Source organism: Arenibacter algicola (assembly GCF_018860365.1).
Taxonomy (GTDB): Bacteria; Bacteroidota; Bacteroidia; order Flavobacteriales; family Flavobacteriaceae; genus Arenibacter; species Arenibacter algicola_B.
The window spans coordinates 461,373-504,378 of the sequence record NZ_JAHKPO010000024.1; the positions used below are offsets into that span (position 1 = coordinate 461,373).

General features: G+C 39.3%; 43 protein-coding genes and 1 tRNA gene (1 of these 44 running past the window's edge). 19 read left to right on the forward strand and 25 right to left on the reverse strand.

The features are described from left to right. On the forward strand, window positions 1–809 hold the end of the coding sequence (locus KO529_RS20545) for an amidophosphoribosyltransferase (RefSeq protein WP_215949718.1). Its footprint begins 1,090 nt before the window's first position; only the last 809 of its 1,899 coding nucleotides appear in the window; its start codon lies off the left edge, out of view; its stop codon occupies window positions 807–809. A 490-nt stretch (window positions 810–1,299) separates the two neighbouring features. Here the strand turns inward: KO529_RS20545 and KO529_RS20550 are convergent, their stop codons facing one another. Then, the gene (locus tag KO529_RS20550; protein ID WP_215949719.1) at window positions 1,300–1,890 is read right to left on the reverse strand and encodes a carboxymuconolactone decarboxylase family protein; all 591 of its coding nucleotides are present in this window, start codon (window positions 1,888–1,890) and stop codon (window positions 1,300–1,302) included. A gap of 55 nt (window positions 1,891–1,945) precedes the next feature. Between KO529_RS20550 and KO529_RS20555 the strand changes: the two genes are divergently transcribed. From KO529_RS20555 to recJ, 3 genes are read left to right on the forward strand one after another with little or no spacing between them, the layout of a single operon-like run. Next, window positions 1,946–2,365: an OsmC family protein gene (locus tag KO529_RS20555; protein WP_215949720.1), complete on the forward strand. Its 420-nt coding sequence runs from the start codon at window positions 1,946–1,948 to the stop codon at window positions 2,363–2,365. Between the two features lie 23 nt (window positions 2,366–2,388). Beyond that, on the forward strand, window positions 2,389–4,299 hold the full coding sequence (locus KO529_RS20560; protein ID WP_215949721.1) for a peptide-N-glycosidase F-related protein: 1,911 nt from the start codon (window positions 2,389–2,391) through the stop codon (window positions 4,297–4,299). 5 nt (window positions 4,300–4,304) lie between these two features. Beyond that, window positions 4,305–6,023 carry a single-stranded-DNA-specific exonuclease RecJ gene (recJ, locus tag KO529_RS20565; RefSeq protein ID WP_215949722.1) on the forward strand — a complete coding sequence of 573 codons (1,719 nt, stop codon included), beginning with the start codon at window positions 4,305–4,307 and terminating at the stop codon, window positions 6,021–6,023. A gap of 154 nt (window positions 6,024–6,177) precedes the next feature. Here the strand turns inward: recJ and KO529_RS20570 are convergent, their stop codons facing one another. From KO529_RS20570 to KO529_RS20580, 3 genes are read right to left on the reverse strand one after another with little or no spacing between them, the layout of a single operon-like run. Beyond that, a complete protein-coding gene (locus tag KO529_RS20570; RefSeq protein WP_215949778.1) occupies window positions 6,178–6,945 on the reverse strand; it encodes a UDP-2,3-diacylglucosamine diphosphatase in 768 nt (255 codons plus the stop codon). A gap of 20 nt (window positions 6,946–6,965) precedes the next feature. Further along, window positions 6,966–7,415, reverse strand: a complete 450-nt coding sequence (locus tag KO529_RS20575; RefSeq protein WP_215949723.1) for a 6-pyruvoyl trahydropterin synthase family protein — start codon at window positions 7,413–7,415, stop codon at window positions 6,966–6,968. Between the two features lie 40 nt (window positions 7,416–7,455). Beyond that, entirely contained in the window at window positions 7,456–8,664 is a 1,209-nt protein-coding gene (locus KO529_RS20580) for a histidinol-phosphatase (RefSeq protein WP_215949724.1), read from the reverse strand. Between the two features lie 194 nt (window positions 8,665–8,858). On the opposite strand from KO529_RS20580, the gene KO529_RS20585 reads away from it, so the two are divergent. After that, on the forward strand, window positions 8,859–9,503 hold the full coding sequence (locus KO529_RS20585) for a 2OG-Fe(II) oxygenase (RefSeq protein WP_215949725.1): 645 nt from the start codon (window positions 8,859–8,861) through the stop codon (window positions 9,501–9,503). Between the two features lie 158 nt (window positions 9,504–9,661). Here the strand turns inward: KO529_RS20585 and KO529_RS20590 are convergent, their stop codons facing one another. From KO529_RS20590 to KO529_RS20605, 4 genes are read right to left on the reverse strand one after another with little or no spacing between them, the layout of a single operon-like run. Further along, complete coding sequence (locus KO529_RS20590) at window positions 9,662–10,138, reverse strand: DUF4199 domain-containing protein (protein WP_215949726.1); 477 nt, start codon at window positions 10,136–10,138, stop codon at window positions 9,662–9,664. 3 nt (window positions 10,139–10,141) lie between these two features. Next, a complete protein-coding gene (locus KO529_RS20595) occupies window positions 10,142–10,912 on the reverse strand; it encodes an enoyl-CoA hydratase/isomerase family protein (protein ID WP_215949727.1) in 771 nt (256 codons plus the stop codon). A 27-nt stretch (window positions 10,913–10,939) separates the two neighbouring features. Next, window positions 10,940–12,274: an MATE family efflux transporter gene (locus tag KO529_RS20600; protein WP_215949728.1), complete on the reverse strand. Its 1,335-nt coding sequence runs from the start codon at window positions 12,272–12,274 to the stop codon at window positions 10,940–10,942. An 11-nt stretch (window positions 12,275–12,285) separates the two neighbouring features. After that, a complete protein-coding gene (locus KO529_RS20605) occupies window positions 12,286–12,786 on the reverse strand; it encodes a GNAT family N-acetyltransferase (protein WP_215949729.1) in 501 nt (166 codons plus the stop codon). Window positions 12,787–12,943: 157 nt separating this feature from the next. Here KO529_RS20605 and KO529_RS20610 point away from each other — a divergent pair, with 157 nt between their 5' ends. Both KO529_RS20610 and KO529_RS20615 read left to right on the forward strand, forming a co-directional pair. Continuing rightward, complete coding sequence (locus KO529_RS20610) at window positions 12,944–13,741, forward strand: universal stress protein (protein WP_215949730.1); 798 nt, start codon at window positions 12,944–12,946, stop codon at window positions 13,739–13,741. Between the two features lie 72 nt (window positions 13,742–13,813). Then, a tRNA-Ala gene (locus KO529_RS20615) sits at window positions 13,814–13,887 on the forward strand. A gap of 112 nt (window positions 13,888–13,999) precedes the next feature. Here the strand turns inward: KO529_RS20615 and KO529_RS20620 are convergent. The 7 genes from KO529_RS20620 to KO529_RS20645 form a co-directional block, all read right to left on the reverse strand. Continuing rightward, entirely contained in the window at window positions 14,000–16,441 is a 2,442-nt protein-coding gene (locus KO529_RS20620; protein ID WP_215949731.1) for an outer membrane beta-barrel family protein, read from the reverse strand. Window positions 16,442–16,717: 276 nt separating this feature from the next. Continuing rightward, window positions 16,718–17,221 carry a YybH family protein gene (locus KO529_RS20625; RefSeq protein WP_215949732.1) on the reverse strand — a complete coding sequence of 168 codons (504 nt, stop codon included), beginning with the start codon at window positions 17,219–17,221 and terminating at the stop codon, window positions 16,718–16,720. A 123-nt stretch (window positions 17,222–17,344) separates the two neighbouring features. After that, the gene (locus KO529_RS20630; protein WP_215949733.1) at window positions 17,345–18,400 is read right to left on the reverse strand and encodes a class I SAM-dependent methyltransferase; all 1,056 of its coding nucleotides are present in this window, start codon (window positions 18,398–18,400) and stop codon (window positions 17,345–17,347) included. Window positions 18,401–18,674: 274 nt separating this feature from the next. Next, complete coding sequence (locus KO529_RS20635; RefSeq protein WP_215949734.1) at window positions 18,675–20,699, reverse strand: helix-turn-helix domain-containing protein; 2,025 nt, start codon at window positions 20,697–20,699, stop codon at window positions 18,675–18,677. 278 nt (window positions 20,700–20,977) lie between these two features. Further along, on the reverse strand, window positions 20,978–21,553 hold the full coding sequence (locus KO529_RS20640) for a peroxiredoxin-like family protein (protein ID WP_215949735.1): 576 nt from the start codon (window positions 21,551–21,553) through the stop codon (window positions 20,978–20,980). A gap of 83 nt (window positions 21,554–21,636) precedes the next feature. Next, a complete protein-coding gene (locus KO529_RS23630) occupies window positions 21,637–21,759 on the reverse strand; it encodes a hypothetical protein (protein WP_289847777.1) in 123 nt (40 codons plus the stop codon). 17 nt (window positions 21,760–21,776) lie between these two features. Next, complete coding sequence (locus KO529_RS20645; RefSeq protein WP_215949736.1) at window positions 21,777–22,559, reverse strand: RNA polymerase sigma factor; 783 nt, start codon at window positions 22,557–22,559, stop codon at window positions 21,777–21,779. Between the two features lie 404 nt (window positions 22,560–22,963). Between KO529_RS20645 and KO529_RS20650 the strand changes: the two genes are divergently transcribed. From KO529_RS20650 to KO529_RS20670, 5 genes are all read left to right on the forward strand, one after another. Continuing rightward, window positions 22,964–23,443 (forward strand): Hsp20/alpha crystallin family protein, encoded by a 480-nt coding sequence (locus KO529_RS20650; RefSeq protein ID WP_215949737.1) that lies wholly within the window; start codon window positions 22,964–22,966, stop codon window positions 23,441–23,443. Between the two features lie 79 nt (window positions 23,444–23,522). After that, window positions 23,523–23,957 (forward strand): Hsp20/alpha crystallin family protein, encoded by a 435-nt coding sequence (locus KO529_RS20655; protein ID WP_215949738.1) that lies wholly within the window; start codon window positions 23,523–23,525, stop codon window positions 23,955–23,957. 573 nt (window positions 23,958–24,530) lie between these two features. Beyond that, entirely contained in the window at window positions 24,531–24,764 is a 234-nt protein-coding gene (locus tag KO529_RS20660) for a hypothetical protein (protein WP_215949739.1), read from the forward strand. 50 nt (window positions 24,765–24,814) lie between these two features. Then, window positions 24,815–25,597 (forward strand): patatin-like phospholipase family protein, encoded by a 783-nt coding sequence (locus KO529_RS20665; RefSeq protein ID WP_215949740.1) that lies wholly within the window; start codon window positions 24,815–24,817, stop codon window positions 25,595–25,597. 332 nt (window positions 25,598–25,929) lie between these two features. Then, window positions 25,930–26,436, forward strand: coding sequence for a hypothetical protein (locus KO529_RS20670; RefSeq protein WP_215949741.1), 507 nt, complete (start codon window positions 25,930–25,932; stop codon window positions 26,434–26,436). 92 nt (window positions 26,437–26,528) lie between these two features. On the opposite strand, the gene KO529_RS20675 is transcribed toward KO529_RS20670, so the two are convergent. Beyond that, window positions 26,529–27,482 (reverse strand): L,D-transpeptidase, encoded by a 954-nt coding sequence (locus tag KO529_RS20675; RefSeq protein ID WP_215949742.1) that lies wholly within the window; start codon window positions 27,480–27,482, stop codon window positions 26,529–26,531. 156 nt (window positions 27,483–27,638) lie between these two features. Here KO529_RS20675 and KO529_RS20680 point away from each other — a divergent pair, with 156 nt between their 5' ends. The 3 genes from KO529_RS20680 to KO529_RS20690 are packed head-to-tail and all read left to right on the forward strand — an operon-like array spanning window position 27,639 to window position 30,199. Beyond that, the gene (locus KO529_RS20680; protein ID WP_215949743.1) at window positions 27,639–28,421 is read left to right on the forward strand and encodes an MlaE family ABC transporter permease; all 783 of its coding nucleotides are present in this window, start codon (window positions 27,639–27,641) and stop codon (window positions 28,419–28,421) included. 1 nt (window position 28,422) lies between these two features. Beyond that, a complete protein-coding gene (locus KO529_RS20685) occupies window positions 28,423–29,205 on the forward strand; it encodes an ABC transporter ATP-binding protein (RefSeq protein WP_215949744.1) in 783 nt (260 codons plus the stop codon). 4 nt (window positions 29,206–29,209) lie between these two features. Next, window positions 29,210–30,199: an MlaD family protein gene (locus KO529_RS20690; protein WP_215949745.1), complete on the forward strand. Its 990-nt coding sequence runs from the start codon at window positions 29,210–29,212 to the stop codon at window positions 30,197–30,199. Window positions 30,200–30,253: 54 nt separating this feature from the next. Here the strand turns inward: KO529_RS20690 and KO529_RS20695 are convergent, their stop codons facing one another. Genes KO529_RS20695 through KO529_RS20705 form a run of 3 tightly spaced genes read right to left on the reverse strand, consistent with a single transcriptional unit; the run spans window position 30,254 to window position 32,643 of the window. Next, window positions 30,254–31,471, reverse strand: a complete 1,218-nt coding sequence (locus tag KO529_RS20695; protein ID WP_215949746.1) for a metallophosphoesterase — start codon at window positions 31,469–31,471, stop codon at window positions 30,254–30,256. A gap of 14 nt (window positions 31,472–31,485) precedes the next feature. Beyond that, window positions 31,486–32,082 (reverse strand): CDP-alcohol phosphatidyltransferase family protein, encoded by a 597-nt coding sequence (locus KO529_RS20700; protein ID WP_215949747.1) that lies wholly within the window; start codon window positions 32,080–32,082, stop codon window positions 31,486–31,488. A gap of 51 nt (window positions 32,083–32,133) precedes the next feature. Beyond that, on the reverse strand, window positions 32,134–32,643 hold the full coding sequence (locus KO529_RS20705) for a hypothetical protein (protein ID WP_215949748.1): 510 nt from the start codon (window positions 32,641–32,643) through the stop codon (window positions 32,134–32,136). 343 nt (window positions 32,644–32,986) lie between these two features. Between KO529_RS20705 and KO529_RS20710 the strand changes: the two genes are divergently transcribed. Both KO529_RS20710 and KO529_RS20715 read left to right on the forward strand, forming a co-directional pair. Further along, window positions 32,987–33,853, forward strand: coding sequence for an OmpA/MotB family protein (locus KO529_RS20710; RefSeq protein ID WP_215949749.1), 867 nt, complete (start codon window positions 32,987–32,989; stop codon window positions 33,851–33,853). Window positions 33,854–34,357: 504 nt separating this feature from the next. Next, window positions 34,358–34,750 carry a DUF302 domain-containing protein gene (locus KO529_RS20715; protein ID WP_215949750.1) on the forward strand — a complete coding sequence of 131 codons (393 nt, stop codon included), beginning with the start codon at window positions 34,358–34,360 and terminating at the stop codon, window positions 34,748–34,750. A 3-nt stretch (window positions 34,751–34,753) separates the two neighbouring features. Here the strand turns inward: KO529_RS20715 and KO529_RS20720 are convergent, their stop codons facing one another. The 5 genes from KO529_RS20720 to KO529_RS20740 form a co-directional block, all read right to left on the reverse strand. Continuing rightward, on the reverse strand, window positions 34,754–35,209 hold the full coding sequence (locus KO529_RS20720) for a DinB family protein (protein ID WP_215949751.1): 456 nt from the start codon (window positions 35,207–35,209) through the stop codon (window positions 34,754–34,756). A gap of 174 nt (window positions 35,210–35,383) precedes the next feature. Continuing rightward, the gene (locus KO529_RS20725) at window positions 35,384–35,836 is read right to left on the reverse strand and encodes a DUF2267 domain-containing protein (protein WP_215949752.1); all 453 of its coding nucleotides are present in this window, start codon (window positions 35,834–35,836) and stop codon (window positions 35,384–35,386) included. Between the two features lie 177 nt (window positions 35,837–36,013). Beyond that, on the reverse strand, window positions 36,014–36,712 hold the full coding sequence (gene deoD / locus KO529_RS20730) for a purine-nucleoside phosphorylase (protein ID WP_215949753.1): 699 nt from the start codon (window positions 36,710–36,712) through the stop codon (window positions 36,014–36,016). 51 nt (window positions 36,713–36,763) lie between these two features. Beyond that, the gene (deoC, locus tag KO529_RS20735; protein WP_215949754.1) at window positions 36,764–37,411 is read right to left on the reverse strand and encodes a deoxyribose-phosphate aldolase; all 648 of its coding nucleotides are present in this window, start codon (window positions 37,409–37,411) and stop codon (window positions 36,764–36,766) included. Between the two features lie 284 nt (window positions 37,412–37,695). Continuing rightward, a complete protein-coding gene (locus tag KO529_RS20740; protein WP_215949755.1) occupies window positions 37,696–37,965 on the reverse strand; it encodes a hypothetical protein in 270 nt (89 codons plus the stop codon). Between the two features lie 246 nt (window positions 37,966–38,211). On the opposite strand from KO529_RS20740, the gene KO529_RS20745 reads away from it, so the two are divergent. Together KO529_RS20745 and KO529_RS20750 are read left to right on the forward strand one after the other, a co-directional pair. Then, window positions 38,212–39,054 carry a universal stress protein gene (locus tag KO529_RS20745; protein ID WP_215949756.1) on the forward strand — a complete coding sequence of 281 codons (843 nt, stop codon included), beginning with the start codon at window positions 38,212–38,214 and terminating at the stop codon, window positions 39,052–39,054. Between the two features lie 219 nt (window positions 39,055–39,273). Further along, window positions 39,274–39,987: an SDR family oxidoreductase gene (locus tag KO529_RS20750; RefSeq protein WP_215949757.1), complete on the forward strand. Its 714-nt coding sequence runs from the start codon at window positions 39,274–39,276 to the stop codon at window positions 39,985–39,987. Window positions 39,988–39,989: 2 nt separating this feature from the next. On the opposite strand, the gene KO529_RS20755 is transcribed toward KO529_RS20750, so the two are convergent. Continuing rightward, a complete protein-coding gene (locus KO529_RS20755; protein WP_215949758.1) occupies window positions 39,990–42,740 on the reverse strand; it encodes a PD-(D/E)XK nuclease family protein in 2,751 nt (916 codons plus the stop codon). Between the last annotated feature and the right edge of the window lie 266 nt (window positions 42,741–43,006).

Genomic DNA, 43,006 nt, shown 5'->3' on the forward strand with positions numbered 1-43,006 from the left:
CCTATATTCCCAATACTGCTGAAACCTCCTTTTTTGGAATGGTGATCGCGGCACAGAATTACATGAACAAGAAGAAAGAAGAACAGATACTTTCTATTGGTAGAAAAATAACTCGGGAAGAACTACATGAGATTCTGGAAGTAAGGCCTAGGATAGAGAAAGTGGCCATAAAAGATGCCAAACTCAGAACCTTTATAACGCAGGACAGCAGTAGGGATGATTTGGTGGCACACGTCTATGATATCTCCTATGGATCTGTGAAGGAAAATGACAATTTGGTAATCATAGATGATAGTATAGTTAGAGGGACCACCCTTCAAAAGAGTATTCTAAGAATTTTGGACCGACTATTGCCGAAAAAAATTATAGTTGTCTCTTCCGCACCTCAAATCCGATATCCTGACTGCTATGGAATAGATATGGCAAAACTGGAAGATTTCATTGCATTTAAGGCCGCTTTGGCCCTTCATGAAGAAAGGAACTCAATGCACCTTGTAGAGGAAATCTACAAAAAGTGCCTGCAACAAACCTCTACACATGATTCCGAGGTGGTAAATTACGTTAAGGAATTCTATGCCCCTTTTACGGCAGATGAGATTTCCGATAAAATTGGGCAATTATTAAGTCCGCCGGATATTAAAGCGAAAGTTCAGGTGATTTATCAAAATATTGAAAACTTACATGAAGCCTGTCCTAAAAACTTGGGAGATTGGTACTTTACCGGCAATTATCCCACGCCAGGAGGTAATAGGGTAGTAAACAGGGCGTTTATAAACTTTTTCGAGGGAAAGAACGAACGGGCATATTAAACATTTCATCGATGAAGGGTAGGTTTTTATGCACTTCATCGATGAAATACACTCTTTAACGTCTTTTTGATCAAAAACCTGCTGTGCACATGTACTTTAGTAGTGCCATAGCATAAGTAGGTTAAGTTCATGGTAAGATTTGGGGCAAAAAAGGTGGAGACTTCTCCACCTTTTTTATTGGACCTAATCCAGCCTTTTGGATCTCGCTGCATTACATCCTATATAAGCAACTGTTTATCGGATAAGAAGTATTTCAACTTATTAAAAAGACGTTCATCTAAAACCTTTTTTCCACAGCCTACAATACTATACTTTTGGAGGACCATAGCATAAGTAGGTTAAGTTCATGGTAAGATTTGGGGAAAAAGGTAGAGCTATGCTCTGCCTTTTTATTTTTAACCAAATCTGTGATGGGATTAAGGAACAGAATTCCCTAAGACCAATTGAGTTTTACTGGAAGGTGCACATGTTGCAACAGATAGAATTTTCGCTAAACGTGTTTGCCCTTCTCCCATCCATATTTTTCCAGATACTGCTTGCCACTCTCTATAGCATCCTCCTCCAAACTAGTAGCCATGGTATCGTTCCAGCGATTTAAAAAGCCGAACAAAGAAATAACCCCCAACATTTCCACTATCTCTCCTTCATCCCAATACTTATATAAGGCTTTCTTTATTTTTGGATTCATGGTATTGGGTACCTGGGAAGCCGCCAAAGCAAAATCCAAGGCCGCTCGTTCGGCTTCTGAGAATGCAGAATGGGTCCTGTATTCCCAAATATTATCCAATTGTTCCTGCTCTGCCCCATAACGTTCTGCCGCCCTTATGGCATGTGCCTGGCAATAGCGACAACCAGTGGCATTACTACTTACCCAGGCCATCATTCTTTTCAAAGCCGAGCTCACCCTTCCTTCATTCGCCATCACTGCCATATTCAGATTAATAAACGCCTTGGAAATAGCTGGCCGGTGCTGCATTGTCAATACCGAATTGGGACAGAAACCCAAAGTTTCATTAAAAAATTCAGCCAACTTTTTGGTCGCTGAATCATGATCGGCATCTAAAGGGTTTACAAGGGACATGATTTGTGAATTATGCGTATTTTTGACCTATACAAGTAACGAAAAAAATACCTTCATGACAAATCAAATCACTACCAAATGGCTTGGTAATATGGCCTTTGAAAGCAACAATCCTTCCGGAAACAACCTAATTATAGATGTAGCCCCTGAAAACGGGGGAGAAGGCATGGGGTATAGACCAAAAGCCCTTATGCTTACCGCTTTGGCCGGTTGCTCTGGTCTGGATGTTGCCTCTCTTATTAAAAAAATGAAACTGGAGGTCGAAGAATTTAGAATAGAGACTATTGCCAACCTAACCGAGGAGGACCCCAAATATTATGACAAGGTATTGATAGAATATCATTTTTCAGGCGATAACCTCAACGAAAAAAAGTTACAGAGAGCGGTTGACCTTTCAGTGGAAAAATATTGTGGGGTAATGGAAATGTTCCGTCAATTCTCTACCTTGGAGATTAAGACTTATTTTAATAAATAATAGTTTCCCTTCCACTTTTTACTATGATCCAAAGATTTTTATTTCTATTAGCTAGTTTTATATTTTTACAACAAAACCTACATGCCCAGGCTACAGAAAATATAATATCCCACAACCAGGAAACCATTGTTACCGATCCGTCAAAAGGCGAGAATAGCTATAAGAACTGGGTCGTTTTTCCTCCCCAGAACAAGGAAATTCGTCAGATATTCTTAAATCTTACCTTTGAATGCCCAGACAATATGCGTTGTGCGGATTGGGATTATGTTGACCATATTAAAGTGAGACAAAAGAACGACTCCGTCAACTATGAAATTGCCAGAATGCTCACACCCTATGGTGGTAGATTTCAGGAAGACTGGCGATTTGATTGGAAAGTTGATATTTCTGATTTTAGTCCCATTCTAAGGGATAGCCTCGAAGTAGATTATATACATACAGGCTACGAAGACAATAAGACCCGCGGATGGAAGGTTACCGTAGATTTTGAAATAACTTATGGAAAACCCATTGCCGAGCCACTTGCCATACATAAAATTTACGATGGTAATTACAGTTATGGGGATAAAACAGATCCCATTGAAGATTACCTGGCACCTGTGACTTTTGCCGCCAATACCCAATCCAACTTTGGAAAGATAAAAATTCATCAGACAGGACATGGAATGGACGCTAATGGCTGTGGGGAATTCTGTGACAAATACCGGGAAATACTGCATAACGGAAAAGTTATCCATAAAAAACAGTTGTGGATGGAATGCGGAGATAACCCTTTATATCCACAAGCCGGGACCTGGATCTTTGACCGTGCCAATTGGTGCCCTGGTTATTTACTGCAACCGGATGAAGTGAGCTTTGACATTAATGCAGGACAAAAATTTACCATTGACCTTAATATGGAACCCTATGAAACGGAAAAGCCCAGTGCAAAGGAACTTCTAGTGGCCTATGTACTGGAATATGGTAAGATAAACTCCGAAAATGACGTCACTTTATTGGATATCATATCCCCTTCCAATGAAAAAATCCATAGTAGAAAAAATGAAACGGGAGCCTTGGCAGTTATCAGGATAAAGAATAATGGCAAGGACAACTTGAAATCTTTTGTAGTCAGTTATTACCTGGAGGGACAAAAACCGAAAAAATTTAGTTGGAACGGGAATCTCCCATTTGGAGAAACGGCACTGTTAACATTGCCCGAAGAAATATTTAGTGAAAAAGATTCCTCTCGTTTTTACGTGGAGTTAAAAAGACCCAATGGTAAGAAAGACGGATACAGCGGGGATAATTCCAAAACCTCGGTCTATACCAGTCCAAATATATTACCGGAATACACTATTGTTTACTTTAAGACCAATAATAAGCCCGGTCAAAATGAATACTCAGTTACCGATAGTTACGGAAAGCAGATATTTATTAGAGACAGTGTAGATCTTAAACCCAATACCGCCTATATGGATACCCTTAAACTTAAAGAGGGCAACTATACTTTTAGGGTACAAGATACAGGAGGGGATGGACTTGAGTTTTGGTTCAAGGCAAAAGACGGCAATGGTAGCGTTAAACTTTTGGACACCTTAGGACAGGCCATAAAACACTTTAATTCCGACTTTGGGAGCCATATTATTTATAACTTTAGGGTAAAACCTGGAGTTGCCTATCATTTAGACAACGAACCGTCTATAAACATGTTCCCAGCCAGAACCGAGGGCCCGGTAACATTGGATTATTTTGCCAACGACGAAAAAGATGTGGAGGTCATTATTACACAGCAGGAAGATGAGACTAAAATAGTGGAAACCCATACCTACTTAAATTTCAAAAGGGGTATTTTGACATATGACCTTTCCTATTTGCCCAAAATGCGCTACTATCTCAAAGTTGTTATTGACGGCAAAGAAGTATTTAAAAATAGAATAAGGCTAAAGGAGTAATTACCATGCGATGGACCATTAAACCAAAACCCGAACAACCGCAAATAGATGCTTTGGCAGCCGTGTTAAATGTGGAGGATTTGGTTGCACAATTATTATTGCAGCGTGGCATAGCCAACTACGAAGACGCCAAAAGATTTTTTAGGCCACAGCTTTCCCATCTTCATGATCCCTTTTTAATGAAAGATATGGACAAGGCCGTGGAACGAATTGAAATGGCCATTGCACAGCAAGAAAACATATTGATTTTTGGGGATTACGACGTGGATGGCACTACTGCCGTAGCCTTGGTATCCTCCTATTTGGAAAGTTCCTACCCCAACGTAGCCACCTATATCCCAGATCGCTACAAAGAAGGCTATGGGGTTTCCTTTCAAGGAATAGATTTTGCCGAGGACAACGGGTTTTCCTTAATCATTGCCTTGGATTGTGGAGTAAAGGCCATTGACAAGGTTGAATATGCCAAGGAGAAAGGTATCGACTTTATTATATGTGATCACCATAGACCCGGGAATACATTGCCCGATGCAGTAGCCGTTTTGGATCCGAAAAGAGCGGATTGTTCCTATCCATATGATGAACTCTGTGGCTGCGGGGTAGGGTTTAAATTGATTCAGGCACTAGGTAGCAAAAAGGGGGAAACCATTGAAGATTTAGTTCCTTATTTGGATCTGGTGGCTACGGCCATAGGCGCAGATATAGTGCCCATTACCGGGGAAAATAGGGTGCTGGCCTTTTGGGGGCTCCAAGTGATCAACCAAGATCCAAGAGCCGGATTCAAGGCCATCATCAATCAGATAAAAAAACAAGTCCTTACCATTACCGATGTGGTCTTTATAATTGCTCCGCGAATTAATGCTGCAGGGCGCATGGAACATGGGCAACACGCCGTTAACCTGTTAAAGGAAACCGATTTGGAACGGGCGGAATTTTTTGCTGCCGAAATAGAGAAATACAACACGGACCGCAGAAATCTGGACCAGATCATTGCCCAAGAGGCTTTATTGCAGATCCAAGAAAACAAGGAAGAGGAAGGCTTTACCTCGGTCGTATATAATGAAACTTGGCATAAGGGAGTGATAGGAATTGTGGCCTCCCGTCTCATAGAAACCTATTATAGACCCACTTTGGTTTTTACAAAGAGCGGCAATAAATTAGCAGCTTCCGCCAGATCCATCAAAGGTTTCGATGTATATGAGGCCTTGGAGGGGTGTTCGGATACCATTGAGCAATTTGGCGGGCATATGTATGCCGCCGGACTTACCTTACTTGAAGAAAACTACGAGGCCTTTAAATCCAAATTTGAGGAAGTAGTTGCCAATACTATGGATCCAAATCTGATGTCTCCTGAAATTATGGTAGATGCCATAATTGGCATAGATCAAATTACGCCAAAGTTAATGCGCATTATTAAACAATTTGCCCCTTTTGGCCCTGGAAATATGACTCCTATTTTTATGGTAGAAAATCTCAACGATACCGGCTACGCAAAAGTGGTCGGCCAAGAAGGAAAACATTTAAAATGTAAACTTTTCGACAAAAATAACGGCTCCAAGAGGTCGGCAATTGATGCCATTGGATTTAATTTGGGTAAGTATTTGCCTACAGTATTGAGTAAACCCGTTAGTGCCGTTTTTACACTGGATGAAAACGAATGGCAGGGTAAAATAGCCCTTCAAATGAAGTTAAAGGACCTAAAAGAGCATGATAGTTATCAATTTTAATTTATTGATAACCGTTAAGTATCACAATAAGCCAACTTTAACAGGTCTAAACTACAAATTAAAGTAAGCATTATCTTACTTATTTCTTAGGTAAATAGATGGATTATAATAATTCCGATTTTCACTTGAGATGCTCTATAAAATCTTCTACATTTCAGCCCCGGGAAGGCTCATATTTTTTGAGGGACAAGGAGGATCCGTCAAACTCGCCATAGGTAAAATAGGAAATCCAATCCCCTAAATTTACGTAGGTAGCATTTTCATTTAAAGATATTTCCAATGGTAGGTGCCGATGTCCAAAAACAAAATAATCATAGTGCTGCTGCTCCAGTTTTCGCCTGCAATATTGCACCAACCATTCGTTCTCTTCACCTAGAAATTTAATATCCTCATCCCCGGAGATCATTTTGTTCTTCACGGAAAGATATTGGGCCAGTTTAACCCCAAAATCCGGGTGTAGCCAATTGTAAAACCATTTGGATACCGGGTTGGTGAATACCTTTTTCATACGTTTGTATCCCTTATCCCCAGGGCCCAAACCATCACCGTGTCCAATTAAAAATGACTTTCCGTTTAAAAGAAAGGATTGAGGTTTGTGATATACAGGAATGTTCAACTCCTCTTCAAAATAGCCGTTCATCCATAAATCATGGTTGCCCACAAAATAGTACACCGGAATGCCCGAATCGGTAATTTCCGCCAACTTTCCCAAAGTACGGGTAAAGCCCTTGGGCACTACTGTTTTATATTCGAACCAAAAATCGAAAAGATCCCCAAGGAGAAAAATAGCGGCAGCATCTTCCTTAATAGTATCCAGCCACGCCACGAACTTTTTTTCACGTGGAAAACTAAGGTCCTTGGTAGGAGCTCCCAAATGATTATCACTGGAGAAATAGATTTTTTTGCCCGCGGGAACGTCAATAGTTTTCATCCAGGGCCTTTTTAATTATCAGAAGCATACCATTCCGCAAAGGAGGTATCGGTTTCCTGTAGCTTTAAAGAATGTAGGCTGATATTTTTTGGCAACCTGGCCTTAATTCTATCCGCAAAATCCAAAACCATATTTTCACTGGTAGGTTGATAGTTGGCCAATATTACATTATGCCCCCTATCCGTTAGTTCCTGCGCCAATTCCACATGCGGGGTATTTTTATTAAAAACCGTGGCGTGATCAAATTGGTCCACAATTTCTTCCTTCACAATTTTCTTCAAATCCCCGAAATCTATGACCATACCCAATTTTACGTGGGCAACATCGGTAATAGGCCTCCCAATTACGGTTACGGAAAGTTTATAACTGTGGCCATGTACATTTCTACATTTACCATCATAACCGAACAAGGCATGTCCAGTTTCAAAATTAAACTGCTTGGTAATACGAATATTGCCCATATTATTTATTTGGACTGCAAAGGTAATTTATTCTGCGAAACTAATCGTTTAGAACAGGCTGCGTCCAAGCCGATTCGTATTTGATGTCCTCTATTGGGTTTTCCTGAAGTTTTGAAGAAGTTATTTTACTCCTTACAAACAATATATCATCCGTTAGCTCAAAATTGGCAGAACTGCCTTCAACAGTCTTCAACTCCTGTACCTCCGTTTCCCCTTTTAGGCAACCAAGAAAGGTTATGGTATAATTAATACCAGCTTCCGGTTCCACTTCCACTTTTATAATCTTATTGTCCAAATCCACGGTTTTAAGAGTAACCCCGGTGGTGGAATAAAAATCGCCCTTTTCCATGGCCTCTATCAATGCAGGAGCCGATAAGGTATCAGACTGTACCATCACCCAACCCCTACCGGAATTGCTCCATTTACTGCCCATTTTATGGTAGTTATGGGAATCATCGGTTGCCAATCCATACATAATGGGCTTCTTGGCCGCTAAATAGGATATATTGATCTGATCCCACATTTCCTCTGTAGAAATATGTGTTGAATCCCCCATATTATGCACCATAGGATGACCGTTGTACACTTCAAAAAAGCGCTCTCCATTCAAGGATATCATATCTTCAAGGCTAATACTGTAATAAAAGTTGGGGTGGTTTATATGGGGCATAATCGGAACTCCCGTTTCTTTCCGTTGTTTAAGCACCGCATCCAGATTGTTTTGCATGACTTCGGAGATACTATTTCCTCCCTGGGGATCTATCTTTTCTTGAATATTTGTAGCGTTCATATGAACATGCTTACCCTCGTACCTGTCCGTTATTTCCTCAGAATGAATGACCAAAAATTCTCCCGGTTTTTCAAAAAGGTCCCTATACTCTGCATAAGTCTTTAATTTTACATGCACTTTTCCCGAGTCCGTTTTATGTTCTACCCAATCCTCCCCATAAGTAGACAAATACTTCTCAAAGCTTTTTTGATAAATGGAATCTTCCCTTAGCTGTACCCATTTTTCTTCCATAGAAATGGTATTATGATCCGATAGGGCTATAAATTGATAGTCGTGCGACTTGTACCAATCCAAAATAGTCTCAGGAAACTCGTCCCCATCGCTCCAGAAGGAATGGGTGTGCAGATTCCCTTTGTACCACCTTTTCTTTAAAGCTTCGTTAGTGCTTTTTGTACTATCGCCGCAGCTTCCGATCAAAAAGGTCAAAATTAATACAACAGAGGGTAAAATATGTTTCATTTCTAAGCTTGTTTGGAAATTAATGCTCAAAAGTTAATGAAAATGTATTAAAAATCAGGGAATAAGCTAAAAATCAACCATAATATTACCATTATATAATACATGGTTCTGGACAATTTAGACACACTTAATATACTGTGTAAAACCAATTACATTTTCGTCTATTTTTGTCCGATTTTTAAAACCATACCAACTTGGTAGAACTATTTGAACAACTGGAGTTTAAGGAGAATCCACTTTTTGAAAAAGTGATAGAGGATATCTTGATACAGAAATACAGTATTATAGACGATTTTTTCTCGCCTGAAGATGTGGCCGAATTACGGGATTCCCTATTGGCCAAATATGAAGAGGACCAGTTTAAAAAAGCAGCTATTGGGAATCGTGTCAACGAATTGATCATAAGGGCGATCCGAGGCGATTTTATTCTATGGATGGATGAAAGCAGTAAGGATGTACTGGAGCAACAATTTTTTTTGAAAATTAATGAATTGGCCAATTATCTGAACAAGACCTGCTTTATGGGAATCCTGTTCAAAGAATTTCACTATGCCATTTATCCTGAAGGTACTTTCTACAAAAGACATTTGGATACCTTTCAAAATGACGATAGACGTAAACTTTCCATGGTCTGTTATTTGAATGAACCAGACTGGATACCCGAAAAAGATGGTGGTGAATTGGTACTATACCTGCCCACAGAACAAGGGGAAGAGGCAAAACATATTACCCCCTTTCCGGGAAGGGTCGTTATTTTTGAAAGTCAGGAATTGGAGCACGAGGTTAAACCTGCCCATCGCGAAAGGCTGAGCATCACCGGGTGGTTAAAGACCAGATAACCGACTTATCTTTTATATTTTCTATTGTTTTTAATTCGATTAACGAAATAAACTACCAATAAAACTAAGGCTAGTAAAGGGAAAACAAAGTTCCCGTTTAAGAACGATAAAATATCCATTATAAAAGTTTAAAAAAATAAAACGGTAAACGGTACCGGTTATTGCTTCTTCACAAAAAATGCCACAATCGCCGAAGTAACGATTCCCATGGTCAATGCGCCAAAAAGACTTTGAAGTATATAGCTTTTCAAATTAAAATAGCTCTCTGCAGCTTCTTGATCCATTTTTCCCGAATCCACCACAAAATTAATAATATTTGTAAAATATTCGGGCGTAATTAAAGTACTGGTGATATATTGAGTTAACGGACTTATTACGGCAATGATTACACTTAAAATAATACCGCTGATAAATCCTTGTTTCCAATTCATTTTTCCATTGTAATCCACTTTTCTTTTGTCCAATAAGGCCAATACGTACACTGCGATAGCTATGATGGCAAAAAAGTTGGTATATATGGCGTGCTTTTCAATGAGTACATCGTGCCAGCCCATAGATTTCTCAAAAACCATCCAAAGCAGGGTAGCCAATGCAAATATAATGGCCCATTTAATTTCAATACGGTACTTGCTCATAATCTAGTTATTTTTGAATTTTTCCAATGCTTTCTTAGTTTCTTCGGAAATTGCCAAACGTCCGGTAATTTCTGCCCGGTTGGTCAGTAAAGTGTCCCAATGTCCAGTCCCTTCCCAAAGCACTTTTTTCCATTCCTCCAAGGCTTCTGGATTATAGCTGGCTAATTTTTGCGCGAAAATATCCAGTTCCTTGTCCATTTCCCCCTGTTTATCAAATACTTTTGAAAACAACCCCTTTTCCTGTGCCCAATAGGCATTTTTCCATTCATTGGGGGAAAGCGACAGTTCCGATAGGGCGGCAACACCCATTTTACGCTGCACCGCTGGTGCAATCACCAAGGGTGCAATGCCTATGGTTAGCTCGGATAAGCGTATGGAGGCTGCCTCAACGGCAAATACGTAATCGCATGCAGATATAATTCCGACTCCACCGCCTACTGCTTTACCTTGCACCCTGCCCACGATTAGCTTTTTACAGGTCCGCATTGCATTGATAAGATGGGCAAATCCGCTAAAGAATATTTTACCATCGGACAAATTGTCCACTTCCAATAATTCATCAAAGGAGGCTCCTGCACAAAAAGCCCTATCCCCTTCAGATTTTAATATAATTACGGATACCTCCCCGTTATTGGATAATTCCCCCAAAGTCTTTGTGAGCCTTTCCAATAGTTCCGATACAAATGAATTACTGGCAGGGTGTCCAAATTCTACTGTGGCAATGCCATTGATGATGCTGGTATATAAACTTCCGTTAGATCGGCTGGTACCCATATTATTATCCTTAGTGGTATTTCAAATTTACACGTTTTGAAGAAGCGGACGAAACTTTCGCCTAAATTTCCATACCAAAGCCCCGCCCCTGATAAACATCCAAATGGTAAATGCGATCCAGATTCCATACAGTCCCCATCCTAGAAATTTACCAAGGAATAGCATTGGAACAAAGCCTAGGAAAGTAGCTACCAATAAAACATTCCTAAGGTATTTCATTTCCCCTAAACCTTTAAAAAGTCCGTCGAAAACAAAGGCGACCATATTCATTGGGATTCCTAGAATAAGGATAAAAAATATAGAATAGAAGGCTTGCAATACCGTTATATCATTGGAAAAAATACGTCCTATAGGTCTATAGAACAGGAAGCCTACTGCAGCAAGTATTAAACTAATCACAAAACCGTACAACATTATTTTTTTTGCCAATTCCCAAAGTCCGTCGTAGTTCTTGGCACCCAATAGCTTACCGCCCATAATATTCCCCGCGGCACCATAGCCATCAATAAAAAAAGCAGAAAAAAGCCACAGGTTTATAGCAATGGTATGTGCCCCTATAAATTTGTCCCCTAAGGCAGTTGCCTCCCTAACCGCCAAAATTAAAGCAATGTTTAAGGCAAGTGCCCTAACAAAAAGGTTTAGGCTCATGACCACCAACCTACCCAATTCCGGGTGTAGGGGGAATTTAAGGGCCAAGCTGATATTTGTTTTAGTAATCAGCAGTACAAATGCCATTAAAGCCATAATACCCTGGGCAATTAAACTGGCCCAGGCCGCCCCTTCCAAATACATAGGGGTAATTATCCCTTCCACGCCATAAACCAAAATAAAATCCAATACTATATTTAAAACAGCCCCCGTGATGGCGATCAACATAGGATAATAGGTATTCTGCAATCCTCTAAAAATACCCATAACGGCAAATACAAATAGGGTTAGGGGAAAACCCCAAACCCTTATGGAATAATAAGAAATACAGAGCTCCAGAATTTTTCCCGAGGCGTTGAGCAAAACAAATATTTCCTCCACCACAAAAACAGTGGAAAGGAGAATGACAATACTCAGCAGAATGTTTAGGAAAATGGCTTGTGCCGGCAGCGTTTTAACCCTTTCCAACTTACCTGCACCCAAGTATTGGGAAATTATAGCGGAAATGGCGCTACGGGTCTGACCTAAAATCCAAATCAACATGGACAAAAATGAACCCACTATTCCTGCTGCTGCCAAGGATTCCATCCCATCTTGGGGAATGTTGCCCACTATGGCCGTATCGGTTATGGATAAAATTGGTTCAGCTATACCCGCAATAGTGGCGGGAATGGCAAGGTTATTAATCGTTTTAAAATTAATTGGGCTCTTCAAAAAAGAATATTTTATAAAATTAGCTCATAACAATGAAAGGGAAATTCACTTTGTTTGGGGAAATATATATCCCCAACTGTCTGGTAACCCCGTGCCTGATAAAATCTATTATTGCGGCCATTTTTACTGAAAGTATCCAGCCTTACGGAAATAAACCCGCCCCTACAGGCATAATCCTCTCCAAAATCCATTAATTCCTTGGCATAGCCCTTTTTTTGTGCTTTAGGATGCACTGCCAAGCGGTGAATGTAAATATTTTTTTTATTGGGCGTTAACCAGTTTATGGGACAATATTCTTCATCCATGAGCGTAGACAATACGATTATTCCAATTATTTCTTCATTTTCCTCCAAGACATAAAGTTCCTTGCGGGCAATATCCTTTTCAAAGGCTTCTTTAGACGGATAATACTCGTTCCACTGATAAATGCCCTCGTCTATCATGCTTTTTGCGCAGGCCTGCGTAATATTCAGAATATCGGGAATTTCCAATATCTTTGCCAATCGAATCATGCACGGTTGAATTTAATTTGTAAATTTATACTATTCATGAACAATTGAATTATATACAAGGGAAGAATTCTACTATATACGATAACCAAGATGTTTAACTACGCCATGTCTGACCAACAAACAAATAGAAGCGTTTAAAGCAATTAATACTGAACTTATGAAAAATATTCTCGTTCCTATCGGAACCTCTGAAAATGCCCATGAAACCTTACAATATGCGGTTGATTTCGCTACCGAATTTGACTCCAACATTTATGTAATGGAAGTATTTAGTGTAAGTTCCAGTGCCAGCAGTTTGGCCAATATCAGGGAAAAAGTGGACGAACGCACCAAGGAGCACATAAAAGGGGTCATTGACAAAGTAAATGCGAGGAATATTAACATAAAGATAGCCACTTATAACGGCGACATTGTTGATGGACTTAAAGATATTGATCGGGATCTAGGGATTGATCTAATTATTTTGGCGCCTAGAAGTAATGACATTCAAGAGGAATATTATCTAGGAAATACTTCCGGAAAAATAGTAAAACAAACAGATATCCCTACCCTTATTGTGCCAAAAGGGACCGTTTTTAAACCGTTTAAAACAATCTTGACAGCCTTTAAATCTGGGGTATTAAAGCAGAAGAGTATACTATACCCCTTGGTTGAAATCAAGAAAAAATTCGAATCCAAGGTGAGTCTATTGTTCGTAAAAACCCCTGGATACACTAAGGAAGATCTTAAAATAAACATGTCATTAATGGGCCTGAGTTCTGAACTTACCCAATCTGAAAACCCCTCGACCTATTTGGGGGTATTGCAGCATTTTGAGGCAAAACATCCGGACTTATTATGTGTTTTTAGGAGAAAAAGAGGGTTCTTTAAAAAATTATGGGAAAGGAACACCATTCTTAAATCGGAATTTTATGCCCCGGTACCTGTTTTGGTCCTAAGTGTAAAGAAAGACTAAGAAATTTGGAATTAGCTGAAATTGTGCTTTGATTATGTTGGAAAAAGTATTTTCTTTGCGGCAGCCAAATTTGGGGGATTAGCTCAGCTGGCTAGAGCGCTTGCCTGGCAGGCAAGAGGTCACCGGTTCGACTCCGGTATTCTCCACAATCAAACGCAATTGGTCTTGCGTATTAAAACTAAGGAAAGCCACTCAAGTTTATTTGAGTGGCTTTCGTGTTTTAAAAGGCCAATGCTTAACCTCAAAATTTGGATAATCTTACATCCGATTGCGCTCCTCTTGGGATCCCGTTTCCCGTTTTCTAGTTTCCTTTACTTTTTTATTCCCGAAGGGAAACGAATAGGTTAGCTGAAATACCCTTTCGGACCAATCGTTATTACCATAGGTCTTTATGCCCAATTCGGGCTGGTCGTATTCCCATTCTATGATACCGCTAGTGGCAGTGATATCCTGTATACTGAAGGTAAGGGAACTCTCGTTCCTAAATTTCTTGCTGATCCCAAAGTTAATGTAATGACGCAAGTACTGCTCTTGGTCTCCGGATATGTACGGACTCATATACCTACCATCTATGTTGGCGGTCCATGAATTACCTAGTTCAAAAACGTTGGCCAATTGGGCCGTAACGGTAAATAACCCTTTTTCAAAAGGTAGGGGCCGATTAGAAGCATCTTTTACCTTTTTGTAGGCACCGTCCAAATTCCAATTCATTTTCCACATCTTACTAATTTTTATAGGGAAGCTCATATTTAACAGGAACCCATCCATTTGATCAAAATTAATGGGGATACTTGTCTGCAGATTCTTTTCCTTATTCACTGTGTTATAGAAAGCGATGGCACCCTTGGCCCTGTTTATTTCCATCGAGATCAAAAAAGAACCCTGGTTATATGCCAGCCTGACCGCATTGGTAAACGATGGCCTAATCCGCGTATTTGAACTGGCGAATAACGACGGGTCTATTAAAACGTAGTAACCTGCCAGACTAAAAAAAGACGGACGCTCAATACGGCGGTTAAAGGATAAAGTCAGCGACTTGGTCGAATCAATAGCGTAGCTGGTCCTGACGACCGGAAAAATATTATTGTAAGTAACGCTAAAGTCGTTCTCTCCAACGGTATCGTCAAGTTCATAATTATAATGCTCCAGTCTAAGGCCCAGATTACTTTCCCATTTCCCGTTCCATTGTTTATGAAACGAGGCATAGGCTGCCAAAACCTTTTCCGCAATGTCATCGTTCATTGTGAATGCTTCGTCCACTTCCCAAACACCGGATGTACTGTTCCGAATCTGTGATTGGGTATTGGAGTTATTAAAAGTGCCTTTGAGACCTGTTTCCCATTTGTTGCCCGCTTCGGTCTCCCATTCAAAATCGGCCTTTGCCGTTTTGATTTCAAATTGTGATTCACGACCAACTTCTGTTCTTTCAATAGCTTCCGCAGGATCAAGATTGGAAAGTTCGGAAGAATTTTGCACATCCAGTGTTACCCTATCCACATCAATATTTAAAGAGGCATTAGCCCCTATTTTTCGAAAATAGTTTAGATTTATAAAGGTGTTACTGTTAGGATTGTCAACATCAAGGAGGAATTCTGAATCGGTATTGGGCACCGAATTTATTGAACCACTTGACCTACTAGTATAATCATGGCCCAGTTCGTTATTTTTGGAATACCCAAAAAGACCCCCTACAATGTTGTTTTTATCAATTTCAAAATCGGCCCCCAATGTAAAACCCAATGAATTGCTGGTAGGGTTTTCAAATTTCAACTTATTCTCGTAATAGTAATAATCGCCCTCATATTCATATTCCCTAAAATGATTTATCAATAACTGGGGCGATCTGCTATGAAAGCCAGTGGCATTGCCATAAATGTTCAAACTGTTATTGCGATAATTAAAGTCGGTGCTTCCGTTAAATTTTTCCCTTTGCCCAATACCAGCGGTAAAACTAGCGTTACCGTTAAACCCATAAAGATTGTTTTCCTTCATGACAATATGGATAATACCAGCGGCATTATCGGCATCATATTTGGCCGAGGGCTGATGTATGAGTTCTATACGATCAATGCTTTCTGCCCGCATTCCCTTTAATTGCTGTATCAAATTACCCTTGGGTACGCGCGATACCCTATCGTTTATCATAATCAGCACCTCGCCCTTATTGTTTAGACTAATACTGTTCGAATTCTCCTGTACCATTACCCCAGGTGCCTTTTGAAGGACTTGCAGGGCATTATTACCACTAAAAGTAGGCAGGGATCCCACATTCAAGATCAACCTATCGCTCATTTGTTGGAATAAGGCCTTACGCCCAACCACCTGAACGCCTTGTAACTGTTGGCTCATAGGTGATAATTGGATATTCCCCGTAGAATGCTCTTTTAAATCGGTAAGTGCTATAGATCTGTAGTAAGGTTCATATCCCAAGAGGGAAATATTAAGTATATAATTACCAATTGATATTCCTTCAATAACAAACCCTCCCTTGGTATCGGTAGTTACTCCCTTCACCAAAACAGAATCCGGTTGTTGTAAAAGAAGTACATGTGCGAAAGGCATAGCCTCTTTGTTTTCATCATAAACTTTTCCTGTCAGCCTAGCGTTCTGTCCACATAAGACCTGTCCTGCTCCCATAAGCAGTAGGACCACCACTAAACTATAATAATTGAGTTGACGCATTGTGTATATAATTTTCATTATTTCCCCACTAAGTGAGATTTGAAGGCTCTGGCCTTTTGTTGAAATGTTATCTGTAATTTCCTTCCGATGCCTCATGAGCCTTCCTTTGTCGGCAGAGAGGCCTGCCCTGAGGTAATTGACTTTGAGATGGTGCTATGGATCCTATAAGATCATAATGATAGGTGGGGAAATGAAAATATAGATTCCCCACCGTGTGAATAAATGTTTGTACAGATGGTTTATTAAAAGAAAATAGCCAAAGCACTTGCCTATATTTATTGTTATGGCGCGCTTTTAACTGTCCTCTTTTGCCAAGGGTGAATGATGCTCGTGAACCATTTTCCATCCATTATCCGTCTTGACGAACAACAATGTTATTTGGTCATTAACCACCACTAGTTCCTCTCCAAATTTTAAATGAAAATCCGAGTGAAAGGTTAAATTGGCCACATCGCCATAAACGGCAATTTGTAAATCTTTGGCATCGAACTTTACTACCTCGGACACAGCACCAAAAACAGTTCGTTCATGCGCCTCGTTTGCATCACCCCCATTTCTTGGTTCTCCATTTTTGAATTCCGTAAACTTTGGACTGTAGGCGTGAAAGGAAATTAGTTTATCCATATCACCATCCTTAATACTTTGTGCAATTGCGCCAAAGGTCTCCATCACTTCTAGTTTCGCTTCCGGAAACTCATCATTTATCAAATCGATCCTGTTTACTTCAGCTTGTTGTGCATATCCTGAAATTAAAATTCCAAAAATCATAATCATTGTAAGTGTCATCTTAGTTTTCATAATCTTAAATTTATATAGTTAATAGTTTACTTTTTATGTGTTCGATATTTGCCAATAAGGATTGTTTTAATCCTTATTGGCATAAAATCAACATGGTTGTATCTCCTAACAAGAATAAAAGATCTAGGCCCGTGCCTCCAAAATCAAATTAAAAGGTGTTTCCGTGGCTCTTCTAAATCTACTAAACCCTCCTGCAGTAGCAACTTCCCGTAAGCGTTTTTCCCCTGCTTGGGCACCTAGGGCAAGACCTACCTCCTGGTTCAAGGAACAGGGTGTACATAGTGTAGTGGAAAATGCATAAAATGCTCTCCCGACGGGGTTTAGGTTTTCCTCCAAAGTATCCTTTGCAAAAGGTTCCACGATCATACAGGTACCATCCGGTTTTAAGGCTTTTTTTACGTGGGCACAGGCACCAATGGGGTCGCCCATATCATGCAGGCAATCGAAGAAGGCAATAAAGTCGTAATCGCTTCCTGGAAAATCTTTGGCCAAGGCCACTTCAAAAGAAATATTGTCCAACCCAGCGGCGGCGGCACTTTCCCTAGCATGTTCTATAGATTTAAGATGATAGTCATACCCTATAAAAGTGGAATTGGGATAGGCCTTGGCCATAATGATAGTAGACGCGGCATGGCCACAGCCAATATCCGCTACCTTGGCCCCATTCTTTAATTTGGCCTCTACACCATCCAAAGATGGAATCCAGTGATTCACCAAATTATTCTCATAGGATGGACTGAAGAATTTTTCGGTACCGCAGAACAAACAAGTACTATGATCTCCCCAAGCGACCCCTTCACCCGATTTAAAAGCTTTTTCCATCTTGGGTGCATCGTTGTAGACCGATGTAATTGCATAAAATGCCCCGGTCATAAATACAGGACTTTCTTCATCGCCAAAAACAGCCGCCTGTTCCGGGGTCATTGAAAAGCTATTGGTAGTGGCGTCATAGCTTACATACCCCGATGCCGCCTGGGCCGATAGCCATTCGCGGACATATCTTTCCGCCGTATTTGTTTCATCGGCCAATTCGGTCGAATTCATTGGCCCCGATGCCGCCAATGATTTGAAAAGTCCCAATTTATCCCCCAATAAGATTAAGGGTCCATTGGCAGCAGCTCCCATTTCGGTAACTACTTTTCCCAGTAACTCGTTTAATTTTGCTTCATTTAATTCCATGGTTCTAATTTTAAGTGAACAATTAATTTAATTATGAAGGGGAACTAAAGTTTACTTTAAGGTTAAGAAGACTGTGCAGAGAGGGGTTTCACTATTACTGCATATGGAGGGAATATTTCCGTGCAACGGACTATTTATCCTATACCTCAAAATTGATGTTATCAAAGATGGGTATAAACGTAAAGTGCTGCTTAACAGCTATGATGCAAACTTGTTAAATTTTTGGTCAGGCCTTTAAATTATGGTGCGCAACCTTTAAAAAATGTTGAAAAGCTTAGTTGGAGCTATAAATTTCTGAAGAAGTTTTTACAGGTATCCCTATACTTGAAAATCCAACTTTATCATAAAGACTTATATAACGTGGATCGTTTCTTAGCGGGGCAAGAAGTGGCTCCTCCCTTAACCAGGTCATTTCTACCTCATGCCTCTCGTACGACCTTTGTAGCCATTCAAAGGTCTTCTCATAATTTTTTTGAGTACTATAAAATAGTGCCATAAACCATGCCGGACTACCGGAAGAGCGATTTTCATACTTGCTTTCCAACTCCACCAAATATTTAGAAGCATCTACAGTATCACCATCCATTTGGGCATATACGGCATTCAGCCACATCAAAATTGGTGGATAATCCGGAAATTGGGTCAGTAATTTATGAAGTTGTTTTTTTGATTTTTGATATTCCTCTAGATAGTAATTAAGTTTAGCGGACTCCCTTAGATAAAACCAATTATCACTGTGCAGAGAATAGGTATTGTTCAAGAGTTCCAATGCTTCTTCATTTTTTCCAAGAAAAAACAAGGCTTCGGCCTTGAAGAAGAAAAGAAAGCCACTTGATGAATCGGTCAAAATAACTTCATTCATTGCATTGAGGGCATTTTGATACCTTCCTGTTTTTATAGCATAATCTGCATTTATAGAGGGTGTATTGTCTATGAAGGAATCCTTCAAAATTCGTTGGTAATATTTCTCTACCTCTTCAAAACGCCAATCGTAAAAAAAATACCCGCTGTATAATTCTTCCTCCACTTCCTTATTGGTCGGATCTAGTTTAAACGCTTTCTCCAGTAATTCTTTCGCATTTCTCCAAGCTACTCGTTCATCATATATACCCCAGACCAATCCTCCGAAGCTCCATACCATAGCCTGGCCTCTATAGGCATCCACAAAATTCGGGTCTATAGCGATAGCCTTTTCATATAAGGCAATAGCATTGGAGTACGATAGTTCATTGGCCTTATTCTTTTGAAACTCGGCTTGAAGGTAAAAGGAGTAGGCCTGTTTACTTTTTGTGGGCACTTTTTGAATATTATTAAGCTCATTGTCGGCAATAACAGCATTCATATTGGCGGCAATACCTTCTACCACTTGGGTCTGCATTTTAAAAATTTCGTCACTTCTCCATTCCCTTACGTATTCTTCCGACCATAAGTGGTCGTTGGTACGACTGTCTATCATTTGCAGGTTTATTTTGATTTGGTCACCTGAAATCTGAAGATTGCCCTGCAAGAGGTTTGTCACCCCCAATTCTGTTGCAATTTCTTGGGTAGACCTATTTGTTTCCTTGTATTTTATAGTAGATGTAAAGGGAATAACTTTATCAATAGAATTAATTTTGGTGAGTCTAGAGATAACGGCATCTGTCATTCCATCACTAATATATTCCAGATTTGGATCTCCCGTCCAATTTTTAAGGGGCAGTACAGCAATGGATTTTTCTGCAATTAAGTTTTCCATGCCTTTGGTTTCTACATTTTTCTTTAAAGTAGTACTATAAAGAAATAAGGCCGCTGCTACTATTGCTATTAACAATACAGACAAGACTAATGGTTTTTTATAGCTTCCTTTTTGTTTTTTTGATAGGTCCACGGCGGAGAGCAACCCTTGGCCTGTTGCGGTATTGGATGGTTCTTTACTCTCAACGCCATCACTGGCCTCTCTAGATTTTACCTCCCCTGGGGTATACCCGTAAAACTTATGGAAAGAAGTGCTGAAGTAGGTGGCACTGCTGAAACCCACCCGATAAGCTACTTCTGAGGCTGTAACATTTTCCTCCCTTAGCAGCTCCAAAGCCCTCTTCAATCTATATTCCCTGATAAATTGGCTTGTAGAGACCCCTACTATTTTGTGCAGTTTTCGATGTAGACTGGAACGGCTCATTCCTACCGCTTGGGCAAGACAATCCACCCCAAATTGATCGTTGTTTAGGTGCGCCTCAATTTCTTTGGTAAGTTGCTCGACTAGAGAACCCCCCATTGATTTTGCGTGAAATCCTTTGTCCAAATTCTTGTCCGAACTCATCTACTAATCCAATTTCTTAAAGGGGAGTAGCACAAGTTACGCAATTTAAAAAATAGTTGACCCTTAACTATCAGACAATTAACTAGTTCTTTTAAACCAAAGATTAACATAATTAGCCTATAGTTGTTGACTTAAGGAAGTTTGGAACCACGAAATTAATTCACCATTAACAATATCCGATAAATCCTGATCACTGCAATTGTCTGTGATCTGCGCTTAAATTTATCCTTTCAATTATAGGAATTTAAATGGCAATGAAACTGTTTGCCCCTATAGCGTTAAGCTTTCTTCTCCATCCCTTCCAATACATTGATTATTTCCAAAGGACCCATCCTTTCGGTATAATTTGCCTCAACATGTGCTGCTTCAATGATCTGGTTGGTATTGATTATGAAAGTAGCTGGAACTGGTAAGGTTTTTAAACCCCCACCATTTAAAAGGGTTAAATCGCGACGTTGGTGATAATCCTCCCCTGGATCGAACTGAAGGTTATACGCTTTTATCACTTCCTGATTCGCATCACTGAGCACTTCAAATTCAAGTTCATTTTTTTGCGTGGCCGTTAAAGCATCATCGGGTTTTTGAGGACTTATAGCAATTAAAGTGGCACCTAAAGACTTTATTTCTGGCAAGTGATTCTGAATTTCCCGAAGATCCAAATTACAAATTGGGCACCATTCGCCACGATAGAATTTTATGATTACAATACCTGATTTTAAGGCATCGGATAGTGTTATTTTTTTTCCTAAAGCGTTAAGTAACGTAAAATCAGGAGCTATATCCCCTTTAGAAAGCCCTTTTGCCTGAGAGGCATTGGCTATAACCAACTTTTGGAAATCTTGTAATTCACCCATAATATATTGTTTGAAGTGCAAACTAATAAAAAGTATGAACAGCCTACAACTATAAATAGTAATTTACCAATAATTTGGGAAGGCTACTGATAACCATAGATATCCTCTAGCTCCTGTTTTTCACCATTATCATCCAAAATAGTTAGATCATATCGTATTTGAATTGGGGTATTTAGAGGGGCATGGTAATAAATAATCCAAAGCATCCAGCAACATTTCCTATTTAGGATTGCACGTTCTTTGATGGATATCTACCCTTTAAACTGGTACGGATATGTTTTCGTGTCCTGACCAAATATGATTCTACCTCTTCAACGGGAATACCCTTAATCTTCGAAATTTCCTGAACCGAAAACCGTTGGTTTACCGCCAGATCGTATATAGATTTCATTGGTGCCGGCAAACGGTGAAGTACCATATCAATATGTTCGTGCATTTTGCCTCCACCCAGTTCCTCATTGAGTTTTTCGATCCATTTATCTTCGGGGTCTTCGATAAAAACATCTGCCAATTGGTAGTCATATTTCGGATAAGACGGGTCATCAAACTCCTCCAACAAAGTCCGTTCGCCTTCGCTGTCCACACTGTAATCCTCTTGCATTATAATCCATTCTATTTTTGAAAATTTTTCAATATTATCAAGGAAGCGCGTATTGTATTCCTCCTCGACTATGGTTTCTTGCAACAGTTCGTCCGCTTTTTGAAAAAGCCAGAACGGTAGATCTTTTTCATCCTCTATTTCGGAGATTCGCTCAAATGCCAGAAGGTAGAGTGCATTGACAAATTCCTCTACTTTGTACCTTCCTGTTGGAATATGGCCATTCCTTACCGAAGTACCAAGGCGGTTCGCAATATAGCCTTCCACATCCGGTAGTATGGTCTGCACCAACTTGTTGAACGCTTCTCGATCTTCATCCTCTTTCAAACGTATCAGTTCCTTAAAGTATAAGGCCGCAAATCCATGTAGGCCCCTATGCGAACTTTGTGTATCATCTATATTTTCCATGACATCAGAGCTTTATTTTTTACCAATATTCAGAAAGTTGTCTTGGGTAATACGTCATTATCCAAAAGGGATTTAGATAATGGATAACCAAATTCCGATATTCAAATTCTGTTCCAAAACGATATCTTTAGTATCGCTCATTTAAACTTCCAATCGTTATAGCAAAAGCAATATATTCCAATGGCACAAACACCTTAAATAACAGGCTTTTAATGCTTTAGGCGTTAAAAAATGTCATTAAGAATGTCATTTTGACATTTTAAAACTGACGCCGAATGGGTTTTTCAACATGATTTTCTTAAAAAGATTTTAAAATTTTGCTGTTTCTTTTTTAAGTAAAGGATTTGGCATTTTTATTGTTCGATAAAAAGTGAAAATATTGTTTAATTTAAATCTTTATTATTATGAGCACTTTAGCAAAAGTTTCTAACAATGGGGGTTTGACAAAAACAAGTCCCCACAGGAAATCGAATCTCCCAATGTGGTCTTTGTTCGATGATATTTTTGATAGGGAATGGCCATCGGTATTTTCTCAAAACTTCAACACCGGCATGAGCCTTCCGATGGTAAACATAAAAGAGACCGCTGATGACTATTTCGTCGAAATGGCTGTTCCGGGGCTCAAAAAAACCGATTTTAACATTGTCCTTGACAATCAGGTACTCTCCATTTCTACTGAAACAGAGGAACAAAATGATCTGAAAGAGGAAAATTACACTCGCAGGGAGTTTGGTTACGCTTCGTTCAAGAGAAGTTTTACGCTGCCTGAAACCGTTGATGAGGGTAAGATCAAGGCCAAATATAATGAGGGGATTTTAAGCATTCATCTTCCAAAAAAGGAAGAGGCAAGACAAAAGCCAGCCAGAAGTATAAATATTTCCTGAATTATGAATTAGAGGTAAGGTGGGCCGAAGATTCGGCCCCTTTTCCTTACTTACTGTTGAACCTAAAAGATTGGTGAATATGAAGATATTTGGCAAAGAATTGGGCAAGGCAATCAAGTTTCCTCCATTCTTGGACAATTTTGTGGACAAGCTATTGCCGCACCGTAAAAAAGATGACGAAGAACTGGTAACGATACCCTCTACAAACATAAGTGACGACAACGTTGCTTTTGAGCTTTCCGTGGCGTTGCCTGGATTAGAAAAAAAAGACGTGCGTATCGAAGTAGTCGATGATTATCTGACCATAACGGCGCAGTTAGAACATACTAGTAAGGAAGAAGGCAGAAACTGGGTACGTCAAGAATTCGTTCATAATTCTTTTTATAGGGCGTTCAGACTTCCAAATAATGTAGATCCCGAACAATTGGAAGCAAAAATGAAAAACGGCCTATTGAGCCTAAAAATCGGAAAGAAAAAAGGTCGTCGGCCCCAGAGGATCATTAGTGTGAATTAAAAAAAGATTGGTCGCCGAAATGTGTAATCCAAAAAACAAGAAATATCGACCAAGCTAGATCCGATGCATAGTTTTGGGAAGCCCTAAAAGAATTATTTGGAAGAGGTACAGTTTCAAAAAAAAGAATAAACCAAGAAACACAACAAAATATAAGGTTTGCGAGCGACGAGCCGATAAGCTATGCTGCGGAAGTACCCATGCCAACATGCCAAAAGAACTTTACCAATAGCCGCTAAAACAAGGCCAAGTCGCATATAGAAAAGACCATTTTCATGTCCAAGACCTTAAGATTTTTTAAAGCGCCACCACTTGTTCGCCCATATTAGTCTTTAATATCAGGAAAAATGATCTGGATAGCGTTATACCTACTAATTAGAGAATTACCGAAGAAGCTGAGATGGCCTTGGAAAATGCAAAATTGCAGCAGGCGAGGTAATTGCTTCAGACCTCAGCAGTGAAATAGTATCAGTAGCTTATAAAATTTCTGTCTAAAGCAAAATAAATTGTGGGAAAGCGGCCCAATATGCAGTCACCTTCCCAATTAGAACCTTAACCTTTAAAAACAATATGATCATGATAATTAAAAAATTTAAACCTGGAGATTGGGTAAAGATTAAGGGGGATAATAATGCCCAAAAAATGGAGATTGTAAGATATGTATCCAAAAAAGATCCGTTGACGGGTACCATCAACAACAACACTTTTGTGGAATGCGTCTACTATAGAAACGGGGAACGATTTACACGCACCCTTCATCAGAACCGGTTGTTGAAGTTGATCGAATCTGGAGGTATTTACCAATCTTAGCCAATGTTGTATGGCCAAAAACTGACTTTGATTGAATTGATTATAGAAAAATGAAATTGCAGGAACTAAAAGGAAAGACAATAGGCCTAGTGTTATCGGGGGGAGGGCTTAAGGGAATGGCGCACATAGGAATCATCAAGGCCCTTAACGAACGGGACATTTACCCCGATATCATGTCAGGGGTAAGTGCAGGCGCCATAGTCGGGGCATTGTACGCCAATGGAACAAATCCGATGAACATGTTGGACTTCTTTAAAGAAACTCCGCTGTTCAAATACAATTTATTTAGCATTAACAAACCTGGATTGTTCGATACCGAAAAATATTACCTCTTTTTTTCGAAATACTTTGATAAGGATACTTTCGATGTATTGGAAAAAGAGCTGTTCGTTACTGCCACCGACCTGCAATCGGGGGTTCCGAAGGTGTTCAGTTCTGGTGAACTGATACGGCCATTGTTGGCCTCTGCAGCACTGCCCCCAGTCTTCAATCCAGTAACCATCGATGGCCGTCTCTATGCCGATGGCGGGATAATGAATAATTTTCCTTTGGAGCCGCTAGCAAACAAGGTCGATTATATCATTGGCTGCTACACCTCCGGAATGCAAGAAATCGCAAAGTCGGTTCTAAAAAGTCCTCTTCAGTTGGCCAACCGCATCAACAGGCTTATGCTACATGCGAACAGTAGGGAAAAGCTATGTGCCACGGACATCCTTTTCCGACCAAAGGATCTCGAATATATCAAAGTCTTGGACAAAAAGGGAATCGATAAAGCCTATATGATCGGATACGACCATGCCTCTAGGTACCTAGATAGTCTCTTAGATTTATAACTGGCCTTAGGTCTTCATGAGAAATAATAGCATTGTATTTAATTGAAGTGTCCCCCTATATTGATTTACTTGAAACAAAAAAAGAAGCATGCTGCGAACAAAATAACGATTGTAAACATTTTCAAGAATACCTAGGCAATCTTAAGGGTCATTTTTAGTGTTTGCCCATTTATTTTTAAGATGGTATGATCAGGGATTTTTATAAAATCACCACGGCCCAACAACTAGTATTTTTAACATTTTTTAACCTGACAACCCCTGATTTTCAAATGTTTTGGCAAAAATTTTGTGGAATTTCAGATGAATTATTGTGTAACTAAAAATTGTTTAACATGAAAAAAATAGTGATTCTTTCAATGGCGGCAATTTTGAACTTAAGTTGCAACGCCCAAGAAAACAAAAAAGAAAACAACCTTCAAAAGGACAAGGACAGTATAACCCAAGTGGAACCGCCCAAGGGAACTTGGAAGGTAGATAAGGAATTCGATGAAAACGGAAACCTTATTCGGTACGATTCAATTTATTCTTGGTCGTCTACTGATAATCTGGACGAATTGGTCCAAAGGAATCCGGATAGTCTCCTGCGGTCTTTCAGGTCCAAATTTTACAGGAATTTTTCGCATATAGACAATCAGCGTTTCGGGGACCTTTTCTCCGACGACTCCCTTTTTACCAAACGGTTCTTTGACGACGATTTCTTTGACAGCGATTTCGGGGAAGATTTTATGGATATAGACAGGATCCGGAAAAGAATGGAAACGATGCAGCAAAGGTTTTTGGAAAGGTATCAGTCAGAATTTGAGAATCTTGAAAACGAACCAACACAAGAGAGAAGCTGATAACATAATCCCAAAAGGGATTATATTTTTTCTCCATAAGTTCGTTTTTTACTCTTCGGGAAGGGATATTTTTTCCTATTAGATTGTGCAGTCTATTGATAGTTATAGATGTCCTTTAATTCCTGTACTTCCCCATTATCATCCAAAATAGTTAGATCATATCGTATTTGAATTGGGGTATTTAGAGGGGCATGGTAATAAATAATCCATGCATCTGCTTCCGCAACACCTATACAACCGTTGGAATAGGCCTTGCCCAAGCTCACTGGATTGGTGGTAGGATGTATCATTTGCCCATTTCGAATACCATTTATTTCCGTTTCTATCCATGGAATAACAGGCATTATGGTTGTTTTTTTGTCATCCCTTTTGGTGACATAAAATCGCTTGCCGGTCACGGGATTATAAAAACTAGGGTTCCTTTCCACCCTTACAATCTTGCCTTTTCCGGTTTTCGTCCTTAAATCCGTAACGCGATCCCCCATAGCCAAATATCTTTTTCTATGTTGTCCCACCCTTATGGGGAAGGTATATAACAACAGGGAATCTTGATAAATCCGAAGCTTAAACTCCGGAATGTTTACGTCTATCCAAGTATGTTCCATATCCCTTATAAGCCTCTGTCCCTCAGTAGCATCCGGAATCAACAAGGAATCATGAGCCTTAAGAACAATCATTTTACTCTGGTCATAAACAAAGGAATCCTTTGCCATTTGCCTGTAATAGTCCGTATTCGCCAAGGTATCCATTATCCATGGATTGGCACTCACCAAGACATGCTCGGATAAAGCATAGGGTACTAGGGAATCGTACTTCTTGGCCAAGGCATCCATAAACTTAAAATAATTGGCCACCGTAATATCCTTATCTACATATGCCTGTAGGGGTTTGGCTTTCTTAGGAATATTATTTTGGGGCACTACCTTTTGCTGATCAGAGCTAGGTTTTTCAGGGGATGGGCTTTCTGCGGAAATAGGTCGGTTAACATTACATGAAACTATCAAAAGAACTAATACATGGAGAAAGGTAATATTGGCTTTAATCATATTGGTAAAATCTGGTGTTATTTTAATCAAAACTAAGACGGTTCCGTGGATTATAAAATGACAATGGTCACACCCCTGTATATGACATTCCTCATTTTAAGGCCTTTTCTTTCATGCTATCTTTGATGAAATAGACCCTTACAAAGGGATTTGGGTATGGGTAACACAGCTACATCATTTAAAGGGGTAAAACAATTTTTCACAGAGATAGGGGATCTCTCCTATTTTGCTTCCCGATTTTTTAAGGAGGTCTTAAAACCTCCTTTCGAGTTTAAGGAACTATTGCGCCAATGCTATCAAATGGGAAACAGATCCCTGATGTTGGTGACGGTAACGGGCTTTATCATTGGCCTGGTGCTTACCTTGCAATCTAGACCCACCCTCATTCAATTTGGAGCAGTTTCCTGGATGCCGAATATGGTAGGGATTTCCATAGTAAGGGAAATAGGACCCGTTATTACGGCCCTTATCTGTGCGGGCCGAATTGCATCGGGGATAGGGGCCGAATTAGGTTCCATGCGGGTTACCGAACAAATTGATGCTATGGAAGTCTCGGGGACCAATCCCTTTAAGTATTTAGTAATAACAAGGATAATGGCCACCACTTTAATGCTCCCCATTTTAGTAATATACGGGGATTTGGTCGCCCTTTATGGATCGGCACTGGTAGAGAATTTAAAAGGAGACGTTTCCTTTCAACTCTACTTTAATACGGTTTTCGATGCTTTGTCCTTTAGTGACCTGGTACCGGCCACCATAAAATCGTTCTTTTTTGGATTTTCAATAGGATTGGTAGGCTGTTATAAGGGTTATTATTCCAAGAAGGGAACTGCAGGCGTAGGTGTAGCAGCCAATACCGCTGTAGTAATGGCATCCTTACTTTTGTTTGTGGTAGATTTTATAGCGGTATTTATTTCCGACATTTTTTATGAGCTTTAATATGACAGACCCTGACCAAATAACAACTTCAAATGAATCTGCCCAACGTGGAAAGGCCGTTATAGAGATTAAAGACCTTTATAAAAGTTTTGGGGACAATCACGTCCTGAACGGTTTTAATATGACCCTACTGGAAGGAGAAAACCTAGTGGTCATGGGGAAATCGGGCTCCGGGAAATCGGTAATGATCAAATGCCTTGTTGGCCTGGTAAAACCTGACAGCGGAACGGTTAAAGTTCTGGGCCAGGAAATAAACGCCTTGGACCAGGAAACCTTGGACGAATTGCGTTCGGATATCGGATTTCTTTTTCAGGGAAGTGCCCTATACGATTCCATGACGGTACGTGAAAATTTGGAATTTCCCATGCGTAGGCATAAAGAAAAATTGGGAGTGGTTGCGGATACCGAACCGCTGGTGCGCGAAGCCCTTGAAAATGTTGGATTGGCCCATACCATGGATCTAATGCCAGTAGAATTATCCGGGGGTATGAAGAGAAGGGTAGCCCTGGCACGTACCCTGATACTAAAACCAAAGGTAATCCTCTATGACGAGCCTACCAGTGGCTTGGATCCAATTACCTCCAAGGAGATTATAGAACTTATGCGTTCCATACAAAAGAAATATGGTACTTCTTCACTGATCATTACCCATGACGTGGATTGTGCCCGGGTAATTTCGGAACGAATGATACTCTTGGTAGATGGTATTAATTACGCCGAAGGTACCTATTCACAATTATCACAATCTACCGATCCAAAAGTGGATGCGTTTTTTAAAAAATAAGAACATGGCAAAGACAACATTAGAAAATTTGAAACTCGGAATATTCGTGGTCCTCGGTACGGCACTACTCGTCGTTGCAGCCTATTTAATTGGGAACAGACAGAATATGTTTGGTAAAACCATTCCTATAAGTGCCCTTTTTAAGGATGCCAACGGACTTCAGAATGGAAATAATGTGCGCTTTTCCGGTATAAATGTAGGTACGGTGAACAAAATTGAGATGATCAACGATACCACCATTCGCGTACATATGATCATAGAGGAAAAAATGCAAAATCATATTAAAAAAGATGCCGTAGCTACCATTGGTTCCGATGGACTTGTGGGCAGTATGCTCATCAATATTGTACCGGGGCAAGGAAAGACAACCCATATTGCACCTGGGGACGAATTACAATCCTTTAGCCGGGTGGCTACCCAAGATATGCTAAACACCCTTAACCAAACCAATGAAAATGCCGCATTGTTGACCCAAGACCTGCTAAAGGTAACCAGATCCTTAACCCAGGGCAAAGGCACCTTTGGTAGGTTGCTGAACGATTCCCTTATGGCCAAGGAACTGCACCAAACCATTACCAATCTGAAACATACCAGTAATGAAGCCAATATAATGATCGCAGAGATAAACCAGATTGTAAAGCAGTTGGATTTTGATAATAGTACTGCAGGTGTACTCTTGAAGGACTCTATTACCGGAGATAAAATGAAAAATGTTATTTCGCATCTGGAAAATTCCAGCCTGGAGATCGAAAAAATGTCCATGAACTTAAATTCGGTCATCGGGGATATTAAAACAGGAAAAGGGGCCATTAACTATTTGGCCACAGACACCGTATTGGTAGGGCAATTGGAAACCAGTATGGAAAACGTTACGGAAGGAATCAAAAATTTCAACGAGGTTACGGAAGCCTTAAAGCATAACTTTCTTACCCGCCGTTATTTCAAAAAGAAGGAAAAAGAGGAAAAAAAAGAGCTGGAAAAAATTGAGAAATAAGCACCTTGAATACTGCTTTACTTAGACGCATTTACATGTAAAATAACGGTTCCACTATTCATTTTCAAGCTCTATCAAGGTAATTTCCGGACGCATGCCCAATCGGCCAGGAAATCCCATCCACCCCAATCCTCGACTTACATATAGAAATTGAGGGCCCAAGCTATATAATCCAGCCCAATGTTTGTATTTGTATTTTATGGGACTCCATTCTATATTTTTAATGTTGATCCCCGCCTGCATACCATGGGTATGCCCGGAGAGCGTAAGGGCTATATTAGTCTTTTCCACCACCTCTTCGCTCCAATGCGAAGGGTCATGGGACAATAAAATTTTGAACCCAATGCCATCCACTTCCTGTAGGGCTTTTTGCAGGTCCCCATATTGCTTAAAAGGCGGATTCCCCCAGTTTTCCACTCCCACAATTGCAATTTTATCCCCGTTGTTTTCAATACATTCGGCTTCATTTAGTAAAAGCTTAAAACCAATTTGGGCATGAAAATCCTTTATATCGGCAAAATTGCGCCTTCTCTCTTCTTCCGATTCCCATTTACTGTAATCCCCATAATCATGATTCCCAAGCACGGAATATTTGCCCTTTTTGGCGGTCAGCTCCTTTAAAATTTTCTCCCAACCATTCAATTCCCATGCATAGTTGTTTACCAAATCGCCTGTAAAAAAAATAAAATCAGGTTTTAAACTATTTATGGTTTTAATGGCGCGGTCCAGTATATGATAGCGATAATTGAAACTGCCCAGGTGAAGATCGGATATTTGAACTATCCGCAATCCGTTAAAGTTTTGCGGTAGCAAATTAGATTTTACAACCACCTGATGTACCTTAAATCTGTATACGGCCCTGAATACGGCATACACAATAACGAAGAATGGCAAAAACCCAAAAAAAACACCTACTAAAGGAATGATCAATAAGGATTTCTCCCCTGTGATCAAAAAATTTGAGAAATAGAGTATGGAAATTACAACTACAAAGATCAGCTTGGGAATAAAGGAGGAAACGGTCAATCCATATAAGGATGAAATAAGCAGTTGTTTTCTATATGGTGATATACTTTCCAATCTAATTTTCAACACCAATATAGAAATAATGAGCCCAATGGTAAAAAACCAAAAGGCGATATAAATAATATTCTTAATATTGGAAGTAGCAATAGGCTCCATGATAGATTTAAGCCAGTAGAACGCCAAAGTATCGATCAATAAAATGGCCAAACATAAAAGGACTATTGCAAAAAAAGTGTAGGATCGCATTAATAGGGGTTTTGCTATTGATTATTGTTATTCACAAGCCTTCTTTTATCTTTCAACGCCCAGAAATAACCTTTTACATCCTCTACCCAGTCATCATACATAAAGATAAGCGTAATTTCCTCAACAGTTTCCAACACCCCCAAAACAATCATGGTATAAAACAACCAATATACAGGCCCAAAGAACAACAGCCATAAAATAAATATTCCCTGGGTAATGGCAGATAACTTGGCCAAATAGGTATGAAAGGCGGTGGCTTTACCATATTTGGCAAAGGCAATGGACATCTGAATCAGGTAAGGTACAAATGCAATAATTATAAGAAGAAGATTCTCCTTAATGAAAGTGATTTCAAAAAAGATCAAACCAATCAATCCCATAATAAGGGTTACTTGATCTCCCAGAGAATCCAACTGTGATCCCCTGGCACTGGAAATCTTTAATCTTCTTGCCAAGAACCCATCTATGGCATCGGTACTGTAACTTATAAGCAACATCCAACTAAACCATTCCCGTTCACCAACCCAAATTAGACCGAGCAATAGCGGTACGGCCAAAATTCGATAAAAGGAAAACCAGTCGGCAATATTGAAGTTTTTAAAATTATACATAACTATTCATCAGTATTATATATCCTATGATCAGAAACTGTATTGCAAGATTTACAACTTTAGTAACGGGTTTAATTTTTTAATAATTTCACCTACGTACATGGGAGTTTGGTCCAAAATAGATTCTCCAGTCAATGCATCCACTCCTTCCATTTTGTAGGAACCCTCGCCCGAAGTGGTCAGGACAACCATCTTGTCCCTATATTCGATGGTTCTGTCCATAAACGATTGAACCGCTGAGGGTGGTTTCCACTTCTCCCAAGTGTGGATTACCAATAGGGCATCGTAATTATTCGGATTTACACCCACTAATGCGGAAACATCTATTACCTTGATATATACCGGCTCCGTTTTATAGTAATCCACAATGGCGGTAGTAATTGTATTTTTAAATTCACTTCCCTGTGTGGCCAAAAGCAATCTGGAATTTTCCCCGGGAGAATTTAGCTCGTATTCCTGAACATGGTCCATAGCGTATTCATTTTGATACCAAAACATAAACACCAAGAAGACCACGGCAGCCGATAAAAACACAAGAAGTATCTTTCTAAATTTTTTCATAGAATTACATCTTTAATTTACTGCCCTTAAGAAGGAAAAGTACAAGCAACTCGGGTCTTAATCCCTCTTGAATAGCGTTGTGGGCAGCACCCACTAATTCCTGCTTAGGATTATAAAGCTATACCTTAACACTGCACCACCCTATGACCATTGTCAGTTATACACACAACGCAATTAATATAAGTTTAATAATAGATAAATCCAGTTCAGTGAACCAATGTGAAGAAAGAATACCAATATCCAAAAACCTAAAGGCCAATGCCCTACATGATATTTATCATTTGATACCGATTGAATTGTAACTTTCTTTATGGGACAACTATTATTCAATAATCTTATGAATATGAAAACACTATTTCTTTACGTATTGGCACTAACACTTTTTACTTCCTGTGTAAGCCAAAAAAAATATACTGCTATGCAAGACCGGGCAGTAAATTGTGAAAATGAATTAAATACCAGCAAGAACGAAATTAATTTGTTGGAAGTTGGATTGGCCAATGAGAAAAACAGATCCAAATCCTTGGAGCAACAAATGGAATACTTTAAAAGTACCAACACAGACCTGTTGGCCCGCCTTTCCGATCTTTCCGTTGTAAGCAAATCGGGAGCCGAAAGTATTAAGAAATCTTTGGAAGCCCTAAACGAACAGAATAAATACATAAAAGACCTTACAAGTAGTATGCAGCGAAAAGACTCCATTAATTTAGTATTGGTCATGAACTTAAAAAGGTCCTTGGACAATTTTGAGGATGAGGACATAAATATTGAGGTGAAAAAAGGAGTGGTCTATGTCTCTATTTCAGACAAGATGCTTTTCCGTTCCGGGAGTTATAACATAAGTAGCAGGGCAGAGGAAGTTATCGGCAAAATTGCCAAGATCATCAATGACCATAAGGAATTGGATATTTTAGTTGAGGGCCATACAGACAATGTTCCCATTTCTACCGAATGCATGACCGACAATTGGGATTTAAGTGTAAAAAGGGCAACGTCGATTGTACGATTAATGCAAACTAAATTTGCTGTTCAACCTATAAGAATGACGGCTGGGGGACGTTCCGAATACCTGCCAAAAACTACCAATGCAACAGCGGAAGGTAGAGCCGTTAATCGCAGGACGGAAATCATTATTTTACCCAAACTAGATCAATTCTTTGAATTGCTGGAACCCCCAACCACAAATGTAGAGGGACAGGGAAAAGGATAATAGTCATAGAAGGATTCAGGACATTAAGCATTCCTGTTTCCTTTATTCAAAAATCAAGAAAAAAAACACTCAACTGATCTATGTCATTTCGTATCCAATATGATAACCATATATTAGTTTTATTAAAAAGCAATCGTTCTTTGAAAGAAATAAAAATAAAGTTTCTAAGCAGTAATGCCTTAGCGACCATAAACCGGTGCATAAGTAACTTCTTGAGCCTTATTACCCTACCCCCTTGTACAGCCCGTTACAATTGTAGCTTGCTGCTTGGGACTCGGATAAGTGCAAAAGTGCTACCCAAGCCCGGACATTAAGGATTGGGATATCTAGATATCCCAATCCTTTTTTTATATATAGTCTTTGTTATAATAGGCCTTCTTTGCATTTTTTACGGCATAGACCGATTTAAATGGATTAAAAAAATAATACATTAATTACTATATTCAAGTCAGTAGATTTTAGTTGACTGATTTTATTTTCTAAAAACACATTAATAATTTTATTATGGAATACTATTTTAATAAAACAATCGGAAATATACCCTTCGACCAGGCCATTGAAAAAACTAAATTGGCCTTACAGGAAGAGGGTTTTGGGGTGCTGACGGAAATAGATATGAAAGATACACTGAAGAAAAAATTGGACGTAGATTTCTATAATTATACCGTTCTGGGTGCCTGCAACGCCCCTTTTGCACATAAAGCCTTACAGGCCGAAGATAAAATTGGCACCATGTTGCCCTGTAATGTAATTGTAATGGAAAAGGAACCTGGGCTTGTAGAAATTGCAGCAGTAAACCCCATGGCCTCCATGCAGGCAGTAATTAACTTGGATTTAATGAATATTGCGGATGAAGTGGGCGTGAAACTAAAAAGGGTGGTAGACAAGATCCATTAATCACTAAGAACCATATTTCTTAATGATGACCATTTGACCGGAATGGTGTATAGTGTGGGATACAATTCTCCCAAAGGCCTCCGCCTTTGTCTTGGTACCAAATTCTTTGGTGGTAACTGTGGTCTCCCAATCTTCCTCTTGTTGTTTTTCCAATACCGATCTAAGCATTTGGAAAGAATATTCCACATATTCCGATAATTCGGTCAGATTGGACCACTCCCCTGTATCCTTTTGGGCAATGACCGTTTTTGCAATGACCTTGGCTTCTTGTGCACCAAATACGTTCTTGGCAAAAAGCAATTCAACATCCCCAATATGCCTTATAAGAAAACCGATACTGTTAGGTGCTGGCAATAATCTTTTGCTTAGATCCTCCTGTGTTATATTGGACAATTGGTTGGAAAACCGGGTCCTGGCTTCTTCCCATAATTCAATAAACAATTGTGTTTTTGATTTCATGAAATATCAAATTAAATAAAAATATTAAGGAATATGGGTAGGTTATCATAGTCCACCTATGACTAAATTCCCCCATACTTTTTTAACCTCTTGAATATCTTTTCAACATAAAGGATACTATATAAATACTGGCATAAATAAAAAGTGCTAGGTATAAAGTCATGGTATTGGTATTTAGAATATTAAATTATTAAAGATCATCCCTTTTAGATTTTTTGGAAGGCTATCCCGGATATCGGACATTTCTCCCTGGGATACATATTTTCGTAAATAAAGAAATGTGGTATTTACATATTCTTCGGCCACTTCATCACTGTATTCAAAATCGTTTATTGCTGTAGGCCCATCAAATTGTCTGACCAAATCCAAAAATTCGGTCATATTTTTAATTTTGGGCTTTACCTTTTTGACGGTCCATCCATTAACATAAACGGCCTTGAGAAACATGGGCATCTGGGCAATAAATTGCAACGATTCCTCCACCGGAATAATTTCCCTCAACGCATGAAGTACGGAAGTTAAAATACGACCGGCTTTGTCGGTATCATTTCCCATATCCATTTGCTTAGTGTAATCCTTTAGGAAGGTATGCCCCTCCGTAGCGTACTGATTAAAATTAAGTGCCATGATTTCCTGTTTTTGGGATATACACAAAAATGGTCTTATCTTTTCAATTGTAAAATGACCTGGGTCATTTGTGCTATAATAGTGGATTAAATAATTTGATTTTGTCCAAAAACAACTTCCTTATAGGCTTGGTTTTTTCTGTTGTTTAAAAGTGAAAAAAAAAATGCTATCCCCGCCTTAAGCAATATTTAGGGCTATATCTATCATATCCTGAAAAGTAGTCTCCCGTTCAATGGAATTGGATTTTTGGCCAGTCACCAAAGAATCCGAAATGGTTAATATTGCTAGGGCCTTAACATTAAACTTGGCAGCTATGGTATATAATCCGGCCGCCTCCATTTCTACACAAAGGACCCCAAATTTTGCCCACAATTTGTAGGAATCGGGATCGTCCTCATAAAATTCATCCGAAGAAAGTACATTCCCTGCCTTAATGGCCATTCCCTTTTCCTTGGCATAAAGTGCAGCTTTAAGAAGCAGGTCAAAATCTGCCGTTGGTGCATAGTCGGCATTGATAAATCTGGAATTATTGATCCCAGAGGTGGTGGAAGCTGCCATAGCCAGAACAATATCGCGTAATTTCACCTCTTTTTGATAAGAGCCTGCGGTACCCACTCGGATTAGATTTTTCACCCCATAATCATTTATTAACTCTTGATAGTAGATGAGTGCCGAAGGAATGCCCATACCACTTCCCTGAACCGATATCCGTTTGCCCTTAAAGGTGCCGGTATATCCCAACATACCACGAACTTGGTTATAACAGACGGGATTTTCAAGAAATGTATTTGCTATCCATTTGGCCCTTAAGGGATCTCCGGGCATTAGTACGGTTTCCGCTATTTCACCTTGCTTGGCCTCAATATGTGCGCTCATATTTAATTCAATTTCTTATTACTGTTCAAAAGTACTACAAGACTTAAACCTTCAGTTTTGGTTCGTAACTATGGGTACTCCAGAGGATGTACCTATTCTAGCCACCCCCAAATCAATATATTTTTGGGCCATAACCGCATCCTTAATTCCTCCTGATGCCTTTATTTTAATTTTGTTTCCAACTGCCTTCTTCATCAAAATCACATCTTCAAAGGATGCACCCCTGGAACCAAAACCAGTTGAAGTCTTTACAAAATCGGCCTTGGCACTTACCGCTAATTTACATGCCGTAATTATTTCTGCATCGGTTAAATAACAGGTTTCCAAAATAACCTTTAGTACATTATTGCCAACAACTTCCTTTACTTGCCTAATTTCTTCCTGAACAGCTAAATAATCCGCAGATCTTAACCACCCAATATTTAATACCATATCCAATTCATTGGCCCCCTGCTCCATATAATCCATTGCTTCATTCACCTTTGCCTTGGTGGACATGCTCCCTAAAGGAAATCCCACCACAGAGACCAACTTTACCTTCGAATCTTTAAGTAAATCCTTTGCAAGGGATATATAACATCCGTTAATACATATCCCATAGAAATTATAATTCAAGGCATCAGTACAAAGTTGTTCAATGTCCTTCTCGGTTGCCGTACGCTTTAATAAGGTTTGATCAATAAAATTTTCAAAGTGCATTTTTCAAATTAAAAGCTGTTGGTAATTAAGTGTTTCATAAGCAAACACATTTTACCAAAAGTAAACTTCTTAAATATGCTATTTTATGATAACGATCATCAATATAGCAGTTGGACAGAACTCTCCATTCATAGGAATTCTCCCAAACTTCATAAAACTGTTTCTAATGTTTAAATTTTCCGGAACAGAACTACAAAAATTATTGGGTTATCGGGACCAATACGAAGTGTGGCGGAAATAACAGCAACTTTAAAAAAATCCCTGAAAAAAAATTGAGAAAAGAATTAGGCAAAGGCGGTCTCAGTACTACCATCACCTTGCAAATTGGGACTTAATGTGGAAAGAAATTTAAAATGTCGTATTGGATATCCAATCCTCCAAAGCTCTTGTTTTACTTGTTCCAAACCTATTGGACTATAGTAAAGGAAAATGAGCCTTCCTGTGTCGACCTCGAGGTCTATTACCCTAATATCCATAATACGACTAAGGTTACGTAGAATCATCATCTTGTCATTATTAGGGATTAGGTTTCCAATTTTTGCTATAGCTTTCATGAAGGTTGGGTTTTTATAGGTTCCAATGAATTCCAAAATACAACTGAAAATTGTCTCTCAAAATGACACAGATCAGTTAACATGTATTTTAACTTTAGTTTTAATTAGGTCTTGCAGAAAAGGCATATTATCATCATTGACAAGGCCATTCAAAATACCCAAAAGGGGCCTGTACCATAGCTTATGACCAATATCATATTTATTATCGACAATAGCTTTTAGATTTAACCTTCAAATAAAGCTACAATGAAGACAATACTTTACGCCTCCGATCGCACCGAAAACTCCGCAGCGGCCCTGAAATATGCATATCAATTAAGTAATCAGTTAAAGGCTTCGCTGATGGTCCTTTATGTTCATGAGATGGATCACATTAGGGTTTCTGTTTCTCGGCCAGCGGCACAAATTGAATACCACGTAATTCAGGAGCAGACCGAAATTTTATCCAAATATTGCGAAAAGCATTTGGGCGTTACCGTAGATGGCAAAAAGATACAGGTCCAAGTAGTCCATAACGATTCGGTTTCCGATGCCATTTTGGAAAAATCCAGGGATTTGGGAACCGATATGATCATCATAGGGAGAAAGGACAAGCATACGGATCGCGGTCTTTTCGTGGGCAATATTGGCAAGGGCCTTCAGGAAAAAGTTCCGTGTCCTCTACTAATTGTTCCAAATAAGGTTACCGCCAAATCTATAAAAACTATTTTGTATGCTACAGATTTTGAGGAAGCGGATATTTTGGCTATTAAGAAATTGGTCCCAATGGCAAAGGCACTTGGCGCCAAAATACAGATAGTACATATATCCACTGAAAAAGAATATGCTGGAAAAGAACAGATGGAGTGGTTTAAGGATATGCTTCGGCAAGAGGTTGACGATACTGCCATAGGCTTCACCCTAATTTTCTCTGACGAAATCCAGGATAAACTTAAAACCCATGCCAAGACTATTGGAGCCGATTTATTGGTACTGCTGGAACGGGAGGAAAAGGGATTTTTTCAAAAAATATTCCATATAAGCTTGGTTGCAAAAATGGAGGAACATATCAGCATCCCCTTACTGAGTTATAACGAGCTAAATTTATAGTTTTTTCTAAAAAAGCCCTTCTGCATAAACAATTTAACTCTCATGTGGTTGCCTAGGGATATTAACGGGCACTTCTTTTTCATGGTTTCCCTGCCCCTACTTTAAATGAAAAAATAGGGGTTTATGGAATAGCCTTTATGCCCGAGTTTAAGAAAACAATAACGCTTTGTTTTTTATTTTCTGCCCTTATAATTATAATTTCACCTAAAACTAAACAGCATGAATAATCTAAAAAATAAAGTAGCCTATATTACAGGAGGCTCCAAGGGAATAGGATTTGGGATAGCGTCCAAATTATTGAAAGCGGGAATGAAAGTGGCCATAAGTAGCAGGCTTTTGGAGAATGCCGAAAAAGCCGCCAAAGAGCTTGGTCCGGAAGACATGGTACTTGCCATTGCCTCTGACGTATCAAAACTTGGCGACGAAAAAGCAGCGATTAAAAAGATTTTGGATAAGTGGGGAAAATTGGATGTGATGGTGGCCAATGCAGGAGTTGGACATTTTGCCCCCATAGATCAAATTTCCGACACTCTATGGCATGAGATGGTGAACACCAACCTAAACGGAGTATTTCACTCGCTAAAAGCTTCGGTAGAAGCCCTTAAGAAATCCAAAGGGTATTATATTACCGTGGCAAGTTTGGCCGGCACAAATTTCTTTGCCAATGGTGCGGGATATAATGCCACCAAATTCGGAGTAGTAGGTTTTACCCAAGCTGCCATGTTGGATCTAAGACCATATGATATTAAGGTCTCCACCATAATGCCAGGTTCCGTAGCCACTAATTTTAATGGACATGAACCTTCGCAAGAGGATGCATGGAAGATACAACCAGAAGATATTGGCGAGTTGGTTTTGGATCTTTTGAACATGAATCCAAGGACCTTGCCCAGCAAGATAGAGGTTAGACCAACGCGACCCGATAAAAAATAGGGCTATACCTCTTTTTCGGTAAACGGCACCTCCGGATTACCAATTTCAAATATTAAAGTTTTTATGGATTCCATAAAATGGGCAATAGTTTCTTGGGTAATGGAATTATCCTTGTTTCTACTGCCCTTTTTTTCCTTTGTGGCAAATTTGAGCAGACCCGAACTTAAATTTTTAAAAGAAATAATCCCAGCTTCAATAGTACCAATAGGTTTAATACTGTTGTACATTATGGCATAACACAACAATTGAAAGGCTTTGCTGTAGTTGTAATCCGCAATGGCATCTTCCCAGTCCACAATTTCAACTTGAGAACTGGTTACAGTTCCCGTTTTATAGTCGATAATTCTAATAACCCCATCCTTTTCATCGATCCGATCCAATTTTCCTTTTAGGGCTACAGGGAAATCCAGCCCTGGAACATGAATATCCATTCGTAGTTTTTCTTCTACCCCCAATATCCTTATTTGATGTTGCGCCACTTCTGCCAATTCCAGTTTTAGAAAATTTTCCACATACCTAACTACTACATTATATGCAATTAGGTTTTTACCTCTGGAAATATCGCCATCTGCGAAGCTTTTCGCAAAGTGGCCAATAACTAAGGGCCTTACTTTCTTTTTCATTTCCTGCAGCATGGACTCCTCCAAATAGGTGTTTAAATAAGGCTTATAGAGGTCTTCCAAGGTATCGTGTACAATGGTTCCAAAGGTATTGTTGGCAACAGTTTCCTCCACTTCCAAAATATCGTCTATTCCCAATAGATTACGTTTATAAAAATCTATGGGGTTTCTAATATAGTTGCTCAGGGAGGTAGGAGAAAATCCTTTGGCAGCATGCGTCTTGATCAAATCCATGAGGCTTTCATCCTTGGCTATGGTCTGTAAAACCTTAATAGAAGGAGTAATTTCAGGGGCCGCGATGATCTCAGTGATCTCTGCCAACTTATTTTCATCCGTAAGCAGTTGGGTCAGCAACCTACTCTTCTCCCCGCCTTCCAGAACATCTGGTTCGGTATTGTACACCAAGTAGATGTTTTTTGCCCGTTGCAATAAGCGATAAAAGTGATAGGTGTATACGGCATCCTTTTCCTTATAGGTAGGAAGTTTGTAATATTTTTTAAGATCGAAGGGGATAAAAGAATTATTGGACTTCCCGGAAGGGAGTATACCTTCGTTAACGGAAGTTAGAATTACAGTTTCAAAATCGAGCACCCTACTTTCCAACATTCCCATTATTTGCAAACCTTCCAAGGGTTCTCCCTGAAAATCCAGGGTTTCATTCCTTACAATCTCCAAATAAAGACTTTCCAAGGATTTTAGGTCATTGACAAATGAATATTGCTCCACCATGTCCTGAAGTTGATTGAAGAGGGAGTAAAACTTATACAAGTACTCCAATCCAAGGGAATCCTTGGACAGGGCAAACCTTTCCCTAAGAATTTGAATAATTTGATGGCATTTACTTAAAAAAACGGTTCCCGGGACCTCCTCCCGAAAAAAGAGTAAACTTAGCAAATCTTCGTTTCCTTCCCCTAGGGACCGTAAATTATCCGTAGTTATAAATGCCCAATTCTTTGTTCTAATAGCTTCACTTATCAGGTTAGCCTTATTTTGTTGGTTTTCAGTACACAAAATCTGAATGTAAGGATGAGATAAAAAGTCCAACACCTGCTGGAAATACCAACCCTGGGAATCCTTTTTTATATGCATGGAAAGATACTGCGAAAACAAACTGGCCAAAGGAGTACTCTTTAAAGGATATCCCATAGTGATGTTCACCGTGTCCAATTCAGAGGGGATAGAATTTAAAAGTGGGTTCAACAAGGTTTCATCACCTAGCACTATTGCCGTGTTCTTAAGAATGTTGTTGTCCTCTTTTTTAAGTTTCAATAAAAGGTTTCCTACGTACTTCGCCTGGGAAACATTTTTAGGTACGCCTATTATTTTGATATCCTTTTGGGATAAATAGTTGCTTTCCACACCCTTCAAAGTCTTCCCTTTAAGCCAGGGCCAAGTATTTAAATGTTGCCTTATAAAGTAACCGGCGTCATGTATGGGATCCTCCACAAAATAGCTGTCCCCATCCCAAAAAATATCCGCTTTGGTCTTGGCAAGTATTTCCTGAATAATGTAGGATTCCGCCGTATTTAATGCATTAAAGCCAAGGAATATGTGTGTCTTGTTTTTGTTATTGCTTAAATAGTCTTTCAACTGTTCACAGGCCGTACGATAAATTAAACCCTGATGGCCTAATTTTTGGGCTTTTAGCAAATCGTTGAAAGCGTTATAAAGTGGTTCAAGATTATTCCAGAATTTAATATAATTCGTTATTATTTCAGATTTTTCCTTCTGTAATGACCAATGATTTATTTCTTGGATATTGGCCAAATAGGAAAATATATCCTTGGTGTCTATAAGATATCTATCTATTTCATTAAAATCCTGTAATAAGGTCTGTCCCCATTTGGAAAAGGTGTAAAAGTTATCCTTTTCTCCATATTCCATGGACGAATACGCTTTATAAAGGGTAAAAAGCTGCTCCATATTGGAAGCCGTTTGCAGATTGGATATTTGTTCCACAAAGCCTTCAATACTGTAAATTTTTGGTGAAAAAATAGTCTTATCGGCCGTATTGGCCAAGGTTGTCCTTAAAATAGTTCCCGCCCTTTTACTGGGAAGTATTAAGATCAGGTCGTCTAAGGAGTCATAGGTACGTAATAAATCATCAACTACCTGTTGGAGAAAGCTTTTCAACTGATTATATTTTATTTTAAGTTTATAGGCAGACCACCTTCGGGTAGGCTGCTACAATTTGCATTAACCAACCAAACCTCTGAGTTGCCAACAGCTGTCCAGATTTTACTATGGCACCTTCAGCAATACAGTTGTCTGCAATTATGGGGTAATTTAATTATAAAAAATAGAACGAAGGCATGCACTCCGTTCTATCATTAAAAATATAATAATTTAAGGTTAGGGTATATATTTTAGAAATTCATCGGATCAAGAACAATTATTGT

Excerpts from the sequence above, each read along its gene's own strand:
- KO529_RS20630 (WP_215949733.1), bottom strand. The coding sequence starts at position 18,400 with ATGGAATTAAATGAAGCAAAATTAAACGAGTTACTGGGAAAAGTAGTT.
- KO529_RS20575 (WP_215949723.1), bottom strand. The coding sequence starts at position 7,415 with ATGGGCAATATTCGTATTACCAAGCAGTTTAATTTTGAAACTGGACAT.
- KO529_RS20670 (WP_215949741.1), top strand. The coding sequence starts at position 25,930 with ATGAAAAAAATAGTGATTCTTTCAATGGCGGCAATTTTGAACTTAAGT.
- KO529_RS20610 (WP_215949730.1), top strand. The coding sequence starts at position 12,944 with ATGAAAAATATTCTCGTTCCTATCGGAACCTCTGAAAATGCCCATGAA.
- recJ (WP_215949722.1), top strand. The coding sequence starts at position 4,305 with ATGCGATGGACCATTAAACCAAAACCCGAACAACCGCAAATAGATGCT.
- KO529_RS20660 (WP_215949739.1), top strand. The coding sequence starts at position 24,531 with ATGATAATTAAAAAATTTAAACCTGGAGATTGGGTAAAGATTAAGGGG.
- KO529_RS20550 (WP_215949719.1), bottom strand. The coding sequence starts at position 1,890 with ATGTCCCTTGTAAACCCTTTAGATGCCGATCATGATTCAGCGACCAAA.
- KO529_RS20595 (WP_215949727.1), bottom strand. The coding sequence starts at position 10,912 with ATGGGTACCAGCCGATCTAACGGAAGTTTATATACCAGCATCATCAAT.
- KO529_RS20655 (WP_215949738.1), top strand. The coding sequence starts at position 23,523 with ATGAAGATATTTGGCAAAGAATTGGGCAAGGCAATCAAGTTTCCTCCA.
- deoC (WP_215949754.1), bottom strand. The coding sequence starts at position 37,411 with ATGCACTTTGAAAATTTTATTGATCAAACCTTATTAAAGCGTACGGCA.
- KO529_RS20725 (WP_215949752.1), bottom strand. The coding sequence starts at position 35,836 with ATGGCACTTAATTTTAATCAGTACGCTACGGAGGGGCATACCTTCCTA.
- KO529_RS20560 (WP_215949721.1), top strand. The coding sequence starts at position 2,389 with ATGATCCAAAGATTTTTATTTCTATTAGCTAGTTTTATATTTTTACAA.
- KO529_RS20700 (WP_215949747.1), bottom strand. The coding sequence starts at position 32,082 with ATGTATAATTTTAAAAACTTCAATATTGCCGACTGGTTTTCCTTTTAT.
- KO529_RS20740 (WP_215949755.1), bottom strand. The coding sequence starts at position 37,965 with ATGAAAGCTATAGCAAAAATTGGAAACCTAATCCCTAATAATGACAAG.
- KO529_RS20580 (WP_215949724.1), bottom strand. The coding sequence starts at position 8,664 with ATGAAACATATTTTACCCTCTGTTGTATTAATTTTGACCTTTTTGATC.
- KO529_RS20745 (WP_215949756.1), top strand. The coding sequence starts at position 38,212 with ATGAAGACAATACTTTACGCCTCCGATCGCACCGAAAACTCCGCAGCG.
- KO529_RS20645 (WP_215949736.1), bottom strand. The coding sequence starts at position 22,559 with ATGGAAAATATAGATGATACACAAAGTTCGCATAGGGGCCTACATGGA.
- KO529_RS20635 (WP_215949734.1), bottom strand. The coding sequence starts at position 20,699 with ATGAGTTCGGACAAGAATTTGGACAAAGGATTTCACGCAAAATCAATG.
- KO529_RS20705 (WP_215949748.1), bottom strand. The coding sequence starts at position 32,643 with ATGAAAAAATTTAGAAAGATACTTCTTGTGTTTTTATCGGCTGCCGTG.
- KO529_RS20665 (WP_215949740.1), top strand. The coding sequence starts at position 24,815 with ATGAAATTGCAGGAACTAAAAGGAAAGACAATAGGCCTAGTGTTATCG.
- KO529_RS20650 (WP_215949737.1), top strand. The coding sequence starts at position 22,964 with ATGAGCACTTTAGCAAAAGTTTCTAACAATGGGGGTTTGACAAAAACA.
- KO529_RS20625 (WP_215949732.1), bottom strand. The coding sequence starts at position 17,221 with ATGAAAACTAAGATGACACTTACAATGATTATGATTTTTGGAATTTTA.
- KO529_RS20605 (WP_215949729.1), bottom strand. The coding sequence starts at position 12,786 with ATGATTCGATTGGCAAAGATATTGGAAATTCCCGATATTCTGAATATT.
- KO529_RS20690 (WP_215949745.1), top strand. The coding sequence starts at position 29,210 with ATGGCAAAGACAACATTAGAAAATTTGAAACTCGGAATATTCGTGGTC.
- KO529_RS20715 (WP_215949750.1), top strand. The coding sequence starts at position 34,358 with ATGGAATACTATTTTAATAAAACAATCGGAAATATACCCTTCGACCAG.
- KO529_RS20620 (WP_215949731.1), bottom strand. The coding sequence starts at position 16,441 with ATGAAAATTATATACACAATGCGTCAACTCAATTATTATAGTTTAGTG.
- KO529_RS20685 (WP_215949744.1), top strand. The coding sequence starts at position 28,423 with ATGACAGACCCTGACCAAATAACAACTTCAAATGAATCTGCCCAACGT.
- KO529_RS23630 (WP_289847777.1), bottom strand. The coding sequence starts at position 21,759 with ATGCTTTGGATTATTTATTACCATGCCCCTCTAAATACCCCAATTCAA.
- KO529_RS20720 (WP_215949751.1), bottom strand. The coding sequence starts at position 35,209 with ATGAAATCAAAAACACAATTGTTTATTGAATTATGGGAAGAAGCCAGG.
- KO529_RS20640 (WP_215949735.1), bottom strand. The coding sequence starts at position 21,553 with ATGGGTGAATTACAAGATTTCCAAAAGTTGGTTATAGCCAATGCCTCT.
- KO529_RS20695 (WP_215949746.1), bottom strand. The coding sequence starts at position 31,471 with ATGCGATCCTACACTTTTTTTGCAATAGTCCTTTTATGTTTGGCCATT.
- KO529_RS20750 (WP_215949757.1), top strand. The coding sequence starts at position 39,274 with ATGAATAATCTAAAAAATAAAGTAGCCTATATTACAGGAGGCTCCAAG.
- KO529_RS20590 (WP_215949726.1), bottom strand. The coding sequence starts at position 10,138 with ATGAGCAAGTACCGTATTGAAATTAAATGGGCCATTATATTTGCATTG.
- deoD (WP_215949753.1), bottom strand. The coding sequence starts at position 36,712 with ATGAGCGCACATATTGAGGCCAAGCAAGGTGAAATAGCGGAAACCGTA.
- KO529_RS20675 (WP_215949742.1), bottom strand. The coding sequence starts at position 27,482 with ATGATTAAAGCCAATATTACCTTTCTCCATGTATTAGTTCTTTTGATA.
- KO529_RS20680 (WP_215949743.1), top strand. The coding sequence starts at position 27,639 with ATGGGTAACACAGCTACATCATTTAAAGGGGTAAAACAATTTTTCACA.
- KO529_RS20710 (WP_215949749.1), top strand. The coding sequence starts at position 32,987 with ATGAAAACACTATTTCTTTACGTATTGGCACTAACACTTTTTACTTCC.
- KO529_RS20555 (WP_215949720.1), top strand. The coding sequence starts at position 1,946 with ATGACAAATCAAATCACTACCAAATGGCTTGGTAATATGGCCTTTGAA.